Source organism: Streptomyces sp. NPDC058000 (assembly GCF_042886435.1).
In the GTDB taxonomy this organism is placed as follows: domain Bacteria; phylum Actinomycetota; class Actinomycetes; order Streptomycetales; family Streptomycetaceae; genus Streptomyces.
In genome coordinates this window covers 1-56,324 of the sequence record NZ_JBHVQS010000005.1, presented here as the reverse complement: position 1 = coordinate 56,324, position 56,324 = coordinate 1, and the positions used below count along the sequence as shown (strand labels likewise).

54 protein-coding genes and 1 pseudogene (1 of these 55 running past the window's edge) are annotated in these 56,324 nt (G+C 69.8%); 33 read left to right on the top strand and 22 right to left on the bottom strand.

From position 1 onward, the window contains the following. The 10 genes from ACFVT2_RS07635 to ACFVT2_RS07590 form a co-directional block, all read left to right on the top strand. Nucleotides 1–4,887, top strand: partial view of an SDR family NAD(P)-dependent oxidoreductase gene (locus tag ACFVT2_RS07635; protein ID WP_390013360.1) — the 3' portion only. 708 nt of this gene lie to the left of the window's left edge; only the last 4,887 of its 5,595 coding nucleotides appear in the window; its start codon lies off the left edge, out of view; the stop codon is at nt 4,885–4,887. Nucleotides 4,888–5,009: 122 nt separating this feature from the next. Continuing rightward, nucleotides 5,010–5,876: a 3-hydroxyacyl-CoA dehydrogenase family protein gene (locus ACFVT2_RS07630; RefSeq protein WP_390013357.1), complete on the top strand. Its 867-nt coding sequence runs from the start codon at nt 5,010–5,012 to the stop codon at nt 5,874–5,876. Nucleotides 5,877–5,879: 3 nt separating this feature from the next. Further along, nucleotides 5,880–6,131, top strand: coding sequence for a phosphopantetheine-binding protein (locus ACFVT2_RS07625; protein WP_390013356.1), 252 nt, complete (start codon nt 5,880–5,882; stop codon nt 6,129–6,131). Then, nucleotides 6,124–7,248, top strand: coding sequence for an acyl-CoA dehydrogenase family protein (locus tag ACFVT2_RS07620; RefSeq protein WP_390013353.1), 1,125 nt, complete (start codon nt 6,124–6,126; stop codon nt 7,246–7,248). The genes ACFVT2_RS07625 and ACFVT2_RS07620 overlap by 8 nt, the downstream gene beginning before the upstream one ends. Next, complete coding sequence (locus ACFVT2_RS07615; RefSeq protein ID WP_390013351.1) at nt 7,233–8,333, top strand: HAD-IIIC family phosphatase; 1,101 nt, start codon at nt 7,233–7,235, stop codon at nt 8,331–8,333. The genes ACFVT2_RS07620 and ACFVT2_RS07615 overlap by 16 nt, the downstream gene beginning before the upstream one ends. Nucleotides 8,334–8,420: 87 nt before the next feature. After that, nucleotides 8,421–9,122, top strand: coding sequence for an alpha/beta fold hydrolase (locus ACFVT2_RS07610; RefSeq protein ID WP_390013348.1), 702 nt, complete (start codon nt 8,421–8,423; stop codon nt 9,120–9,122). 61 nt (nt 9,123–9,183) lie between these two features. After that, entirely contained in the window at nt 9,184–10,029 is an 846-nt protein-coding gene (locus tag ACFVT2_RS07605; protein ID WP_390013345.1) for an MBL fold metallo-hydrolase, read from the top strand. After that, nucleotides 10,019–10,717, top strand: coding sequence for a RibD family protein (locus tag ACFVT2_RS07600; RefSeq protein WP_390013343.1), 699 nt, complete (start codon nt 10,019–10,021; stop codon nt 10,715–10,717). The genes ACFVT2_RS07605 and ACFVT2_RS07600 overlap by 11 nt, the downstream gene beginning before the upstream one ends. A 6-nt stretch (nt 10,718–10,723) precedes the next feature. Continuing rightward, on the top strand, nt 10,724–11,203 hold the full coding sequence (locus ACFVT2_RS07595; protein WP_390013341.1) for a deaminase: 480 nt from the start codon (nt 10,724–10,726) through the stop codon (nt 11,201–11,203). A gap of 107 nt (nt 11,204–11,310) precedes the next feature. Beyond that, nucleotides 11,311–12,027, top strand: a complete 717-nt coding sequence (locus tag ACFVT2_RS07590) for a 4'-phosphopantetheinyl transferase family protein (RefSeq protein ID WP_390013338.1) — start codon at nt 11,311–11,313, stop codon at nt 12,025–12,027. A gap of 78 nt (nt 12,028–12,105) precedes the next feature. Here the strand turns inward: ACFVT2_RS07590 and ACFVT2_RS07585 are convergent, their stop codons facing one another. Then, nucleotides 12,106–13,158 (bottom strand): alpha/beta hydrolase, encoded by a 1,053-nt coding sequence (locus ACFVT2_RS07585; protein WP_390013336.1) that lies wholly within the window; start codon nt 13,156–13,158, stop codon nt 12,106–12,108. Beyond that, nucleotides 13,155–14,501: an RNA-guided endonuclease InsQ/TnpB family protein gene (locus tag ACFVT2_RS07580; protein ID WP_390013334.1), complete on the bottom strand. Its 1,347-nt coding sequence runs from the start codon at nt 14,499–14,501 to the stop codon at nt 13,155–13,157. Before ACFVT2_RS07580 ends, ACFVT2_RS07585 begins: the two co-directional genes overlap by 4 nt. 24 nt (nt 14,502–14,525) lie before the next feature. Here ACFVT2_RS07580 and tnpA point away from each other — a divergent pair, with 24 nt between their 5' ends. Further along, a complete protein-coding gene (gene tnpA, locus ACFVT2_RS07575; RefSeq protein WP_390013331.1) occupies nt 14,526–14,942 on the top strand; it encodes an IS200/IS605 family transposase in 417 nt (138 codons plus the stop codon). A 62-nt stretch (nt 14,943–15,004) separates the two neighbouring features. Here tnpA and ACFVT2_RS07570 read toward each other — a convergent pair whose 3' ends face one another. Together ACFVT2_RS07570 and ACFVT2_RS07565 are read right to left on the bottom strand one after the other, a co-directional pair. Next, the gene (locus ACFVT2_RS07570; protein WP_390013328.1) at nt 15,005–15,250 is read right to left on the bottom strand and encodes a hypothetical protein; all 246 of its coding nucleotides are present in this window, start codon (nt 15,248–15,250) and stop codon (nt 15,005–15,007) included. After that, nucleotides 15,247–17,181, bottom strand: a complete 1,935-nt coding sequence (locus ACFVT2_RS07565; RefSeq protein WP_390013325.1) for an ABC transporter ATP-binding protein — start codon at nt 17,179–17,181, stop codon at nt 15,247–15,249. Before ACFVT2_RS07565 ends, ACFVT2_RS07570 begins: the two co-directional genes overlap by 4 nt. 365 nt (nt 17,182–17,546) lie before the next feature. On the opposite strand from ACFVT2_RS07565, the gene ACFVT2_RS07560 reads away from it, so the two are divergent. The 6 genes from ACFVT2_RS07560 to ACFVT2_RS07535 all read left to right on the top strand — a co-directional run bounded on the left by ACFVT2_RS07560 (nt 17,547) and on the right by ACFVT2_RS07535 (nt 23,314). Next, nucleotides 17,547–17,978, top strand: coding sequence for a protein kinase (locus ACFVT2_RS07560; protein ID WP_390013864.1), 432 nt, complete (start codon nt 17,547–17,549; stop codon nt 17,976–17,978). A 207-nt stretch (nt 17,979–18,185) separates the two neighbouring features. After that, on the top strand, nt 18,186–18,845 hold the full coding sequence (locus ACFVT2_RS07555) for an RNA polymerase sigma factor (RefSeq protein ID WP_390013322.1): 660 nt from the start codon (nt 18,186–18,188) through the stop codon (nt 18,843–18,845). Further along, nucleotides 18,838–19,581: a hypothetical protein gene (locus tag ACFVT2_RS07550; protein ID WP_390013320.1), complete on the top strand. Its 744-nt coding sequence runs from the start codon at nt 18,838–18,840 to the stop codon at nt 19,579–19,581. Before ACFVT2_RS07555 ends, ACFVT2_RS07550 begins: the two co-directional genes overlap by 8 nt. A 227-nt stretch (nt 19,582–19,808) precedes the next feature. Next, nucleotides 19,809–20,498, top strand: a complete 690-nt coding sequence (locus ACFVT2_RS07545; RefSeq protein WP_390013317.1) for a class I SAM-dependent methyltransferase — start codon at nt 19,809–19,811, stop codon at nt 20,496–20,498. Nucleotides 20,499–20,953: 455 nt separating this feature from the next. Continuing rightward, nucleotides 20,954–21,511 carry a PadR family transcriptional regulator gene (locus ACFVT2_RS07540; RefSeq protein WP_390013315.1) on the top strand — a complete coding sequence of 186 codons (558 nt, stop codon included), beginning with the start codon at nt 20,954–20,956 and terminating at the stop codon, nt 21,509–21,511. Nucleotides 21,512–21,598: 87 nt separating this feature from the next. Beyond that, the gene (locus tag ACFVT2_RS07535; protein ID WP_390013312.1) at nt 21,599–23,314 is read left to right on the top strand and encodes an acyl-CoA dehydrogenase family protein; all 1,716 of its coding nucleotides are present in this window, start codon (nt 21,599–21,601) and stop codon (nt 23,312–23,314) included. 136 nt (nt 23,315–23,450) lie between these two features. On the opposite strand, the gene ACFVT2_RS07530 is transcribed toward ACFVT2_RS07535, so the two are convergent. Next, nucleotides 23,451–25,094 (bottom strand): hypothetical protein, encoded by a 1,644-nt coding sequence (locus ACFVT2_RS07530; RefSeq protein WP_390013309.1) that lies wholly within the window; start codon nt 25,092–25,094, stop codon nt 23,451–23,453. Between the two features lie 96 nt (nt 25,095–25,190). Between ACFVT2_RS07530 and ACFVT2_RS07525 the strand changes: the two genes are divergently transcribed. After that, entirely contained in the window at nt 25,191–25,901 is a 711-nt protein-coding gene (locus tag ACFVT2_RS07525) for a TetR/AcrR family transcriptional regulator (protein WP_390013306.1), read from the top strand. Between the two features lie 327 nt (nt 25,902–26,228). Then, the gene (locus ACFVT2_RS07520; protein WP_390013304.1) at nt 26,229–26,930 is read left to right on the top strand and encodes a metal-dependent hydrolase; all 702 of its coding nucleotides are present in this window, start codon (nt 26,229–26,231) and stop codon (nt 26,928–26,930) included. Between the two features lie 346 nt (nt 26,931–27,276). On the opposite strand, the gene aac(6') is transcribed toward ACFVT2_RS07520, so the two are convergent. The 4 genes from aac(6') to ACFVT2_RS07500 all read right to left on the bottom strand — a co-directional run bounded on the left by aac(6') (nt 27,277) and on the right by ACFVT2_RS07500 (nt 31,518). Further along, nucleotides 27,277–27,750, bottom strand: a complete 474-nt coding sequence (gene aac(6') / locus ACFVT2_RS07515; RefSeq protein ID WP_390013301.1) for an aminoglycoside 6'-N-acetyltransferase — start codon at nt 27,748–27,750, stop codon at nt 27,277–27,279. A 108-nt stretch (nt 27,751–27,858) separates the two neighbouring features. Further along, nucleotides 27,859–28,857, bottom strand: a complete 999-nt coding sequence (locus ACFVT2_RS07510; RefSeq protein ID WP_390013299.1) for a chitinase — start codon at nt 28,855–28,857, stop codon at nt 27,859–27,861. A 267-nt stretch (nt 28,858–29,124) separates the two neighbouring features. Then, a complete protein-coding gene (locus ACFVT2_RS07505; protein WP_390013297.1) occupies nt 29,125–30,546 on the bottom strand; it encodes a carboxylesterase/lipase family protein in 1,422 nt (473 codons plus the stop codon). Between the two features lie 69 nt (nt 30,547–30,615). Then, nucleotides 30,616–31,518, bottom strand: coding sequence for an MBL fold metallo-hydrolase (locus ACFVT2_RS07500; protein ID WP_390013294.1), 903 nt, complete (start codon nt 31,516–31,518; stop codon nt 30,616–30,618). Between the two features lie 173 nt (nt 31,519–31,691). On the opposite strand from ACFVT2_RS07500, the gene ACFVT2_RS07495 reads away from it, so the two are divergent. Further along, complete coding sequence (locus ACFVT2_RS07495; RefSeq protein WP_390013291.1) at nt 31,692–32,543, top strand: helix-turn-helix domain-containing protein; 852 nt, start codon at nt 31,692–31,694, stop codon at nt 32,541–32,543. A 187-nt stretch (nt 32,544–32,730) separates the two neighbouring features. On the opposite strand, the gene ACFVT2_RS07490 is transcribed toward ACFVT2_RS07495, so the two are convergent. The 3 genes from ACFVT2_RS07490 to ACFVT2_RS07480 all read right to left on the bottom strand — a co-directional run bounded on the left by ACFVT2_RS07490 (nt 32,731) and on the right by ACFVT2_RS07480 (nt 35,573). After that, a complete protein-coding gene (locus tag ACFVT2_RS07490; RefSeq protein WP_390013288.1) occupies nt 32,731–33,492 on the bottom strand; it encodes a pirin family protein in 762 nt (253 codons plus the stop codon). 333 nt (nt 33,493–33,825) lie between these two features. Further along, a complete protein-coding gene (locus ACFVT2_RS07485; protein WP_390013285.1) occupies nt 33,826–34,422 on the bottom strand; it encodes a hypothetical protein in 597 nt (198 codons plus the stop codon). 416 nt (nt 34,423–34,838) lie between these two features. Next, the gene (locus ACFVT2_RS07480; protein ID WP_390013282.1) at nt 34,839–35,573 is read right to left on the bottom strand and encodes a S1 family peptidase; all 735 of its coding nucleotides are present in this window, start codon (nt 35,571–35,573) and stop codon (nt 34,839–34,841) included. A gap of 357 nt (nt 35,574–35,930) precedes the next feature. Between ACFVT2_RS07480 and ACFVT2_RS07475 the strand changes: the two genes are divergently transcribed. Together ACFVT2_RS07475 and ACFVT2_RS07470 are read left to right on the top strand one after the other, a co-directional pair. Continuing rightward, nucleotides 35,931–36,716 carry a DUF4232 domain-containing protein gene (locus ACFVT2_RS07475; protein WP_390013280.1) on the top strand — a complete coding sequence of 262 codons (786 nt, stop codon included), beginning with the start codon at nt 35,931–35,933 and terminating at the stop codon, nt 36,714–36,716. A gap of 280 nt (nt 36,717–36,996) precedes the next feature. Then, nucleotides 36,997–37,335: a DUF4333 domain-containing protein gene (locus ACFVT2_RS07470; protein ID WP_390013277.1), complete on the top strand. Its 339-nt coding sequence runs from the start codon at nt 36,997–36,999 to the stop codon at nt 37,333–37,335. A gap of 15 nt (nt 37,336–37,350) precedes the next feature. Here ACFVT2_RS07470 and ACFVT2_RS07465 read toward each other — a convergent pair whose 3' ends face one another. Continuing rightward, nucleotides 37,351–38,313 carry a ribosome-inactivating family protein gene (locus tag ACFVT2_RS07465; protein ID WP_390013275.1) on the bottom strand — a complete coding sequence of 321 codons (963 nt, stop codon included), beginning with the start codon at nt 38,311–38,313 and terminating at the stop codon, nt 37,351–37,353. Nucleotides 38,314–38,332: 19 nt separating this feature from the next. Then, a complete protein-coding gene (locus ACFVT2_RS07460) occupies nt 38,333–38,881 on the bottom strand; it encodes a hypothetical protein (RefSeq protein ID WP_390013273.1) in 549 nt (182 codons plus the stop codon). Nucleotides 38,882–38,950: 69 nt separating this feature from the next. Here ACFVT2_RS07460 and ACFVT2_RS07455 point away from each other — a divergent pair, with 69 nt between their 5' ends. Then, a complete protein-coding gene (locus ACFVT2_RS07455; protein ID WP_390013270.1) occupies nt 38,951–39,301 on the top strand; it encodes a DUF6624 domain-containing protein in 351 nt (116 codons plus the stop codon). Between the two features lie 49 nt (nt 39,302–39,350). On the opposite strand, the gene ACFVT2_RS07450 is transcribed toward ACFVT2_RS07455, so the two are convergent. Beyond that, nucleotides 39,351–39,701 carry a winged helix-turn-helix transcriptional regulator gene (locus tag ACFVT2_RS07450; protein WP_390013268.1) on the bottom strand — a complete coding sequence of 117 codons (351 nt, stop codon included), beginning with the start codon at nt 39,699–39,701 and terminating at the stop codon, nt 39,351–39,353. Nucleotides 39,702–39,777: 76 nt separating this feature from the next. Between ACFVT2_RS07450 and ACFVT2_RS07445 the strand changes: the two genes are divergently transcribed. Continuing rightward, on the top strand, nt 39,778–40,437 hold the full coding sequence (locus ACFVT2_RS07445) for an NADPH-dependent F420 reductase (RefSeq protein WP_390013266.1): 660 nt from the start codon (nt 39,778–39,780) through the stop codon (nt 40,435–40,437). 150 nt (nt 40,438–40,587) lie between these two features. Here the strand turns inward: ACFVT2_RS07445 and ACFVT2_RS07440 are convergent, their stop codons facing one another. The 3 genes from ACFVT2_RS07440 to ACFVT2_RS07430 all read right to left on the bottom strand — a co-directional run bounded on the left by ACFVT2_RS07440 (nt 40,588) and on the right by ACFVT2_RS07430 (nt 43,009). Further along, the gene (locus ACFVT2_RS07440) at nt 40,588–41,370 is read right to left on the bottom strand and encodes a DUF899 domain-containing protein (protein ID WP_390013264.1); all 783 of its coding nucleotides are present in this window, start codon (nt 41,368–41,370) and stop codon (nt 40,588–40,590) included. 633 nt (nt 41,371–42,003) lie between these two features. Then, nucleotides 42,004–42,378 carry a VOC family protein gene (locus ACFVT2_RS07435; RefSeq protein WP_390013262.1) on the bottom strand — a complete coding sequence of 125 codons (375 nt, stop codon included), beginning with the start codon at nt 42,376–42,378 and terminating at the stop codon, nt 42,004–42,006. A gap of 229 nt (nt 42,379–42,607) precedes the next feature. Continuing rightward, the gene (locus tag ACFVT2_RS07430) at nt 42,608–43,009 is read right to left on the bottom strand and encodes a RidA family protein (protein WP_390013259.1); all 402 of its coding nucleotides are present in this window, start codon (nt 43,007–43,009) and stop codon (nt 42,608–42,610) included. A 101-nt stretch (nt 43,010–43,110) separates the two neighbouring features. Here ACFVT2_RS07430 and ACFVT2_RS07425 point away from each other — a divergent pair, with 101 nt between their 5' ends. Then, a complete protein-coding gene (locus ACFVT2_RS07425; RefSeq protein ID WP_390013256.1) occupies nt 43,111–43,494 on the top strand; it encodes a winged helix-turn-helix transcriptional regulator in 384 nt (127 codons plus the stop codon). Nucleotides 43,495–43,692: 198 nt separating this feature from the next. Here the strand turns inward: ACFVT2_RS07425 and ACFVT2_RS07420 are convergent, their stop codons facing one another. Further along, complete coding sequence (locus tag ACFVT2_RS07420; RefSeq protein ID WP_390013253.1) at nt 43,693–44,355, bottom strand: GDSL-type esterase/lipase family protein; 663 nt, start codon at nt 44,353–44,355, stop codon at nt 43,693–43,695. A gap of 60 nt (nt 44,356–44,415) precedes the next feature. Then, the gene (locus ACFVT2_RS07415; RefSeq protein ID WP_390013251.1) at nt 44,416–45,939 is read right to left on the bottom strand and encodes an FAD-dependent monooxygenase; all 1,524 of its coding nucleotides are present in this window, start codon (nt 45,937–45,939) and stop codon (nt 44,416–44,418) included. A gap of 166 nt (nt 45,940–46,105) precedes the next feature. Between ACFVT2_RS07415 and ACFVT2_RS07410 the strand changes: the two genes are divergently transcribed. Then, on the top strand, nt 46,106–49,393 hold the full coding sequence (locus ACFVT2_RS07410; protein ID WP_390013247.1) for a BTAD domain-containing putative transcriptional regulator: 3,288 nt from the start codon (nt 46,106–46,108) through the stop codon (nt 49,391–49,393). 593 nt (nt 49,394–49,986) lie between these two features. On the opposite strand, the gene ACFVT2_RS07405 is transcribed toward ACFVT2_RS07410, so the two are convergent. Next, entirely contained in the window at nt 49,987–50,298 is a 312-nt protein-coding gene (locus ACFVT2_RS07405) for a putative quinol monooxygenase (RefSeq protein WP_390013244.1), read from the bottom strand. Nucleotides 50,299–50,605: 307 nt separating this feature from the next. After that, on the bottom strand, nt 50,606–51,181 hold the full coding sequence (locus ACFVT2_RS07400; RefSeq protein ID WP_390013242.1) for a TIGR03086 family metal-binding protein: 576 nt from the start codon (nt 51,179–51,181) through the stop codon (nt 50,606–50,608). A 145-nt stretch (nt 51,182–51,326) separates the two neighbouring features. On the opposite strand from ACFVT2_RS07400, the gene ACFVT2_RS07395 reads away from it, so the two are divergent. The 7 genes and pseudogenes from ACFVT2_RS07395 to ACFVT2_RS07365 all read left to right on the top strand — a co-directional run. After that, nucleotides 51,327–51,878 (top strand): hypothetical protein, encoded by a 552-nt coding sequence (locus ACFVT2_RS07395; RefSeq protein ID WP_390013239.1) that lies wholly within the window; start codon nt 51,327–51,329, stop codon nt 51,876–51,878. Nucleotides 51,879–51,934: 56 nt separating this feature from the next. Beyond that, the gene (locus tag ACFVT2_RS07390; RefSeq protein WP_390013236.1) at nt 51,935–53,062 is read left to right on the top strand and encodes an FAD-dependent monooxygenase; all 1,128 of its coding nucleotides are present in this window, start codon (nt 51,935–51,937) and stop codon (nt 53,060–53,062) included. Nucleotides 53,063–53,123: 61 nt separating this feature from the next. Beyond that, nucleotides 53,124–53,516, top strand: a complete 393-nt coding sequence (locus ACFVT2_RS07385) for a hypothetical protein (RefSeq protein WP_390013234.1) — start codon at nt 53,124–53,126, stop codon at nt 53,514–53,516. A gap of 90 nt (nt 53,517–53,606) precedes the next feature. After that, nucleotides 53,607–54,500 (top strand): VOC family protein, encoded by an 894-nt coding sequence (locus ACFVT2_RS07380; RefSeq protein WP_390013861.1) that lies wholly within the window; start codon nt 53,607–53,609, stop codon nt 54,498–54,500. Nucleotides 54,501–54,512: 12 nt separating this feature from the next. Further along, the gene (locus tag ACFVT2_RS07375; RefSeq protein WP_390013232.1) at nt 54,513–54,776 is read left to right on the top strand and encodes a hypothetical protein; all 264 of its coding nucleotides are present in this window, start codon (nt 54,513–54,515) and stop codon (nt 54,774–54,776) included. A 13-nt stretch (nt 54,777–54,789) separates the two neighbouring features. Continuing rightward, nucleotides 54,790–55,809: an AraC family transcriptional regulator gene (locus ACFVT2_RS07370; RefSeq protein WP_390013230.1), complete on the top strand. Its 1,020-nt coding sequence runs from the start codon at nt 54,790–54,792 to the stop codon at nt 55,807–55,809. Nucleotides 55,810–56,090: 281 nt separating this feature from the next. Next, nucleotides 56,091–56,324, top strand: a pseudogene (locus ACFVT2_RS07365) (hypothetical protein); the annotation flags it as partial.

The window sequence follows — 56,324 nt, the reverse complement described above, 5'->3', positions numbered from 1 at the left end:
ACCGTGAGCTCCAGCGGCGTCGGCGTCGTCGTCCTCAAACGCCTCCAAGACGCCCTCACCGACCGGGACACCATCCACGCAGTCATCAAAGGCACCGCCATCAACAACGACGGCGCAACCAAAGTCGGCTTCAGCGCCCCCAGCGTGACCGGCCAAGCCCGCGCCATCCGCGCCGCCCACCTCATGGCCGACATCGACCCCGCAACCATCAGCTACGTCGAAGCCCACGGCAGCGCCACCGCACTGGGCGACCCGATCGAGGTCGAAGGACTCACCCGCGCCTTCCGCGCCGGCACCGACCGAAGGGGCCACTGCGCCCTCGGCTCCGTCAAATCCAACATCGGCCACACCCACGCCGCCGCCGGAGTCGCCGGCCTCATCAAAACCACCCTGGCCCTACGCCACCAGCACATCCCACCCAGCCTCCACTACCACCAACCCAACCCCGACATCGACTTCACCCACACGCCCTTCCACGTCACCACCGAACTCACCAGCTGGAAGACCGACGGCACCCCCCGCCGAGCCGGCGTCAGCTCATTTGGAACCGGCGGCACCAACGCCCACGCCGTCCTGGAAGAAGCCCCCACCCAACCCCCCACCCCCTCCGACCGCCCCTGGCACCTCCTGCTGCTCTCCGGCCGAACCGAAACCGCCCTGGAAGCCGCCACCGACCGCCTGGCAACCCACCTGAGCCAACGCCCCCACCAACAACCCGCCGACATCGCCTACACCCTCCAAGTCGGCCGCAAACCCTTCACCCACCGCCAGGCACTGGTCTACCGCGACGCCGCCGACGCCGCCGACGCACTCACCACCCGCGACCCCCGCAGACTGCTGCGACAACACACCGACCAAAACCCCACCCGACCAGTGGCCTTCATGTTCTCCGGCCTGGGCGACCAATACCCCCACATGGCACACGACCTCTACCAGTGCGAACCGGTCTTCCGCCGAGAAATCGACCGCTGCGCCACACTGTTCCAACCCCACCTCGACATCGACCTGCGCACCCTGCTCTACCCCGACGAACACACCCCCCACCACACCACGCCCGACGGCGGCGGGATCGACCTGCGAAGGATGCTCGGCCGCACCACCCCACAACCCCCCCACGCCGAAAGACTCCACCACACCCGCTACGCCCAACCCGCCACGTTCATGGTCGAATGGGCCCTGGCACACCTATGGATGGACTGGGGAATCCACCCCCAGGCCCTGATCGGCTACAGCATCGGCGAATGGGTAGCCGCCTGCGTCGCAGGCGTCCTCTCCCTCGAAGACGCCACCTTCCTCGTCGCCCACCGCGCAACCCTCATCGACCGCCTCGACGGCGGAGCGATGCTGGCCGTGTCCCTGCCCGAAGCCGACGCACGCGCCCTCGACGACCGCCTCTGCGTCGCCGCCCTCAACGGCCCCGCCCTGACCGTCCTGGCCGGCCCCACAGGCGCCGTCGCCGAGACCGAAGAACGCCTCACCCGCGACCAGGTGGCCTGCCGCCGCCTCAAGACCACCCACGCCTTCCACTCCCACATGATGGAACCGGGCCGGGACCACTTCGTGGAACTCACCCGCACCGTCACCCTGCACCCGCCCCGCCTGCCCTACCTCTCCAACGTCACCGGAACCTGGATCACCGACGCCCAGGCCACCGACCCCACCTACTGGGCCCGCCACATGTGCCAGACAGTGCGCTTCGCCAGCGGAATCCAGGAACTGTGGCAAGCCACCGACCGCATCCTGCTGGAGATCGGCCCCGGACAGGCATACAGCAGCCTCGCCCTGCAACTGCTGCCCGACGACGCCCACACCAGCCGCATATCCCTCTCCTCGCTGCCCGCCGCCCACGACAACCAAAGCGCCGCCCACTTCCTCCTGGGCACCCTCGGCCGCCTGTGGATGGCCGGCCTCGAACCGGACTGGGACCGCGTACACGCCGGAGACACCCCCGGGCGGGTCCCCCTACCCACCTACCCCTTCCAACGCCAGCGCTACTGGATCGAACCGGCCCCCACCCCCCACCACCAACCCCAACCCCAGGCGCAGGCACCGGCATTGACCGGGCCGCTGAGCAAAAGCCCCGACATCGCCGACTGGTTCTCCCTCCCCACCTGGACCTCCACCGCGCCACCAGCCCCCGTCAACGACGAGGAACTCGCCCACAACCCACAGCGCTGGCTCCTGTTCCTCGACGACCTCGGCGTCGGCGAACGCCTCGCCCACAGACTGCGCCGCACCGGCCACCACGTGACCACCGTCGCCCCAGCAGACCACTTCGCCCACCACACCGACGGGCACTTCACCCTCACCCCCGACCGGCCCGAGGACTACCACGCCCTCCTGACCGCACTGGGCCAACACGACCGCCTGCCCCAGACCGTCGCCCACCTGTGGACCGTCACCGCCGACACCCCCGGGCAACTGTCCCGCGACCGGTTCGACGCCCTCCAACGCCACGGCTTCCACAGCCTGCTCGCCCTCACCCAAGCCTGGGGCGCCCTCGGCAACGACGACCCCCTCCACCTGGCCGTGGTCTCCAACGGACTACGACACATCACCGACGACGAACCCCTCAACCCCGAAAAGGCCACCCTCGCCGGCCCCTGCCTCGTCGCACCCCAGGAATACCCCCACCTCACCACACAGAGCATCGACATCGGCCCCGCCACCCCCCACCCCCACCTCCCCGACCGCGCCGTGGACCGCCTCCTGACCGAACTCGTCCGCCGCCCCACCACCGACCCGATCGTCGCCCACCGCGGACGCACCCGCTTCACCCCCCACTGGGAACCCCTGCGCATCGCCCACCCCGAACACCGCCCACCGCGCCTGCGCGACCACGGCGTCTACCTGATCACCGGCGGCCTCGGCGGCATCGGACTGACCCTGGCCGAACACCTGGCCCGCACCGCACACGCCCGCCTCGTCCTGGTCGCACGCTCCGCACTCCCCGCCGAAAACCACTGGGACCACTGGCTCACCACCCACGACGCACACGACACCACCGCCACCAAGATCCGCAAAATCACCGCCCTGAAGGAACTCGGCGCCCAGGTCCTGGTGCTCCGCGCCGACGTAACCGACGAAACCCAGATGCGCACCGCCCTGACCACCGCCCAGGACCACTTCGGCCCACTGAACGGCGTCATCCACGCCGCAGGCGTGCCCGGCGCCGGCCTCATACAACTCAAAAAACCCCACACCGCAGACACCGTCCTGGCACCCAAAACCCACGGCACACTGGTCCTCGACACCCTCCTGCGCCAAGCACCGCTGGACTTCCTCCTGCTGTGCTCCTCCACCATCGCCTTCAGCGGCGGACTGGGCCAGGTCGACTACTGCGGCGCCAACGCCTTCCTCGACGCCTACGCCCAGTACCGGTCCGCAGCCGACGGGCCCTACACACTGGCCATCAACTGGGACGCCTGGCAGGAAGTCGGCATGGCCGTCAACACCATCGGCCCCACCCCCCGACCCCGCCCCCTCGACCACCCCCTGCTCCACACCTGCCTGGCCGACACCCCCACCCACGCCGTGTACGCAACGCAATTCACCAGCCCCCAGGACTGGCTCGTCGACGAACACCGCATGCTCGGCCACCCCGTCGTCCCCGGCACCGCCTACCTGGAAATGGCGCGCGCCGCCGTAGCCGACCAGGGCCACGGCCAACTCCTCAGATTCGAGGACGTCCTCTTCCTCGCCCCCGTCGTCCTGCGCGAGAACCAGACCTGCGAAGTCCACCTCATCCTGGAGAAACACGACGACGCCTACCAGTTCTCCGTCGCCAGCTCCCCACACCGCCCAGGCACCCACGACACCCACTGGACCGAACACGTCACCGGACGCGTCCGCCCCACACCACAAGGGGACGACGACGCACCCCGCCCCACCACCGACCTGATCGACCGCCACGCCCTGCACGACGCCGGCGACCTCACCCACAACGGACCGATGACCTTCGGGCCCCGCTCGCCACGCGTCGAACGCGCCTGGGTGGGGGAGGGCCACGCCCTGGCCCAACTCGCCGTCCCCGAGCCCTACACCGACGAGGTCAGCGCACTGGGCCTGCACCCCTTCCTCCTCGACATCGCCACCGGATTCGCCAGCCTCTACCTCGAACGCGACTACCTCATGCCCCTGCGCTACCGCGCAATCGACCTACACGCCCCCCTCCCACCACGGATCTACAGCTCCCTGACCTACCGCGCCCACCAGGAAGGAACCCCACGCGAGACCCTCTCCTTCGACGTGACCCTCTTCGACGAAGCCGGCCACGTCCTGCTGACGGCCGAGGACTTCGTCATGAAGAAGGCCCGCGCCCTGCAGACGAAACTGATCGCCCTGCGCGACGGCACCTCCGACGAAGTCAACACCTTCACCTACCCCCAACTACCAGGCGCCGACCGCCAGGAGAACGCCTTCCTCGCCCACCTGGAAACCGGCATCCTCCCCGCAGAAGGCGTCGCCGCCCTCGAACGCGCCCTGTCCCGCGACCTGTCACCACAAGTGGCCATCGCCACCAAAGACCTCACCACCCTCATGCACCACGTCGGCGCACTCCCACGCCAACCCGCCGGCCCCACCCCCCACACACCGGCCCGCACTCACGCCCGACCCCCCCTGGCCACCCCCTACGTCGCCCCCACCACCCTGACGCAAACGCAACTCGCCGACCTGTGGCGCGACCACATCGGCGTCGAACCCGTCGGCATCCACGACAACTTCTACGACCTGGGCGGCCACTCACTGCTCGGCATCAAACTGGTCAACCGCCTGCGCGAGACCTTCCACATCCAGATCACCCTGCAGACCCTCTTCGACAACCTCACCGTCGCCGCGCTCGCCGACGCCATCACCGCACAACTGCCAAAGCCCGAGCGCATATGACGCCCACCCCACCACCGCACACACACGCCCACAGCCAGGCACCGGCGCACTGCACGCAACCGCACACACACCGGGCCGACACCCTCCTCGTCGGCCCCTTCGAAACAACACAGGAGGCAGACATGAGCCGGGTCGGGGTGATCGGCGCGGGTGTCATGGGCGGGGGAGTGTCCCAGAACCTGACAACCGCCGGACACGAAGTGGTACTGATCGACGTCAGCAAAGACGTCCTGGACGCCGCCGCCACCCGCATACGCACCGAACTGCGCGCAAGCCGCCTGCTCGGAGCCGGCAAAGACACCATCGACGCCGACCAGGCACTCCAGGCAATCACCTTCACCACCGACTACGCCGACCTCGGCGACGTCAGCTTCGTGATCGAGAACGTCACCGAGAACTGGGACATCAAACAACAGGTCTACCCGCTCCTCGACACCGTCTGCCCCGCCCCCTGCATCTTCGCGGCCAACACCTCCGCCATCCCCATCACCCGCCTCGCCGCACTGACCAACCGAGCCCCCCAGGTACTGGGCATCCACTTCATGAACCCGGTCCCAAGGAAACCCGTCGTCGAACTGATCCCCGGCCACCACACCGCACCCCAGGCGGTACACACCGCAACGGAACTGCTGGCCACCATGGGCAAGAGAGCGATCGTCGTCAACGACTCGCCCGGATTCGTCTCCAACCGCGTCCTGATGCTCACCATCAACGAAGCCGCGTTCCTCGTGCACGAGAACGTCGCCACCGCCGAACAGGTCGACGACGTCTTCACCTCCTGCTTCGGCCACACCATGGGCCCGCTCGCCACCGCGGACCTGATCGGGGTCGACACCATCCTGCGCAGCATCGAAGTCCTCCACGACAGCTTCAACGACAGCAAGTACCGCCCCTGCCCCCTGCTCAAGAAAATGGTCGACGCCGGACTGCACGGCCGCAAAACCCAGCAGGGGTTCTTCACCTACGGATCCCACGGATGGGAGGACTGACAGATGATCGAGATCCGTTCCGACCTCGCGAAATTCCTGGCCGGCAACTTCCCGAACCTGAAGATCTCCGACGACGAGGACCTCTTCGCCGGCGGCATCGCCAACTCCCTGTTCACCATCCAGCTGATCATGTTCATCGAAAAACGGTTCAGCGTGCAGATCCCCAACGACGACCTCGAACTCGACAACTTCCGCTCCATCACCACCATGACCAAACTGGTCGAGCGACTGACCGGAACACCCTCGGATGACTGACCTGCCACCCGACACCAAGACCTTCCGCGCCCTCATCGACGCCGAGATCGCCCCGCACGCCGACCGCTTCGACCGCCAAGAACACCTTCCCCCCGACGTCCTGGCACGCCTGGGGGAGTGGGGCTGGTGGGGAGCGATCCTCCCCACCGACGTCGGCGGCACCGGCATGAACATGGTGACCCTCGGCGCCCTGCACGAAGAAGTCGGCCGCGGCTGCTCCTCGGTACGCAGCCTGCTCACCGTGCACTCCATGGTGGCCTACGCCCTCACCCGCTGGGGCAACACACACCAACAGCAGCGCTGGCTACCGAAGTTGGCAACCGGCCAAGCCATCGGCGCGTTCTGCCTGACCGAACCAGAAGGCGGCAGCGACGCCGCCCACCTCACCACCACCGCCACCCGCCGCACCGGCGGCTACACACTCCACGGACGCAAGCGATGGATCACCGGCGGCCGCCTCGCCACCCTCTTCCTGGTCTTCGCCCGCACCGAACGCGGCGTGACCGCCTTCCTCATCGAACGCGACACCCCCGGCCTCACCACCCGCCCCCTGACCGGCATGCTGGGCACCAGAGCCAGCATGCTCGCCGAAGTCGACTTCCACGACTGCCACCTGGACGCCGACGCCCTCCTGGGCCCCGAAGGCTTCGCCCTGCCCACCGTCCTCACCGGCGTCCTCGACATCGGCAGATACAGCGTCGCCTGCGGCTGCGTCGGCATCCTCCAAGCCTGCACGGAGGCCAGCGCCACCTACGCCACCACAGGCGGCAACCGCCCCCACCCCCTGGCCGACCACCAACTCGTCCGCCAGATGCTCACCCAGATGGTCACCGACACCAAAGCCGCCCGCCTGCTGTGCCAAGAAGCCGGACGGCTCAAAGACCGCAACGACCCCGACACCATCATGGCCACCTGGATCGCCAAATACTTCGCCTCCACCGCCGCCACCCGAGCCGCCACCGACGCCGTCCAGATCCACGGCGCCGCCGGCTGCTCCGCCGACCACCCCGTCCAGCGCTACTACCGCGACGCCAAAGTCATGGAAATCATCGAGGGCAGCACCCAGATCCAACAGATTCACATCGCCGAGGAGGCGTGGAAATGGACAGCCCGATGACGGGCCCCGCAACGCCCGGCGGCCGACGCGACACACCCCGCGACAGACCCCGCCGCGGCCGCGTCAAATGCGTGATCTGGGACCTGGACGAAACCCTCTGGGACGGCGTCCTCCTCGAAGACCCCCACGTCACCCCCCGACCCCACCTCATCGAACTCCTCGACACCCTCGACGCACGAGGCATCCTGCAATCGGTCGCCAGCAAGAACGACCACACCACCACCATGGCCAAGCTCACCCAGCTCGGACTGGCCGCATACTTCCTCCACCCCCAGATCAACTGGAACCCCAAGTCCACCTCGATCGAAGAAATCGCCGGCGCACTCAACATCGGCGTGGACTCCCTCGCCTTCGTCGACGACCAGCCCTTCGAACGGGAAGAAGTGGCCTTCCACCACCCACAGGTCCTGTGCGTGGACGCCAAAGAGATCGCCACCGCCGCAGCCGAATGGGAAGAATTCCAGCCGAGGTTCATCACCGACGAGTCACGCAACCGGCGATCGATGTACCAAAGCGGCATCGCCCGCGACCAGGCCGAGAAGGAAGCAACGGCCACCGGCGAGAACTTCCTGGCAACCCTCGGCATGGTCTTCACCATCACCCCGGCCGCACAAGAGGACCTCCAACGCGCCGAGGAACTGACGGTCCGCACCAATCAGCTCAATTCCACCGGGAAGACCTACTCCTACGAGGAACTCAAGGTACTGTGCGAGTCGCCTGACCACCTGTTGCTCGTCGCCGAACTCCAAGACCGCTTCGGCTCGTACGGGAAGATCGGACTGGCGTTGATCGAGACCGGCACAACGGTCTGGAGGCTGCGGTTGCTGTTGATGTCCTGCCGCGTCATGTCACGCGGCGTCGGCGCGGTGCTCCTGCACCACATCATGACCCTGGCCCGGGACAACGGGGCACAGCTCCAGGCGGAATTCGTCGAGACCGGCCGCAACCGCATGATGTTCGTGACATACCGCTTCGCAGGCTTCCGCGAAATCGACCACCACGCGGACACCACACTCCTGCAAGCCGACCTGACCCGCATCCAACCCCCACCCACCCACCTCACCGTCAAAACAGCACAACCCTGAACCACCGGCCGGCCCCACCACGCCCCAGGCACCACCGCAACACCCCCTTCCCACGCACACTCCCCAACTCGGGTGGAGCACACCGACATGGCAACCTTCGTCCTCGTACACGGTGCCTGGAGCGGCGCACACGACTTCCGCCGCGTCCGCCGCCCCCTACAAGACGCCGGCCACGAGGTCTTCACCCCCAGCCTCACCGGCGTCGGCGAACGCGTACACCTGGCAAGCCCCCAGGTCGGCCTGACCACCCACATCGCCGACGTCGTCAACTGCATCCGCTACGAAGACCTCCACGACATCGTGCTGCTCGGCTTCTCCTACGGCGGCTGCGTGATCACCGGCGCACTGCAGTACATCGCCGACCGCGTACAACACCTCGTCTACCTCGACGCCTTCGTCCCCGCCGACGGCGAGGCCGCTGGCATCCCCGGCGGCCTCAGCAGCCCCCGCATCACCGACCTGGGCGAGCGCTGGCTCCTGCCCCCGCCCGTGCGCGCATTCGAGGACCCCGAAGTCGGGGCCTGGGCCACCGCACGACGCACCCCCCAACCCCTGGGCACCTTCACCGAACCCGTGCACCTGCCCCGCCCACTGGAGGACTACCCCTTCACCCGCACCTACATCAAAGCCACCGGAGAACCCCGCCCCGAGCCCGCCGGCCCCTTCTGGACCGCCGCCGACCGCGTCGCCACATCCCCCGACTGGCGCTACCGGGAAATCACCACCAACCACATGATCCCCAGCAACCGCCCCGACGAACTCGCCGCACTCCTCCTGGAACTGACCTGACACCACACGCTGCATGACGGCACACGGCCTCGCGCCCCACCCCACAGGAGAGGACCCCAACATGCCTTGGATCTGCCTGACCTGCGGAAACCACGACTACCACGAAGGCGACCAACCCCCGGCCGTATGCGCCATCTGCGCCGACGACCGCCAATGGGTCCCCGCAGGCGGACAGCGATGGTCCACCCTCGACCACCTCAAGGCCGACGGCTACCACAGCCACCTACGCGAAGTGGAACCCGGCCTCATCGGCGTGGGCGCCGAGCCCGTGATCGGCATCGGCCAACGCGGACTACTCCTGCACACCGACGAAGGCAACATCCTGTGGGACCCGTCCCCCTACCTCGACGACGCCGCCATCCAAGCCGTACAGGACGCCGGCGGCCTGCGCGCCATCAGCGCCAGCCACCCCCACTTCTACGGCGCGATCGTGGCCTGGAGCCAAGCCTTCGACGCACAGATCCTGCTCCCCCAGGCAGACATCCACTGGCTCTCCCACCCCACCTCCACCGAACCCCAGGTCACCACCTGGGAGGGCACCCTCCCGCTGTCCGACGGCGTCACCCTCGTCCAGTGCGGCGGCCACTTCCCCGGCAGCTCCGTCCTGCACTGGGCCGCCGGAGCCGAAGGCCGGGGCGTCCTGCTCACCGGCGACACCATCAACATCTCCCCGGGCGAAGACCGCGTGGCCTTCCTCTACAGCGCCCCCAACCGCCTGCCCCTGCCCGAACAAGGCGTCCACCGCGTCGTCGAAGCCGTCCGGCCCTACCCCTTCGACCGGCTCTACGGCCACTGGTGGGAACCGGCCATCCGCCACGACGCCCAAAAAATCCTCCAGGACTCCACCGACCACTACCTCACCTTCATGCGCGGCACCGCACCCTCCTGGATCGCCGATGCCAACTGACCACCCCCGGACAAGAACACGCCCCTACGTGCTGATCAGCGCCGCGATGTCCCTCGACGGATACCTGGACGACACCAGCAACCAGCGCCTACGCCTGTCCAACCCCGACGACTTCGACCGCGTCGATGCCGTCCGCGCCGACTACGACGCCATCCTCGTCGGCGCCACCACCGTCCGCCGCGACAACCCCCGCCTCCTGATCGGCTCACCCACCCGAAGAGCCCACCGCCTGGCCCAAGGACGCCCCGAACACCCAACGAAGATCACCCTCACCACCAAGGGCCTGGACCCCTCCCTGGCCTTCTTCACCACCGCAGGAGACAAAATCGTCTACTGCCCCCAACCAGCCCTGCCCACCCTGGAAAAGGAACTCGCCGACGTCGCGGACGTCACCGCCGCCGGCGACCCCCTGGACCTCGCCCTGATCCTCGACGACCTCGCAGACCGCGGCATCCGCACCCTCATGGTCGAAGGCGGCGGAACGATCCTCACCCAATTCCTCACCCAAGACCTCGTCGACGAAATCCACCTCGCCATCGCCCCGTTCTTCGTCGGCGAAGCCGCCGCCCCACGCTTCGTAGGCCGCGGCACCTTCCCCCAGAACGCCACCCACCGCATGCACGTCGCCGAAGTCAGACAAATAGGAGACGTCGCACTCGTGCGCTACCTCGCCGGGCACAGAGGATGACACACCATGACTAGCCCGCCCACCCGGCCGACACCGCAAGACCGGCACTGGCTCACCGAGGCGATCGCACTGTCCCGACTCTGCCCACCCTCACCCACCGCCTTCTGCGTCGGCGCCGTCATCGTCGACCACCACGGCAAGGAAATGGCACACGGCTACTCCCGCGAAGCCGACGCCCACGTACACGCCGAAGAAGCCGCACTGGCCAAACTCGACCCCCACGACCCCCAACTGGCCGACGCCACCCTCTACACCTCCCTGGAACCCTGCGGCCTGCGCAAGTCACGCCCGGCGACCTGCGCCAGCCTGATCGTCGCCGCCGGCATCACCCGCGTCGTCTTCGCCTGGCGCGAGCCGTCCCTGTTCGTCACCGCCCGCCAAGGCGCCCACCTCCTGACCGCCGCAGGCGTCACCGTCATCGAAATCCCCGACCTGGCCCCCGCAGCCCGAGCAGCCAACACCTACCTCCCCGGCATCGACCCCTGACCACCCGGCGGACGTCCCCCGCCCACACCCGCCACCAACCCGCAGACAGCCCACCTCACCAACCCCACCAACGCCGGCCGCCACCCCACCACCCAGAAGCGCACCCCATGCTCACCACCACAGCACTGACCCACGGAACGTGGCCACGACGACTGCCCCTACCCACCACCAAAGACCACCCCCACCTCTGGCACCTCACCACCCCCCACCCCACCGCGCTCACCACCACCCACCACCAGATCCTCAACCCCACCGAACGACACCGGGCAACCTCACTGCGCAGGCCCGAAGACCGCACCACCTACCTCACCGCCCACGTAAGCCTGCGCATGCTCCTGGCCGCCTACCTAGGCGCCGACCCCGCCGACCTCCCGCTCTACCGGATGCCCTGCACCTCCTGCCAAGGCCCCCACGGACGCCCCGCCCTGGTCGGACACCCCCTGCACTTCTCCCTCTCCCACACCACCGGACTCTGCGTCCTGGCCTTCGCCGCAACCACCGTCGGCATCGACGCGGAACCCCCGGCCACCCCCACCGTGGCCGACGAAGTCGCAGCCGCCCTGCACCCCCGAGAAACCGCCGAACTGCGCGCCCTGCCCCCAACCCACCGCGCCACGGCCTTCACCCGCGCCTGGACCCGCAAAGAAGCCCTCCTCAAAGCCCTGGGCACCGGACTCAACCGCAGACCCTCCCTGGAGTACGTGGGCACGGGAGAGCAGCCCCTGGCACCCCCAGGCTGGACCATCAGCGACGTCACAGTGCCGGACACCACCCACACAGCGGCCGTGGCCCTGCGCACCCCAACCAGCCCGCCCCCACCGTGACCTGCCGATCCCCAACGTCACTACGCCCAACCGCTTTTCCCCACCCGCCACCTGCGACCCGGCAGCGCCCAGACCCGCTCAACCAGCAGCTCGGTTCCCCGTGCCGGACTGCGCCAGGAGACGCCGGAGCCAGCGGGTACGGGCATCGCGTGCGTCCTGGCTGAGGGCCGCCCGCGGCGCCAAACCGTCGAAGCCGTGGTAGGCACCGGGCCATACGTGCAGTTCAGCCTGCCCGCCGGCCTGCCAGATCGCGTTCGCATAAGCCACGGCCTCGTCCCGGAACATCTCGGCCGACCCGACCTCGACATAGGCCGGCGGAAGTCCGGAAAGGTCCGTGGCACGGGAAGGGGCCGCGTACGGCGGCAGGTCCGCAGCACCGTAGCGGTCACCCAACAGCGCCTTCCACGCGGTCGCGTTGGAGGTGAGGTCCCACACGCCCAGACCCGTCATCTGATGACTGGAGAAGGTGCTGCCGCGGTCGTCGAGCATCGGGCACAGCAGCAGCTGCCCCAGCGCCCCGGGACCGCCGCGGTCACGGGCCAGCAGGGCCAGGGCCGCGGCGAGCCCGGCGCCCGCACTCTTGCCTCCGACGATGATGCGGTCCGCATCGATGCCCAGTTCGGCCGCGTGCCCGGCCGCCCAGACCAGCCCGGCGTAGCAGTCCTCCAGCGGTCCCGGGTACTGCGTCCGCGGCGCCAACCGGTACTCGACCGAGACGACAGCCAGCTCCAGCGGGAGGGCCCACTCGCGAAGGATCCGCGGAAGCACGGACCACGCGTTGCCCATGACCATGGCGCCTCCGTGCAGGTAATACAGCAGAGGCAGCGGCCCGACGAGCCCGGCCGGCCGCGCGTTCACGAGCGTGACGTCCGGACTGCCCACCGGCCCCGGCACACACCACTCCGTGACCTCGAAGCGGCCGTCGGCGCGCAGGTCCTCGGCCGTCGGCCTGGGCCGGGTCGCGGCATCCCGTTCCTGCCGGGCCTGAAGATTCTCCGGGGTGACCGGCTCCCTCGACTCCCTGCTCAACGCCGCCAGTACGACGCTCAGTTCGGGGTCGAAAGGGGGCGCGGGCACTGCCTTCGGTATCGGGACACGGCCGGACTCCGACGGCGCGCGGCGGACACTCATGACCCACCCCCCGGTCGGACAGCGGGAAACCGCCCGGCATCCCCGCCGGAACGGCTCGGCTGCACACACATCCACCCGGGGAACACTCGCCTGGGACCCATACGGCTTGACTTCCGCTCCCCGTGCTTTAGCGCGGGGATTCCTACCACGGCCGTCTGACCGTCTCGGTGGGTTCTTGTTTCGCCGCGCTGCGCCGGGACGTGTCCCGGTCTTACCTGCGCTCCACAGGCTGTCACCGCCAGTCCGGCGGCCTTGGCGACGTTGACCGCCGCATTGATGTCCCGATCGAGGACGGCCCCGCAGGCTCCGCATTCCCATACGCGGATGTGCAGGGGTTTGGGGCCGTCCTTGACGCCGCACTGTGAGCAGACCTGGGAGGTCGGCTCGAAGCGTCCGATGCGCACGAAGGTGCGCCCGTACCGGGCGGCCTTGTACTCCAGCATGGCCAGGAACGCGGACCATCCGGCGTCGTGCACGGACTTGGCCAGGCGTGTACGAGCGAGTCCTTTCACCGCCAGGTCCTCAACAGCAACCGCTTGGTTATCGCGGATGATCTTCGTTGAGAGCTGGTGGTGGAACTCGCGCCGCGCGTCAGCCACGCGGGCGTGTGCCCGTGCGACCTTGACCCTGGCCTTGTCCCGGTTGTTGCTCCCCTTGGCCTTCCGGCTGAGGGACCGCTGCTCCCGCTTGAGTTTCTTCTCCGCCCGGCGCAGGTAGCGCGGGGCGTCGATCTTCGTGCCGTCGGAGAGGACCGCAAAGTGCCCGAGCCCGAGGTCGATACCGACGACGGGGTCCACATCGGGCAGCGTGGTGGGCTCAGTCTCCACGATGAACGAGGCGAAGTACCGTCCTGCCGCGTCCTTGACCACGGTCACCGTGGACGGCACGGAGGGCAGGGTGCGGGACCACCTGACCCGCAGATTGCCGATCTTCGGCAGGGACAGGTCCCCGCCGGTGGTGATTTTCCAGCGGGCGTTGGCGGTGAATCGGATCGCGTGCCGGTTATCTCTCTTCGACTTGAAGCGTGGCGCGCCCATCTTCGGCCGCTTGCCCTTGAGGCTGTCGAAGAAGTTCCGGTACGCGGTGTCCAGGTCCCGCAAAGACTGTTGCAGCACCACAGCGGAAACCTCGCCGAGCCAGGCGCGCTCTTCGCTCTTCTTCGCCTCGGTGATCAGCAGCTTCGACAGGTCCCCCGTCCTTGGGAACGGCTCGCCTTCGGCGCGGGCGGTTTCACGAGCCCGGAGGGCATCGTTGTAGACCACCCGCGCGCACCCGAACGACCTTGCCAGCGCGGAACGCTGAGGACCGTTCGGGTACAGGCGGAAGCTGTACCGAAGCTGCATGAGACTACCGTACTAAGTTGGTTTATGGCTGAGTATCAGAACATCCGTACAGGCAGGCACTGCACTTTCGTGCTCCATGCGCACTTGGTTTTCGTGACGAAGTACCGGCATAAGGTCTTCACCGACGCCCATCTCAAGCGCATGGAAGAGATCATGCGGGCCGTGTGCGAGGACTTCGAGTGCGAGCTGGTCGAGTTCAACGGCGAGAACAACCATGTCCACCTGCTCGTGAACTTCCCGCCCAAGGTGGCCCTGTCCAAGCTGGTCAACTCCCTCAAGGGCGTCAGCTCCCGCAGGCTCCGCCAGGAGTACCCGGAACTGATCCGGCACTACTGGCGGGCACAGCGGCTGTGGTCCGGCTCCTACTTCGCCGGATCGGTCGGCGGGGCTCCGCTGTCGATCGTGAAGCAGTACATCGAGCAGCAGAACCGGCCCGTCTGAGCTGAGGCCAACAGCGCAGACCCGTGCCCACGGCCGAGGTCAGAGCAGTCCTCAGAATCGCTTCACCACCGGGCTGAAGCCCGGTGCACTGCGATTAATCTCGGTAGCAGTTGCTCGCGCAGCCCGTGTTCGCCTCGTCGGTCCGGGCGCAGTACCTTCACCACGCATCGGCACTCCCGCTCCTGGCTCCAGGCGTCGTACAGGTCCAGCCAGTCGGTGCGGCACAGGTGCGCGAGGACTTCGTAGCGTGGGGCCAGCATCGTGTCGGCCGCCGGCGGTGGTGGTGTGGGGGCTGGTGTACGGCTCATGGCGGAGCCTTGAGGCTTGAGGTGTCGGCGGGCCGGTGCAGGTGGTGCAGCCGCGCATACGCCGCGCTGTGGGTGAGCAACTGGTGGTGGGTGCCGCGGTCGGCGATGCGGCCGTGGTCGAGGAGCAGGATCTGGGTGGCGTCGCGGACGGTGAGCAGGTTGTGGGAGATGAGGATCGTCGTGCGCCCGCTCATCAGGAGGCGTAGTGGTTGCAGGATGCGGCGGCCCGATGCGGCGTCGAGGCCGGTGGTCGGTTCGTCGAGGATGAGCAGGGGTGCGTTGCGGATCATGGCGCGGGCGATGGCCAGACGCTGGCGTTGTCCGCCGGAGAGCAGTCGGCCGCGTTGGCCCACTACGGTGTCGTAGCCTTCGGGGAGTTGGCTGATGAAGGTGTGTGCGTCTGCGGCGTGGGCGGCTGCGACGATGGCTTCGTCGCCGGCGTCCGGGCGGCCGTAGGCGATGTTGTCGCGCACTGTGCCGTGGAGGACGAGGGTCTCTTGGAGCAGCAGGGCGACGTTGTCGCGTAGGTCCTCCAGTCGCAGGTCGCGTAGGTCGTTTCCGTCGAGGCGGATGGTTCCGTGGTCGGGGTCGTAGAAGCGCAGCAGGAGCTTGGCGGCGGTCGACTTGCCGGCGCCGCTGGCGCCCACCAGGGCCAGTGTCTGGCCGGGTGCCACGGTGAACGAGACGTCTGCGAGGGCAAGTTGGGTGGTTCCTGGGTAGTGGAAGGAGACGTGGTCGAACTCGATCTCGCCGTGGGCACGGCCGAGCTTGTGGGGGGCCGGGGTCTGGATGACTTGGGGCCGCTGGTCGAGCAGTTCGATGATCCGTTCTGCGGCGGCGGAGGCCGAGTAGAAGGTGTTGCTGAGGCCGGAGATGCCGCGGATGGGGCCGTAGAGCCTGCTCAGCAGGGTGAGGAAGACCATCAGGCCGCCCAGGGTGAGGTGGCCGTGTGTCAGTTCCCAGGTGCCCAGGCCCATCACGAGTAGTGCGCCGGCCAGTTCGATGAGGTCGACGATCGTGGTGTACACGGCGCCGAGGCGGGCGGATGCCATGACGGCTCGGAACCTGCCCAGGCTCTCCCGTTCGAACCTGCCGTGCTCCCAGCGCTGCCGGTTGTACGCCTGGACGAGGGCGATGTTGCCCAGGGTCTCTTCGGTGATCGCGCTGATCGAGCCGCTGCGGCGCCGTCGCTCCCGTGATGCGGCCTTCACCCGTCGGGAAAAGCGCCGGGCGGTGAACCAGAACAGGGGGGCGATGACGAGGGCGAGGACCGTCAGGTCCCACCGCAGGTAGAACAGCACGCCGAGGAAGACGCCCAATCTCATGACCTGTGCGATCGCGTTCACGATGCCGGAGAGCAGGAACGTCTCGACCGCGTCGACGTCACCGGTTACCCGGGAGAGCACGTCGCCGAGCCGCCGCCGTTCGAAGAATCCGAGTGACAGTCCTTCGACGTGGCGGAACAGATCGGACCGCAGGGCCAGGAGGAACCGTTCGCTGACCCACGTGGAGGTCACGTCGTCGGCGAAGGCGAGAACTCCGGCGAAGAGTGTGAGCCCCAGGTAGGCGAGGGCGATCGGCAGGAAGAGGTGCAGGTTGCGCGGGACCAGCATGTCGTCAATGACGATCTTGAAGAGCAAGATCTCGGCTGCGTCGACGACGGGTCCCAGCACGACGAAGGCCAAGATCACCACCAGCCAGCGCCGGCCGCCGCGGGTGTACGGCCAAAAGCGCCGGAAGACGTCGCGCAGGGCCACCGGTGGGGCGGCCTGGACGATGGCGTCCGCGTCGGTGGGGTCGTCGGTGACGGGCAGCAACCGCCGCACCGTCCTGGCCAGGCGGCTCGTCGCGGAAGGGCGCGTTCCCTGCTTGCCCGCGCCGTTGCCTGGGGCCTCGCCGTGGGAGGGGGCGTTCGGCCGCGCGCTGCTCATGTCGCCTCACCGACTGGTGCGGCCGGGCAGAAGCCCGGCCGCTGACACACCCGACGCGTGTCAGTACCTCCCTCCACGGTCCCGGTCGCGGTCACGGTCCCGGTCACGGTCGCGGTCATGGTCGCGGTCCCGACCCTCGCGCCCGCGACGGTCGTGGTCACGTCCGTCTCCGTCCCCGCGCCTGCCCGTCGAGCGGTCACGACGGCTACGGCCCAGCGCGGGAGTGAGGTTCGCGAAGATTCCCATGCTCGCCCCTTCCTCCTGGCCCCCGTCCATCCATCCATCACTCACGTATACGGAATGGAGCGCGAAAGGGATTGAACCCGATGGTTGGATCCGAGGCTTGGACTCGGTGCTTGGACCCGGTGCTTGGACTCGATGGTCGGCGGCAATTCCGCGCCAGCTGCGGCGGCTACCTCGCGCCCGAGCAGGCCCGCGGCGCGATGCTCACCCCCGCGGCCGATGTCTGGGGAATCGGCATCACCCTGTACGAGGCCGCCACCGGCGACGCCCCCTTCGACCACGGCACCACCTCGGACGAGAACGGCGACGCGGCCCAGGCAGCCGACCACACCTCGCACGAGGACCGAGACGACGACCATGCGGAAACGCACCGGTACCCACAGCTCCACGCACGCGCCCCCTCCGTCGCAACCCGCCGGCGCCTTCCCCGCTCCCTGGCCGCGGCGATCGACAGCTGCCTGACCCCGGCCCCGGACTCCCGGCCCACCCTGACCCACCTCGCGGCCGCACTTGAGCTGCCACAAGGCCGGCGCGAGGTGACAGCCGAGCCATGACCTCGCCCTCATACCCACGCGCCTCTGCCTGCCCCACCGCGCTCGGTTGTCATGGCCATCCAGGCCCCGGGACGGTCGACGGTTCCGTCACCTTCGGTGCACGGGCGAGCGCACCCGTGGCAGGCGGTGACGCCGAGGGAGAATGGGGGAGTGGTCTTCCGTAACCGCCAGGCAATCCCTTGGCCGGGGCGGACCGTATACAAGGGTGTGCAGAGATTGCAGCTCCCGGTCGGACGCATCCCCGACGAGGCGCTGCTGGCCGGCCTCGCCGCGGGTGACCCGGAACTCGCTGTCACTTTCGTACGTCGATTCCAACACGCGGTCTTCGGCGTGGCCCTCGCGGTCACCCGCGACCCACAGCTCGCCGAGGACATCGCCCAGCAGACGTTCGAGCGCGCCTGGCGGCACGCGCAGATCTACGACTCCCGCCGCGGATCGGTGACGGCCTGGCTGACGACCATCGCGCACAACCTCGCCATCGACGCCGTCCGGTCGCGTCGGCCCGAGCCGGTGGCCCCGCAGGACCTCGACGCACTCCTGGACGCGGTGACCGACACCCCCGAGCGGCAGGCGCTTGCCGACGAGGCGTCCGCCACCCTGCGGGCCGCGGTGGCGCAGCTGCCCGGTGCACAGGGGCGCGCCCTGGTGATGGCGGGCATCTACGGGATGACCGCTCAGCAGGTCGCCGACTGGGAGCACATCCCGGTGGGCACCGCCAAGACGCGGATCAGAACCGCAATGGAAAAACTACGGACCACTCTGACCTCGCCCCGTCCCACCAACCTTCATTCCACGCCGTTGAACCCCTCGTCCGCGAACCCCCCGCATCCCCAGCCCACGTCCCCTAAGCGAGGAGGCCATGAATAAGGACCTGACCTGCGAACGGCTGCGCGAGACCGGCGCCGAACTGGCACTGGGCGTGCTCTCGGGCCGGGAGCGGGCTGAGGCGGCCGCCCACCTGGACCGCTGCGCGGACTGCCGGGAATACGTCGAACAGCTCGCCCTCGTCGGCGACGGGCTGCTCGGGCTCCTGCCCGGCAGCGAGCCGCCGGCCGGTTTCGAAGCCCGGGTGGCGCGGCGGCTGAACCAGGCCCAGGCCGCACGCGACGGACGCGAGAACGCCCGCGGCTTCGGGGCCAGGCACGCCGGGTTCCGCAGAGGCGTACGGCTGCGGGTCGCCTCTGCCGCGGCCGTACTCGCACTCGGCTTCGGGTTCGGCGGCTGGGCCCTGGGCACGGCCATCGAAAGCGTGGTGGCCGGCCCCGCACACACCGCCCAGGGCGAGGCGAGAGTGCTCTATGCGCACCTGACCGGAGCCGGTACGGGACAGCGGGAACCGGCCGGTGACGTCTATGTCCACCCCGGGTCGGAAGGCTGGGTATTCATGTCCGTCGACCTTGCCGACGCCGGGAACCCGTACACCGGAAAGGTCACCTGCCTACTGGAACGCAGCGACGGCACCACCGTCCGACTCGGCACCTTCGACCTGCACGACGGCGACGGCTACTGGGGCGCCCCCGTACACCCCGCCACGCTCTCCGGCATCCGCCTGACCTCGCCCGACGGCCACGTACTGGCCACCGCACACTTCACCGCGCGGTGAACACCGCACACCCACCACGGGAAGCCAGATCCACCGCCGACAACCAGTTCGCACCACCCGGGCAGCGAAGAGTGCCGACACGCTTCCTTCACCACATCTCCCCGATCATGCATCGGTTGTCCTGCCAGGCCAGGGGCACACTGATCCGCATGACGTTGCCGAGCCGGGCCACCCCCAGGCAAGGCCACGTGCACTACCGAAACGTTCGCGATTGCAGTGGGTGAGTTGTGGCTGAAGTGACGCTGTTCCTCCGGGAGTACGCCAGGGCCCGTCGGGACGTGGGGGCGATCACCCCCAGCAGCGCCCAGCTCAGCAGAGCCCTCACCCGATATCTGGTCCCCAGCCCAGGCCACTCCCGCGCGGTACTTGAGGTAGGGCCAGGCACCGGAGCGGTGACCCGACACATCGCCGGCGCACTCACCCCGCTCGACACCCTGGACCTGATCGAGGCAAACCCGCGCTTCGCCGCCCTGCTGCGACAGACCTACGCCGGTGACCCCAGGCTCCGGATCCGCACCGGCCTGGTACAGGAACACGACCTCGGCTCCTACGACACGATCGTGTGCGGCCTGCCGTTCGCCAACTTCGATGCCCGGACCACAGAAGAGATCTTCGACCGGCTGCTCGGCGCCCTGCGGCCCGGCGGCACCCTGTCCTTCTTCGGCTACGTGGGCGGCGAGACGATACGCCAGACATTCGCCGACGGAGCGGAGCGCAAGCGCACCCTCGCCGGCCTGGGCGTACTGCGCCGCATCCTGCGCCGACACACCTTCCGCACGGAGACGGTGCTGGGAAACCTGCCACCGGCCCGGGTTCACCATCTGGTGCCGGTCAGCCCACCGGCTCACTCCGCACGGCCACAGCCCTGCGACTGCCGCGAGACGCCCTCCGAGACGCCCTCCGAGGCGTCCTCCTGAGCGACCCGGCGCAGCACAGCCCGGGGGCTCAGCCTCTGCCTCTGCCCGTGCCTGTTCCGGGCCTGTGGACTTCGCCGTAGCGGACCGGCTGGCGACTCGGTTCACGCTGGGCGCCAGCCACTTCGCGCGAGGTGACGGGGAGCGGCTGGGGGCACCCCGCACGGTGATGGCTTTCGCGCGGTCGGCCAGTGCCGTTTTGTCAGGCCGGCCGCGGAATCGCCCAGCTTCTTGCGCTGGCCGTACCCCGAACGGACAGCACTCAGCAGGCAGTCGAGGCGCCCCGGCCGACCGACGCCGGGCGAAGGAGCTCGCCGGCGCTGGCCCCGCGGGCCGTACCCCCTCGCTCGCACGCTTCGCCCCCGGCGGCAGCGGCGAGGGGGACGAAGCCAGTGAGCCACGTCTCACCCGGGCGGCACCGCTTGTCTATGCAACGAGTTGCATAGCAGGATCGGGGTATGGCGCTCGAACACGCGATCCTCGTCTCCCTGCTGGAGAAACCGGGTTCCGGCTATGAGCTGTCCCGGCGCTTCGAGCGGTCCATCGGCTACTTCTGGACCGCCACCCACCAGCAGATCTACCGCGTTTTGAAGCGGATGGAGCACGACGACTGGATCGACGTCCGCGACGTGCCGCAGCAGGGCCGGCCGGACAAGAAGGAGTACTGCGTCGCCGCCCCCGGCCGCGCCGCCCTCTCCCGCTGGCTCCACGAACCGGTCGAACCCGAGAGCGTCCGGCACGACCTCGCCGTCAAGATCCGCGGCGCGGCCTTCGACGACCCGACCGCCCTGATCCACGAGGTCGAGCGGCACCGCCGGACACACACCGACCGGCTCGCCCACTACCTCGCGGGGGAGCGGCGCGACTTCACCGACCCCGAGGCCGACACCCCGCTCGACGCCGGAGAGGAACTCCAGCACGTCGTGCTGCGCGGCGGCATCGCCTACGAGCGGATGACGATCGCCTGGCTCGACGACGTCCTCGCCACCCTGCACCGGCTCCGCCCCCAGCCCTGACCCCTGCTCTGACCCTCGGCCTGACCCCCGCGCGGGCGCCACGACCCCGCAACCCACCCAAAACCCGAGCCCGGAAAGGCGTCCCCCATGGCGGATTCCCTGCTGTTCAACCCCCGCACCTACGACCCGACGCACTTCGACGCCGAGACCCGCCGACTGCTGCGCGCCACCGTCGACTGGTTCGAGGCACGCGGCAAGCGCAAGCTCATCGAGGACTACCGCTCCCGTGCCTGGCTGGCGGACTTCCTCGAATTCGCCGCGAAGGAGGGTCTGTTCGCGACGTTCCTCACCCCCGCCGCGGACGGGCAGCCCGACAAGCGCTGGGACACCGCCCGGATCGCCGCCCTCAACGAAATCTTCGGCTTCTACGGGCTCGACTACTGGTACGCCTGGCAGGTCACCATCCTCGGCCTCGGCCCGGTCTGGCAGAGCGACAACGCCACCGCCCGCGCCCGCGCCGCCGAACTCCTCGACCAGGGCGAGGTGTTCGCCTTCGGCCTCTCCGAGAAGGCCCACGGCGCCGACATCTACTCCACCGACATGCTGCTGGAGCCCGACGGCGAGGGCGGCTTCCGGGCCAGCGGCGCCAAGTACTACATCGGCAACGGCAACGCCGCCGGCCTGGTCTCGGTCTTCGGCCGCCGCACCGACATCGAGGGCCCGGACGGCTACGTCTTCTTCGCCGCCGACAGCCGCCACCCGGCCTACCACCTGGTGAAGAACGTCGTCGACTCCTCCAAGTACGTCAGCGAGTTCCGCCTCGACGACTACCCGGTCGGCCCCGACGACGTCCTGCACACCGGCCGCGCCGCCTTCGACGCCGCCCTCAACACCGTCAACGTCGGCAAGTTCAACCTCTGCACCGCCTCCATCGGCATCTGCGAACACGCCATGTACGAGGCGGTCACCCACGCACAGAACCGCATCCTCTACGGTCGCCCGGTCACCGCCTTCCCGCACGTGCGTCGTGAGCTGACCGACGCCTACGTCCGCCTCGTCGGGATGAAGATGTTCAGCGACCGCGCGGTGGACTACTTCCGCTCCGCCGGCCCCGAGGATCGCCGCTACCTGCTCTTCAACCCCATGACGAAGATGAAGGTGACCACCGAGGGCGAGAAGGTCATCGACCTGATGTGGGACGTGATCGCCGCCAAGGGCTTCGAGAAGGACACCTATTTCGCCCAGGCGGCCACCGAGATCCGGGGCCTGCCGAAGCTGGAGGGCACGGTCCACGTCAACCTCGCCCTGATCCTGAAGTTCATGGGCAACCACCTGCTGAACCCGGCCGAGTACGCACCCGTGTCCACCCGCCTCGACGCGGCCGACGACGCCTTCCTCTTCCGGCAGGGACCCGCCCGCGGCCTGGGCGCCATCCGCTTCCACGACTGGCGCACCGCCTACGACCGCTACGCCGAGGTGCCCAACGTCGCACGCCTGCGTGAACAGGCCGACGCGCTCTGCGAGTTCGTCACCACCGCCGCTCCCGACGAGGAGCAGAGCCGCGACCTCGACCTCCTCCTCGCCGTCGGCCAGCTCTTCGCGCTGGTCGTGCACGGCCAGCTGATCCTGGAGCAGGCGCACCTGACCGGCCTGGAATCCGACGTCCTGGACGAGCTGTTCGCCGTCCTCGTCCGCGACTTCTCCGCGCACGCCGTCGAACTGCACGGAAAGGACTCCGCCACCGAGGACCAGCAGCGCTGGGCACTGGGCGCGGTCCGCCGCCCGGTCACCGACGAGGCCCGCTCCGCCCGTGTCTGGCAGCGCGTCGAGGCGCTGGCCGGGGCCTACGAGATGGCGCCGTAACACCCCTACCAGACAGCGCCGTAACGCGCCTACCAGCTGCTCGCCCGCCCGGGGTCGCACATCGCGGCCCCGGGCTCACTGCCGCTTGCGCCCGCACGGCAACGTGCCCGACCGGCCCGGGGCGGTCGCGCACCCGTCAGGGGAGCGGCCGCCGGTTGGTGGTGTCGTGTACGCGCACGATTCCGCCGTAGGTGGAGATGTAGGCGGAGCCGTCCGGGCCGAGGGTGATGGGGGACCAGTTGTTGTTGGAGGCGTCGCCGGTGCCGGTCAGGACGCGGAACCGGGTACGGCCGGTGCGCCAGTCGATGCCGGTGAGGTACCAGGCGTCGACGCCCTGGGCGTTGGACGGTTTGGTGTAGGCGTAGAGGATGCCGTTGGCGCGCGAGAGCTTGGTGACGACGGTGGGGGACTGCTCCGGGCTGGTCCAGGCGATGTGGCAGCCGCGGCCGTCGGGGTCGACCTCGACCTTGGTGATGCCGCCGGGGGTGCTGCGGCCGCGCTGGGTGTCCTTGAGGGAGGTGTAGCCGTAGTCGTTCTCCACCGAGAAGCCGTTGCCCCAGGAGGTGAGGGAGTTCTCGGTGGCGCCGGCGCCGGGTGCGAAGACCGGTACCGAGCAGACCAGGCGGTCGCCGGTGGGGTGGTCGCCGCGGCGGTAGATGTCGACGTGCATGCGTGGGTCGGCGTTGTCGGCGATCGCGACGTAGCGGTCGGTCAGTGCGGGGGTGGCGCCGGTGCCCTGGTTGATCTGGCCGGGCTTGTGCCGGGTGCCGCGGTCGTAGCTCTCCTTCCAGTCGGTGTGCGGGGTGCCGTCGGGGGCGGCGTGCAGTTTGTACAGGGCGTGGTCGGTGGCGATGTAGGCGCCGTCCGGGCCGGTGGAGAAGGAGTTCTCGATCTCCTCGCCGCGCAGGTGGATCGACCTGACCGAGCCGGTGGTGGGGTTGATGGTGCCGATGCGGCCGTGGTCGCTGACCCACCACAACAGCCCCTGGTAGTCGGCCTGGACGGCGGTGACCGGGTCGCACTCGCCGGACGGGTCGGGGTCCGTCGCGGATGCGCAGTCGTGCGGCAGGTGGGTGCGCAGGTCCCAGTCGTCCGTGCGGTGGAAGCTCCACCGCCCCCGGGCGTCGCGCCGTACGGCCAGGCGTTGGACGTGCTGGTCGGCGCTGGCGATCACGATGCGGTCGTGGTTGTCCAGGTAGTAGTAGGAGCCAGAGGTGTCGGAGAACATCACGGCCGGGTTGCCGGTGGCGGCGGCCTGGTACGTGGAGGGGCGAACCGGCAACGGGTAGACCGCGAGGTCCTTGAGGGTGGCGGGGTCCTCCAGGCGCAGCGTCGGATGGTGGGACGCGCCGCCGCAGTTGAGGACCATCAGCCCGTTGCGCAGGAAGGTCGCGGTGGCGCACTGCGGCGGATCGACGGGGCCGGTGGCCTTGCCGACGCCGGTCACCTGCGGATGCCGGCCGAGGGGGCCGGACTGCGGCTGGGTGTTGGTGGCCTGGCTGTCACCGTGCATGGCGCTGATCCCGTTCGGCGCCATGAAGGGGTTTTGGGTTTCCTTCCCCGGCACGGGGCGGGGCGCGACGGGGGCACCGGCGGACCCGGGCGCCCCTCCCGCGCCGGGGGCGTCGGGCCGGGTGGCTGCCTGGGTCGGCGAGACGCCGGTGAGCAGCAGGGCCGAGGCGGCGGCGAGGGCGGCGGTCGCGGTGCGCGCCGTCCCGCGCCGACTCCGGGCCGACGGCCGTAGGGGCTGTCGTATCCGGTGCTTGCTGATTCCGGGCATGCGGTGGCCTTCCGATGTCGAGGCAGGGTCGGTCGGCTCCCGCCGCACATGATTAAGGCGAGTGCCTTAATAAGGTATACGCCTTAAACTGGTCCGATGACCAGAGGGACCAACGCACGAGCCGCCATCGCCGCGGAGGCATTGCGGATGTTCGCCGAGCGGGGCATCGACGCCGTTTCACTGCGCGAGATCACCGCAGCCGCCGGCCAGCGCAACAAGTCCGCGGCCCAATACCACTTCGGAACCAAGGAACACCTGGTCCGGGAGATCTTCGAACGCAACGCCCACGAGGTGAACGCCCGACGCCAACGACTCCTCGACGCACTGTCCACCCGCGATCCACGCCCCGGCGTCCCGGACCTGGTCGACGCGCTCATCCGCCCGCTCGCCGAGACCGTCGACGAGCACAGCCACTACGCCCGCTTCCTGGCCCAGGTGTCCCTCCACCCGTGGATCGACGCCCTGGCGGCCGCGGACCCCGAGGTGACCAGCAGCATCCAGGCCGTCTTCACCGCCCTCGCCCAACACCTCGACCACGTGCCCACCCCCATCCTCCGCACCCGGTTGGCCCTCGGGATGACCCTCACCGTCCACGCGCTGGCCGCCTGCGAACGCAGCCTGCCGCCCGCCGACCCGGACAACGCCCGCCGCACCGCCCTCCTCACCGTCAACCTCGTGGACAGCCTCGTCGGCAGCCTCACCGCCGCCGTCTCCCCAGCGGCCCTGGACCTCCTGGCGAACGGGAACGACGCCCCGGCGAGCGGCTGGACCTGGCCCCTCCTCATCGGGGCAGAGGGCGGAGGATGAACGCAGAGAGCAAAATCCCCGCACAAGCACACGAGTTGACCACGACGTGCTCCCGCCCGGCAGGAACCAACGCGAGCGGGAGGCCGGGCGGCGTGCTGCGGTGTCGGCGCTGATGTGCCCGCGCAGAGGCTGCGGGTGTTCCGCGGTACAGATCGCCCGGCAACCGGCCCCCGAACCATCCAACGGCATCGTCTTCCCCTGCGAGCGGGACGTTCCGTTGCGCCGGGCGCCGTCCGCGGCCCACCCGGGGCGATCACGCTGATAGCGTCTCCGCCGTTGTTGAGTGCGTGTCACATGCACGCGCCGAACGGGGAGGACCAACGCACCATGATGGGCCATTCACACGCGATGAGCGGTGCCCTGCTCTTCGCAGGCACCACACCCTTTCTGCCTCCGCTGGTGATGCACACTCACCTCGCGCCGCAGGAAATCCTGATGGGCACGGTGCTGTGCGCCGGCGCCGCGCTGCTGCCGGACCTGGACCACCACGACGGCACCATCGCCAACTTCCTCGGCCCGGTCTCCAAGGTCCTGTGCCGCTTCGTGGCCTGGATCTCGGGCGGCCACCGCCACGCCACCCACTCGCTGTTCTTCGTGGCCCTGATGACCGCGGGCACCTGGGCCGGCGTGACGTACCTGGGCCGGCCCTTCACCCTCGTCCTGACCTTCTTCCTCCTGGCCCTCGCGGTCCGCGCGCTCAACCTCTGCCCGCCCGGCCACGGATTCTCCGCCTGGAGCACGATCGTCGCCATGGCCGGGATCGGCACCGCAGTGATCGCCAAGTTCATCCCCTCGGCCCCCGCCTGGCTGCCGTACGCCGTCGGCCTGGGCTGCCTGGCCCATCTGCTGGGCGACTCCATCACCAAAATGGGCGCCCCGTGGCTCTGGCCCCTGAAGAACCGCTACGAGATCGTCATCATCAAGCACAGCGGCAACAAGCTGGAGACGGAGATACTCACCCCGATCATGGGCGTCGCCACCGTCGTCCTGCTGTGGTTCACGGCACTGTCGCCGCACCCCTTCAGCTGAAGCCTCTCGCGCAACCGCACGGCCTGAACCGCCTCGACGCTGATAGCGCGGGCGACCTCCACCAAGCGCCACGAGCTCGTTCGAAGTGCTCACGGGACTTCGTCCGCGCCAGCTTCAACGGCTCGTGCAGCCCGGCCCGGGCACCTTCGCGGCCCGGGCGGTCAGGCCCAGCCCAGCCCGCACCGGGGCCAGCTCCTGGAACACAACCGCCGGAACATACGCGGGAGATGCCGGTGAAGGCACGAGAGGAAAGGGCCGCACGGGCCCACTTCGTCGTCACACCCGAAGAACCCGTGCGGCCCGCATCATGCCAGGCCCGAGGTGTTGGCGTTGGCCGGTCGCCCGATCAAGTCAGCTCCTCGGCGAGCAAGTCCATCAGCAGTGCGTCCTGCCAGAGTCCCGTCTGGTGGTCGCGCCCGTACGCTCGCATGATCCCCACGGGCTTGAACCCGACCTTGCGGTAACTGCGGATCGCCGCGGTGTTGGCTGCCGCGGGATCGATGGTCAGCCGGTGATGACCGCGTTCCCGCACCAGCCACCTGGCCAACGTGCGCACCGCGTCGGCACCCAGCCCTTTCCCGTGGTGCCGTGCCGTCAGGAAGATGTCGATGCCGGCACGGCGGAACTCGGGGTCGGTCTCTTCCTCGAACTGGACCGCTCCGATGACCTCGCCCTCGAAGACAACGGCGAGCATGCCCGCAAAGTCTTCTGGAGGCGACCACCACGCCGCGACTTCCGGCTCTCTCACGATCCTGCCGAGAACCGCACCCTCGCCGCCTCCCACTGGCCGCAGTACGACATCTTCCCCGCGCAGTTCCATGCCCTCATTGTCCCTGAGGAGCGCAGAGGCTGAGGCTGCCGGCCAGGGAGGGTGCGGCCTCCTACGTCGATGCCGAGTCCCTCATGGCGGCCGCGGTCGCAACGAGCGTCAGCCGTTGATCAGTGCGTCGGTGAAGGCGAACGGCGACTGGGAGACGCCGCTGCACACCGGCGAGGCCGCCACCGGCTTCATGGTCCGCGCGGTGTCCATACCGCCCTTGGCCGACGCCTTCGCAGCCGAGGTGCATGCCTGGTCGCGGCTGACGGACCAGAAGGACATCCGGCCGACCCCGTTGCCCGCCGCCCAGCTCGCCACCGAGGCGGCGTCGGCCAGACTGAAGGTGGAGCCGTCGTCGTTCACACCGACCATCGGGGTAATGCCGAGGTTGGCGTAGGTGTAGCCGGAGTCCACGGACTGCATCTGCGCCAGGGTGGCCTTGCCCGCGCTGATCGCGGCCGCGCCCATGTCGGTGCCGGTGCCCTGCCCGTAGTCCATCGTCATGATGTTGACGTTGTCCAGCTTCACGCCGGCCGCCTTGGCGGCCTTCAGCACGTTGACGCCGTCGGCGGTCAGGCCGGTGGGCAACACCGGCAGCGTCACCGACGCGGTCAGCCCGGAGTTGTTCGCCTTCAGGTCCTTGATCGCGGTCATCTGCCGGGCCACGCCCGCGGTGTCCGCGACGGCCGCCCCCTCGATGTCGAAGTCCAGGGAGTTGGCGCCGTAGGCGGTGATCTCCTTCTGGTAGCCCGCGTCGATCTGGCCCTGGTCGGTACAGGTGAAGGCCAGCGGCTCACCGCTTGCTCCGCCGGAGGAGATGATCACGCTGGCGCCCTCGGCCTTGGCCTTGGCGATCTCCGGATCGGTGTTCGGGTCGTTGCCGACCGGGAGCGTGTCGCCCCAGATGTTGTTGCAACCGGAGCCGATGGTGAAAGCGGCGGTGTAGGTCTTCACGCCATGGCTGGTGATGGCTGTGTCGAGCCGACCTTCGGCGGAGTTGCTCATGTCCACGTACGGGGCGAACTGCGCCGCGTCCAAGTGGGCGGCCGGGCGGATCGCCTGCGGGTGCGTGGTGCCCGCGCTGGCGGCGGTGATTCCGAGGGCGGACAAGGCTCCGGCGGCTGCCGCAGCCAGAGTTGTACGGGTCGACATCCTCATCAGGGGTCCGGTCCTTCCGTGGGGGAGGAAGAAAGAAAAGCGTGACCGTTCACCGACAAAAGCTGGACTAGACCAAGGCCGCCGTCAAGAGTCCAGCAGACCGCAACCACCCCACCTTTGCCACCACTTGGGGCATTCCTGGAGCCCGGGTTGCCGTTCACGCCGAGATCGAGACGCCTTTCTCGATCTCACGGGCGCAGGGAAACGACTCCCGACCGGTCACTCGTCCCCGGTGAAGCGGTGGGTTTTGGACGGGGGCCAGCCGGGGTCGCCGGTGTGGGCGAAGGAGACCCAGGCGCCGTGCATGCGGGCGGCGAGGCGGGCCGGTGGCGCGGGCGGGCCGAGCAGGCCGCGGGGGCCGCGCAGGGCGGGGAGGCTCAACTGGTCGAAGACGAAGGGGAGTTCGGTGGTGTGGGCCGCGCCGAGCCGGCCGTCCAGGGCGGGCGAGCGCCAGGCGAACGCGTAGGTGTGGGTGGGGGCGGCGCGCTGGGCCGCGTGGGCTTCGGCAAGGCGCCGGCTGCCGGTGCCGAACAGTGCGTCGCCCAGGAGGTCCGAGCGGAGACGGCCCGCGCTCGCCCGCGGATGCCTGGCGCGGTACTCCGCCACGAGCGCGGCCGGGTCGGGGTGGATCCGGGCGGCGAGGCCGTGCGCGTCCTCGGCCGTCGAGGTGGTCAGCTCGCCCTGCGGTGCGAGGTAGAGGTTGCCCTCCTCGGTGGTGGTGCCGACGAGGAGGGCCACGCGGGCGCCGGCGCCCGCGGCCACCGCCTGGGCCGGCTGGCGGTCCAACACCAGGCTGTACGGGCTGAGTCCGAGCAGCGGATCGGACCGGGTGGCGGTCCGCAGGTCCATACCGGTGAGGCCGGGCAGGAGGGCGAGGAGCCGTTCATCGGGGACCGCGGCGAACTCCGCGACGGTCGGTTCGATGCCGAGGGCGGCGGCCGCCGCGTGGGTCACGCGCGCCGCCTGCTCGCGGGAGAACGCGCCCAGGCCGCTGCCGCTCTGGACGATCGCGCGGTGGAAGAGGCCCGCCGTCTCCGGTGCGGCCAGGACGCCGCCGGTGAGCGTCGCGCCCGCCGACTGGCCGAACAGGGTGACGTTGCCGGGGTCGCCGCCGAACGCCTCGATGTTGCGCCGGACCCAGCGCAGGGCGGCCACCACGTCGAGCAGTCCGCGGTTGGGCGGGGCGCCGGGCAGGTCCAGGAAACCGGCGGCGCCCAGGCGGTAGTTGACCGTCACCAGCACCACGCCGTCGCGGGCGAAGGCGGTGCCGTCGTAGAGCGCGGCGCGGGTGGAGCCGGCCAGGAACCCGCCGCCGTGCACGAAGACCATCACCGGGTTGCGGTGGGCGCCGGGCGGGGCCCAGACGTTGAGCGTCAGGTAGTCGGCGCCGGGGATCCAACCGGGACCGAAGTACGGTGCCATGTCCAGGGTGCCGAAGCCGTCCCGGCGTGGCTGGGGCGCGGTCGGTCCGGGCCGGGTCGCGTCCCGGACGTCACGCCAGGGCGGGTGGGGCGCGGGCGCGGCGAAGCGGCCGGCGCCGGCCGGGGGCGCGGCGTAGGGGATGCCGAAGAAGACGTGGGCGCAGGCACCGGCGAGGCCGCGGACGGGGCCTTCGGTGGTGGGGACGAGCGGGTGGGGCATCAGTTCTCCTGTCGTGCGCCGCCGCGGGTGCGTGTTCGGGCGCCCGCGGCCGCGGGTGGGGGCCGCCGCTCAGACGAGGGGGAACGGGGCCCAGTTCTTCAGCGCGAAGCGGTCGCCCTCGCGAACGACCTCGGCGCCGCCGTGGCCGCCGAAGTGCGCGGGCAGCACCAGCGCGTTGGTGTCGGCGGCCCGACCGAGCAGGCGCCGCCGGGTGGCCCTGGCCCGGTCCGGTTCCTCGCAGAAGCAGCTGTTGGTGTCGGGCTCGACGAGCTGGAGGGGAGTGTGCAGCAGGTCGCCGACGAACAGGGCCCGGTCGGTGCCGGATTCCAAGGCCAGGACCGCGGAGCCTGGGGTGTGGCCGGGCGCCGGCTCCAACCTCAGGTGGGCGTCGATGCGGTAACCGTCCTCCCACAACACCGCACGACCGGCCCGGTGCACGGGGGCGACGCTGTCCTCGAAGACGTTCTGGTTGCCGCGGCCCAGTCTGGGGTGGTGGCCGCCTGCGGGGTTCCAGAAGTCGAAGTCGGGCCGGGGCATGAGGTAGGTGGCGTTGGGGAACGTCGGGACCCACTCGCGCCCGTCGAGGCGGGTGTTCCAGCCGACGTGGTCCACGTGCAGATGGGTGTTGATCACCACGTCGACATCCTCCGGCCGGACCCCGGCCCGGGCGAGGTTGGCCAGGAAGTCGGTGTTCAGGTGGCTCCACACCGGGGAGTAGGGCCGCTCCTTGTGGTTGCCGACGCCGGTGTCGACGAGGATCGTGCGGCCCTCGCTGCGCAGCACCCAGGTCTGCACGGCCGAACGGCAGATGTCGGTCTCCGGATCGAGGAAGTCGGGCGCCAGCCAAGGGGCATGGCGCTGCCAGGCCCCTTCGGGGCTCTCGGGGAAGAAGGTCTCCGGCGTCATTCCGACCGGACCGACGTACTCCATAACGCGGGTGACGGTGACATCACCCAGGACGAGGTCGTGCATCTGCGCTCCAGGTGCTCGCTGGTGGTGCGCTCAGCGTGCGGTTCCCGGCCGGGAGGAGCCAGCCCCAGCGGTACCTATCCCGGCGGTACCTATCCCTGCCCATGCCTGTCCCTGCCGGTGCCTATCCCGGGCAGGGACAGGCAGGCCGGCCGACGTGGGCGGATACTGGCCGCATGGGTGTCACCGGCCAACTGGGGGAGTTCCTACGGGCACGGCGTTCGCGTCTGCGTCCCGAGGATGTCGGCCTGCCCGCGTTTCCCGAACGCCGGCGGGTGAGCGGACTGCGGCGGGAGGAGCTCGCGCACCTGGCCGGGGTGAGCCCGTCGTACTACACGCGCCTGGAACAGGGGCACGCGGTCAACGCCTCGGAGGCAGTGCTCAACGCCCTCGCAGGGGCGCTGCATCTCGATCCGCACGAGCGGGCCCATCTGCGCGAGCTGGCCGGCCGGCGCCCCCGGACGCCGTGCCGGCCAGCGCCGGAACGGCTCCACGCGATGACCCGGGAGCTGATCGGCTCCCTGCCGGACGTACCGGCGCTGGTCCTCGGCCGGCGGACCGACGTTCTGGCATGGAACGGGCCGGCGCACGCGCTGCTGGCCGGGCACACCGACCGCACCGCGCCGGAACGGGCCGCGGACCGGCCGAATCTGACCCGGATGCTCTTCCTCGACCCCTGCACCCGCGAGCTGTACGCCGACTGGCCACGCAAGGCGCGCGCCGTGGTGGGCAATCTGCGACTGATCGCCGGACGACACCCCGAGGACGCGCTACTGGCCGCGTTGATCGGCGAACTGTCCATGAAGAGCCCCGAGTTCGCGGCACTGTGGGGCGACCACCGGGTGCGGCCGTGCGAGGGCGAGGAGTACGAGCTGCGCCATCCGCTGGTGGGCCCGGTCACCGTCACCCAGCACTCGCTGGTGCCGCCCCACTCGCCGCAACAGTCCGTATTCCTCATCACCGCCGCGCCGGGGGACGACGGTTCGCGGCACGCGCTGGAACTGCTCACCCTCACCCGGTCCGGCTGAACGGTCCGACGCAGGCGACCACGGCCCGGCCCGGGGTGCGCTGCGCGGCGCGGCGGACGGAGCCGACCGGCCCGTGGTGCGCAGCGCGTGTCTGCCCGCCGCCCGCCGGATGCCGCCCGCCGGGCGCCGGGTCGTTAAGCGGCTGGGCCTGACCGTCGTGCGCGCTGCCGCTCGCCTCGCCGCCTACTCATCCCATCGAGACCGCGGCGTTCATCTCCCACAGCAGGACCTCCGCACCCTCCGGCCCGGCGGTGATGCGCTGGCCTTCGGCGCGCGTGATGCGTGCCGCGTCTCCCGTGGCCAGCACTCCGGCGCCTTCCAGCTCGACGCTGCCCCGGGCGACGAAGAGGTGGGCGAACGGAGCGGTGACGATCGGCAGCGTCTCGCCGGGACGCATACGGCTGACGTGCAGCGCGGCGTGCTTCTGCCGGATGCTGATCGCCCGCTGATCGGAGTGCTGGGACATACCGGAGGCCAGGGTGGTCCAGCCCCCGCGAGCGAGTTCGTCGTTGATGTCGAGCTGCTCGTAGCCCGGGCGGATACCGGCCTCGTCGGGGATCACCCACATCTGGAGGAAGTGGACCGGTTCCTGGTGTTCGGGTTGGCCGGTCAGGGTCCACGAGTCGTTCTTCTCGCTGTGCAGGATGCCGGTGCCGGCGCTCATCCGCTGGGCCAGGCCCGGGTAGATCACGCCGTTGTGCCCCTCGGAGTCCTGGTGGACCAGACTGCCGTCGAGTACCCAGGTGACGATCTCCATGTCCCGGTGCGGATGGGTATCGAAACCGGTACCCGGCGCGACGATGTCGTCGTTGGAGACCAGCAGCAGCCCGAAGTGGGTGTTGTCGGGGTTCCAGTGGCGGGAGAAGGAGAAGGAGTGGTGGGAGTCCAGCCACCCGGCCCGGGTGTGGAAGCGTTCGTCGGCGTGACGGACGTCGAGGGTCGAAGCCATGGTGCGGTCCTTTCTGGCTGATACGGGCGGTCCGGGGCCCGCGGCTTTGGGCCTGGGGGCCTGGGGTCGGGTGCCTGCGGCCCGGGGGAGAGGAGCACCTTTCAGAGCACCTCCCACCGGTTGGTTGAATCGTAAACAAAGTGTGAGGGTGGCGGTATTCCACGACCGAGCGGCCGGCTGCTCGCCCGCCCCCTTGCCCGCCGGCCAGGCGCTCGGCGCAGCGCCGGCAGAGCTGTGCCGAGCCGTGCCGAGCTGGTCCTCCAGTTCAGTCGCGGACTCGAAGGTGCCGGGGTGCCCCTGATGGACAGCAGCGGCTGGCCAGGCACGGGAGCCTCATGCGGAGGGATCCGAGTGCGGAGAGGGGGATGGCAGGGCGCGGACGTGATCGGGTGAGAGGTGCAGCTCGTACGGCAGGCAGCAGTCGGAAGAGAGGGTCGCGACCAGCGTTCCGCATGCACAAAGCTGGTTCAGTCCACCGGTGGGAGTCGCCCCGCAACACGCGGCGGAGACGTGCCGCGTCTCCAGCCCGCGGGCGTCGTCCGGGTCGATGACGATGTTGCCTCGCGGCCCCTGGGAGACGAGCGGCTGCCCGTGCACGTTGAAGTGGGTCCCGCGGCGTGGCATCACGGGTCCGGGCACGTCGGCAACGACAAGGGGCGCGCCGTACGGTTCCGTCTCGATCGCGTAGTGGCCCGACGGCACAGTGGTCGGCGACGGCCCCATCTCCTCCGCCTCCCACCACTCGTAGTAGGGAGCCTCGGGAACCGCCGGCAGACGCTTCAACGGCCCGGTCAGCGCAGCACCACAGGCGACACACACGAAGACGGTCGTCTCCGCCGATGCCTCCTCGACACCGGCAGAGTCAGGCACGGCGGCCTGCCCGTTGCCCGGCTCGACACCGGCCCTGTCGTGGCGACGCTGATCTTCCATGGGGGAACCGTACTGAAACGCGCCGATCGTTCAGCAGCCGCACCCACGCAAGACACCACCACGGCGCCAGAGCAAGCACCCAACTGTCCTTGAAACTCGGCGACATGGCTTCCCCTTCGAATCCCCTTCGAAGAAGGTCCTCCCGCTACTGAACAACAGCCGGGCGGTGAACACCGCGGCGGAGGCTTCTCGTAGCTCACCGACAAAGCCAACCCAAGGGGAGAACGGCCTCGATCATGTCCGCCTCCGCCTGGAAGTGCGGGGCCGCGCCCGGCCTCACCCCTCCCAGGCATACACCCGTACCGGATCGAGGTGCAGTTCGTGCGGACCCAGGCAGTCCGCGACGAGGGTCGCAATGAGGGTCCCGCAGGTGCAGGCCATGTTGCGGCCGCCTACGCCCCCGCCCGTGCTTTGCACTACCGCCGGGTGACCGAGCGGATCCAGGCGAGTTGCTGGGAGATCTCACCGGCCTCGGCGATCTCCTGCCGGTCGGAGCCGTCGAAGACGCCAAGGAGAGTCTCCGTGCCGCGTGGGGCGATGCTCATCACCGGACCTCCGGAGTCGCCACCGGCGGGAATCCCGGACACCTTTTCTATACAGAAGTCCGAGCCGCCCGGCGCGGTGTAGCCGGCACAACGGGGGTCGTCCGGCCGTACGATCCGCAGGTCCGACTGCTTGAGCACGGGGGACTGGCAGGTGTTTTCGTCCCCGGTGCAGGTGGCGCCCCACCCGTACTGGCGCACGACCTGGCCGGGGTGGACACCGGCCGTGGCCAAGTGCGCCGTGCGGACTTTCATCGGCGGGACCTTGATGAGCATCATGTCGGCGTGCGCGCTTCCCACGCGTCCGCCGGGCACCGGGCGCACCGTGGTGCCCTTCCGCATGTCGAGGCTGCCGACCCGGAACGAGATCCGCTTGTCGGCGACCGGCTGCGCCTGCTCGAAGAAGCAGTGCGAGGCGCTGATGATCCACTGAGGTGTGACCGCCGTCCCGGTGCACGCCGGTTTGCCATCGACGAGCATGCGCACCGCCCACGGCCCGTAGGTACTCTTCGACCCGCCGATGACGGCGGAGGCCGGCGCGGACGACATCACCGAGCCTGTCACCAGCAGTAAGGCGATCAGCAGCAGCACACGAACTCGACGCACCATCCCAAACAGCTCCTCTCCCGTCGGGGCACGTACTGGTGGAGATGCCCCGCTGGGCCGAAGAGTTCCGAATGATCTGAACGAAACGTCCCAGCCGGCAGGAGCAGCGCGACGGGGCCCTCGCCAACCAACTCAGCCGCCGCAGGTCAGCGCAGAGCAGACGATCAACTTCGCTGTCCTCGGCTTGGATTGACTTGAATTGGCTTGGACTGGATTGGATTGGATTGGCGGAGCGCATCGTGGTCCGGTGAGGGTGTTAGTGGGGTGTTAGCGGCGCGGCAGCCTTGCGACAGTGGCCCCGAGCAAAGTGGGTGTCGTACTGAGGAAACGACGACACCCACTGCCCCCGGGGGACCCGAAATGCGCTCCAACACCGCTGCCCGTACCGCTCGTCGCCGCACTCTGCGCGTTGCCGCCGCGGCCCTGACCGCAGCCGCCGCGCTTTCCCTGACCGCCTGCTCCGGTTCGGACGCCGCCGGTTCGAAGGCCGCGGGCGGGACGCAAAGTGGTGTGAACGCCGCGGGCGTGGATGCGGCCGGTTCCTCCGGCTCGGGTTCCTCTGGTTCGGGTTCTTCCGGCTCTGGTTCTTCCGGTTCCTCCGCTGGTGCGCCGGGTTCGGGTGCCAAGGCGGGTTCGGGCGCCGAGGGCGGTACGAAGGCGGAGGCCGCGGGCAAGCAGTCGGGTGGTTCGCACGCCACCAGCGGTGGCGGGGCGGGTTCGGGTGTCGAGCGCTGCCACACCTCCGGTCTGAAGGCGTCGTTCGCCACCGGTGGCGACGCTGCCCCGGACCCGAATGCGGCCGGCGCGACGACCACCAGCGTCGTGCTGACCAACAAGGGCAGCCGCACCTGCAAGATCGGCGGCTTCCCGGGTGTGGACCTCACGTCCGAGAACGGCGGCGAGCGCTGGTCGCTGGCCCGCTCGTCGGCCAAGCACGGCTCGATCACCCTGGGCCCCGGCGACAGCACCGACTTCACCATCAACGTCGCCATGACCAAGGAAGACACCGGCTTCTACCAGCCCGCCTGGGCGGACGTCACCCCGCCCAACGAGACCAAGTCGCTCACCATCAAGTGGCCCTGGGGCACGCTCGTCGACCAGCGCGCCGCCACCCACCCGGCCACCTTCGTCAACCCCATCGGCTGACACCCCGCCCGCGCGATGAGGCTGAGGTTGACGCCCGGCGCTTCGCACGGTGGCCGTCGCCGTGTCCAGGCCGCGGTCCTCCCGTGGCGGGCCGGCTGGCCGCTGACTGTGGAGGACCGCCGCCCGCCGCCTGCCGGGCGCCCGGCGCCGGGTGTTGGGCGCCGACCTGCGCGAGGAGGCGGCCATGTAGGCCGCCGTGAAGGGCGGAGCAACGAGGCGCATGCGAGGGGCATGCAGTGGGTTGGACAGGCCAGCCCGAACCGATCATGAGGAGTTGAGCGTGAAGCGCATCATCATCGCCCTGGGTGTGGCCGCTGTACTGGCAGCGGGCGTGGTAACCGTGTTGAACATGACGGGCGACGGCTCGGTTGCCACTGCCAGCGGAACAGGGCCGGTGGTGCCGCGGACGGACGTGGAAGAGCGTGCGGCGAAGGACTTTCCCTACCGCGGAGACGCCCCCGATGCGGTGAGCTGCCCGAGCGCGCTGCCCGCGAGGAAGGGCGCGTTGGTGCGGTGTACCGCCATCTTCGGCAAGGAGAGCAAGACCATGGAGGTCTCCGCCGACAAAGTCGACGGAGACCAGGTGTCCTTGGGCTTCGGCCTGCTGGAGAGCCACTGACGCCGGCGTCGATGGTCAGCGCTTCGTCGGCGGCTTGATCAGGTAGAGCCGGCGGGCCAGGTCCAACGCGGTCAGCAGCACGTCGGCGCCGTTCCAGCGGTATTCACGGCGCTGCCGCCACGCCTCGCCGGCACCGTTCGGGTCGGCGGCGCGTGCCTGTACGACGACCTGGGACCGCTGGTTCCAACTTGTGATCTCATCCGCGTGGCTGCCCACCACCCATGCCTGCCTGCCACGGAGCGCCTGGGTGATCTGCGCGGGAATCGCCTGGAACCGTGCCCCTTCGGCCAGGGCCACGGCCAGTGCCTGGACACCCTCCTCCAGCCCATGGGTGCTCGTGTTCGGGTCGTGATCGAAGATGGCGCCTACGGCATCCCGCAGGCGGCTGCGGCTGATAGTGGTGCCGGGGAGGTTCCGGTAGTTCACGCCCCAGCCGAAGTGCTCCCTGCGGACACCCCGGTACACCTCTCGCGGGACCATGTCGCGCCCGCCCTCGGTGAACGTGTAGAAGGTCTCGCGGCTCCCGTTGTGCACGTAGAACCCCAGCAGATAGCTGTCGGACCGGCGGAAGACCCCTCTGACCATGCCGCCCAGGACGAACTCGCGCTCGGCGAACCGTCCGAGGTTGATCGACTGGAAGGCGTCGGCGTCGGGGTTCCGGATCAGATAGCCGGCACCGGGCAGCGGGACGGTCTGATTCCCCAGCATCGAGCTGCGGATGCTCGCGACCGTGTGCGCGTAGAGGTCGGCGAACTCCTCGTCGTCGCTCTCCACCGCCCTCGGCTGCGCCTGCGCCTGGGGCCGGGGCTGGGCCTGGGCGGACCGGTCCTGTCCGGTCCGGGCCGGTGCACCGTAGGAAACCGCCCCTCCCGCACCGAGCGTGCCCGCCAGCACCGAAACCACCACCGCCGCACTGACCAACCGCCGCCGCACCGGGCCGCGTTCAGACCGTACGGCCCGTTCAGCTCCTCGCGTCATTTCTTCTCGGCGTCCCATGTCAGGCCCAGAAGTCGAACTCGGCCCGCAGTCGGCCCTTGGTGACCCGGCCCCCGTCGCTCCAGTAGAGGGCCCTGTACTCCGCGCCCTTCGTCAGGTTCGCGCCGATCAACGTCGAGCCGAACGCGCCGCAGTGGGCGTTGCCACAGGTCCAGTCCCACGTAACGCGCTTGCCCTTGCTGTCCACGATCTCGATCCAGTCCCAGCCGTCGTACGGATCCCGCCCCGAGGGCGCCACCCACGTGACGTTGACCCCCTTGACGTGGGACTGGTACCACCAGCCCCTGAACTGCCCCGGCGACACCTCACTGATCATGTAGTCGGTGTTGAGCTTCCCCGGCTCCGTCCCGGGATCCCCGGGACCGTCGCTCCGGTGCGTCGGCGGCTGCCAGTGCTCGCGCGCCGAGTCGGTCGCCGGAGCCGCCTGCCCAGCAGCCTTCGTCGACCCCTCCGGACCCTGCGACGCCGCGGAAGCCGTCCCCAGCGCCACCACGGACACACCCGCCAGCACCCCAGCCATGACCGCGGCCCGCCGCCGGGGCGTGTTCACCCCCGCGCATAAGGAAGAAATCCTGCCCTTGCCTCGCGTTCGGAACGACATGCGCACTCCACCCAACCGTTGATCGGTGATCGATGCGCCAGAAACGCTAGGGAGCGGCGGTCAACGTTCCTTCAACGGACGCTCAATGCGAGCATCCACCAGACCGGGGAGTACGAAGACCTCGCACGAATCGACGCCGAGAACACGTCCTGGATCAAAACCATCACCATCATTGCCGAGCGCGGCTGGCCCGGCACCGCCCTGGTAGGCGAACAGGGCGCCGACGAGGCATGGCTCCTCGTCCAACACGCCGATCTCGACCCCGACTTCCAGCATCAGGCGCTGCAACAGCTGAAAGCCGCTGCCGAAGCTGGCGACGCCCGCCTCACTTTGGGATGCGCGCTGATCTGCTGGCGGCGCTTGAACTGATCCCGATGAAAGTGCGTCAACGCGTGCAGGGGAGGTCACGGCTGGGAGCTCACCCACCCATTCGTTCCTGGGCAGCCATGACCTCATCGCCGTGCTCGAAGGCCCACGCGCCAAGTGCGTCGATGGGGCCGAGCAACGTCCGCCCCAGAGCGGTGAGTTCGTACTCGACACGAGGCGGCGCTTCGCCATAGGCATTCCGTACCACCAGCCCGTTGAACTCCAGCCGCCGCAGCGTCTCGGTCAGGACCTTGGGACTGATGCCGCCGATGCGCTCGCGTAGTTGCCCGGGGCGCTTGGGACCGTCCCGCAGCACCCAGATCAGCACGGCGTTCCAGGTGTTGGAGAGGAGGTCGAAGGCGAGGCGGGCGCGGCAGTCAGCGAGGTAGGCGTCGGTCGTCACTTACCAAATGGTGCCTGACGGGCTTCCTAGTGTCGTCCCGAAAGCGGTTGGAGCAGACGCGGAGAGGGACGTATCGATGAAGATCGGTGTGCTGGGAACGGGGAACATGGCGGACGCACTGGCCACGCAGTGGGTGCGGGCCGGGCACGAGGTATTCGTCGGAGGCCGGGACGAGCAGAACGCCCAGCGGCTCGCGACGCGCATCGGGGACGGTGCAGGGCACGGGAGTCTGCAGGCGGCGGTCGGCTTCGGCGAGGTGGTGCTGGCAGCGCTGCCGTACGGCGTGGGAGCTGACATCGTCAGGGAGCATCAGTGGGCACTGAAGGGGAAGGTCCTGCTCGACTGCGCCAATCCGGTCGGGCCCGGCTTCCGGCTGCTGACGGAAGGCGGCCCCTCGGCGGCGCGCCGGCTGGCTACGGCGGCACCGGGCGTGCACGTCGTCAAGGCGTTCAACCTCTGCCACGAGGACGTGTGGCGGATGACCCCACCGGTCTTCGACGGCCAGCCTCTGACTGTTCCGATCTGCGGGGACGACGAGGCAGCACTCGCACTGACACGCAAGCTGGTGCGGGACATGGGCTGCGAGCCGGTGGCCGGGGGCGGGCTGGACCGCGCCGGACTGCTGGAGGCGACCGCCGCGCTGTTCATCGGGCTGTGGGTGGCGGAGCAGGCGGACGTACGGGCGATCGCGCCGCCGCTGGCCTTTGCGGCAGGTCCACAAGCCGAGAGCGCGTGAGGCATCCAGGGCATTGCGTTAGGAGTTCTAGGCCCTATAGGCGTGCCCGAGCGTCCGGGCGTGACCGTCGTCGCACAGGCACACCAGCGCCCTGCGCGGCGCCCCTGTTCAACAGTCAGCCCGCCGCCCAACTGGCCTACGCAAGGAGCGTCAGTGGTGGTGGCCGTGCCGGCCGAGGGTCTCCACGGGGATCGCGCCGGGGCGGGTCCACTGCGGTACGGGGCGGCTGGTCGGGCCCCAGGTGGCGGTCCCGTCCGCGTCCGAGCGCCAGTACCAGCACGGGCTGCGCCCCTCGGGCCAGCCCGCGGGGTTGTCCTCCCACGCCTCACCGCGGCCGTAGGGCGTCATGTCGAGCAGGCCGAAGGACCCGTTGGCCGGCTCGTTGCCACGGCCCGTCGTGGAGTAGGTGAGGAACACGCGGTCGCCGTCACGTAGGAAGCAGGTGAGGTACCCCATGGGGCCGCCGACCGGCGCGTCCACGTCGCGCACCGAGTACCAGGGCTGGGTGTAGCCCATGAACGCGATGTAGGAGGCCACTTCGTCCCAACGGCCCGTGGTCAGGATGGCGAACGAGACGCCGCGGGCGTTGAGGTAGACGGCGTCCTTCAGGTGCCAGGCCGTGGTGGTGCAGCCCTCGCACTGCCCCTGGTGCGGCGCGCCGTCGTGCCACATGTGTGTGTAGACCACGAGCTCGTCGCGGCCCTGGAACAGGTCCAGGAACGGGACCGGGCCGTCGTCTCCGACGACCTCGACGGTTCCGTCGAACTCCACCATCGGCAGCCGGCGGCGGGCCGCGGCGAGGGCGTCGCCCTGGCGGGTGTGGGCCTTCTCGCGGACCAGAAGCTCGTCACGGGCGGTCTGCCAGGTGGCCAGGTCGACCACGGGCGGGCGGCCGGGCGGCGCGGTGGTCGGTTCGTCCGGTGCGGTCGTCATGGCGTCCTCCGTGGTGTCTCGTGGGTGTCGCGTGGGCGTCTCGTGCCGGGCAGCGTCGTCCGGCGTCTTGCGACGGTCACCACAAGAGACTCGTGACCCGGCCGGAACTCATCGCAAACCCCCGCCTGACGCGGGCCGGCGTGTGCTTGTGAGGGTCGCGCGGTCGCTCGTTCCGGCGTGTGCTTGTGAGGGTGGTGCGGTCGCTGGTTTTGAGGGGCTGAAGCTGGCGGGGCCTCGCTGTGCGCGGCGCGCCAGTTCGGTTCAAAGCCGGGCTGCGGACCACTCAAAGGAAGAGAAGAACAGCCATCGGCTGCGTCCGGGTGCGTGGGTGATCAGGGACGGCGAAACACCCGCTCGTCCTCGCCGGAAGGAGTGGCGCTGGTACGGAGCGCCGCGCGGGAATCACTGACCCGCTCCTCGGTACTGACCCGCTCCTCAGCGGGGAACTTCCGCCCGCACCGGCTGCATGGTGGCGGCCGGCAGCCGATGTCCGGTTGCCGGGCGCCGCGTGGTTGCCGGCAGGTTCACCGGACTGCGCCTGACCGATCGAACGCGGGGTCCAAGTGCCCGCTCGGTGGCCGGTCCTGACGCAGCCACAGGGGCCGCGGTGGACCTGGTGGACCTGGTGGAGTTCTAGTGGAGGCAGAGGCAGAACGGATGGCCGGCCGGGTCCGCGTAGACCCTCCAGTTGGCCCCCGGGCGGAGCTGGTCCGTCCGCTCCAACACGGCCGCTCCAAGGGCGAGCGCCCGCTTCTCCTCCCCGTCGAGGTCGTCCACGTCGAAGTCCAGGTGGAGCTGCTGCGGGCGCTGCTGGCCGGGCCATTCGGGCGGTCGGTAGCCCTCCACCCGTTGGCAGGCCAGCGGCGTCCCCTCGAACCCGTGCACCTCGACCCAGTCGGGATCCTCCGGGTCTGCGACCACCCGACCGCCGAGCAGATCCGCGTAGAACTCCGCGAGCCGTACCGGATCGGCGCAGTCCAGCGCGACCGCCTGCAACTTCCGAATCACTCCCGACACCCCTTGCTCTTCAGCCGCTTCCATGACACCCCTGTACGGGAGGGGCATACCCGCCGCCGCACCCGGCATGCGCGGCGGTACGCCAGGCCGCCTCCGCCTTGAGGACGGTCCAGGTGCTGGTGGCCGACCCGGCTCACCATGGGGCCCGCCAGGCAGTGGGACACAGCGCAGCGGCGTGCACTGCGGTGGGAAGATGTCGCCTCGCGCGCTACGGGCGAGCTCAGACGGGCAGCTTGGTGTCGACGACGAAGCTGATCTCGATGGCCTGGCCGGGGAAGGTCAGTTCGGTGACGCCGACGACGGTGCTGGCCGGGCCGTGGTCGCCGAAGTACGCCAGGTTGCACCTCGCCACCGCCGCGGCGTTCTGCCGCAGGTCCACCACGTACAGGGTCTGCGAGACGATTTGGTTGCGGGTGACGCCGTAGTGGTCCAGGACCTTGTCCATGGTGACGTAGGTCTGCTTGAGCTGGGCGGCGAAGTCGTCCGCGTGGAGGAACTCGCCCGCCTCGTCGAGCGAGAGCTGTCCGGAGACGTGGATCAGATCACCGGACTTGATCGCCTGCGAGTAGCCGAAGTCGCTCTCGGCCGGCACGTTGTGGTGGAAGACATCGACGGTGGCCACGGTGCTCACCCTTCTGGTCTGCTCTCTTGTGGTTACTCAGGAACTGTAGGAGAGTCACCGTCGACCTGGAAGAACGCACTTTTCGGTGACTGAGGAACCTGATGGTGACCAAGCAGCTGCTCAAGGCCCTGCCCGAGGACGCGGACCTGAGACGTGCGGACTCCCTGGCGCGGGAGATCTTCTCGGACGTCGCCAACAAGTGGGCGCTCCTGATCATCGAAGCCCTCGGTGAACGCACCCTGCGCTTCACCGAGTTGCGCAACGAGGTCGAGGGCATCAGCCATAAGATGCTCACCCAGAACCTGCGCATGCTGGAGCGCAACGGCCTGGTCGACCGCAAGGTGCACCCCACCGTTCCGCCGCGGGTCGAGTACACCCTCACCGAGCCGGGCCGGGCCCTGCGCACCACGGTCGACGCCATCTGCGGCTGGACCCACCAGTACCTCGGTCGCATCGAGGACGCACGCCATCGCTTCGACGCTTGACGAACGGCGGCTCCCAGGCCGACCGGTCCACCCTGGGAGACCGTGATCCGACCGCCGCGATGTCGGGATCGGCTTCCGTATCGCTGGTGCCGCGGCGTCGGACGCGATCTCGACAACGTGCCCTGCCAGGGGCGTTGGCGGGCCGACCGGCGAAGCTCCTTGCGATCACCAGCCATCGCGGTCGAGCGCAAGGCACCCTCAGGCGACCAGGCGCAGCCAGGCGGCCGCGAGTGCGGCGTGACCGGCCGGCGTCGGGTGCACGCCGTCCGCAGCCCAGTACTCCGGCCCGGTCACCGCGGCGAGCTCGGCGAACATGCCGTCCGCGGCGAGCAGGTGCGCACCGTATGCGCGGGCGAGCTCGCGCACCACTTGTATCTTCGGGTCCAGATCGGCCCGCCACTCCTTGCGAACCTCAACATCGACGTGCGCGTCACGGGCCTTGACGCTGCCGCTGATCGGCAGGAGGAACGGCTCGATGAGAATCAGCTCCGCGCCCGCCTCGGCCAGCGGCGCGAGCAGGCGGGCGTAACCTGCCGCGAAGTCCTCCGCGGAAATCACGGAGCCGTCCGGGTCGAGGGTGTGCCAGCCCATGTCATTGACGCCGACGAGGATCGACACCACGTCCGGGCACCCGTCGAGCACGTCCGCCCGCCAACGGGCTTCCAGATCCCGCACCTTGTGGCCCACGATCCCGGTGTTCAGCCAGGTCACGGGCCGGTCCGGGTGCCTCAAGCCCCACTCGCCCGCGACGCGCAACGGGTAGCCGAACCCGAGGCCGTCCTCGCTCTCCAGCCGCCGGCTGTCGGTGATCGAATCTCCGGTGAACATCACAGTGGTTCCCGGACGGAGAGTGATCGTCATATGCGCTCCTGGAAAAGTGGGTTGGGGCGGAGAAGGACCACCAGGCAACAGGCGACGGCTTCAGATTCCCGCACTGCCGAACCACTGGCCGGCGGCCCGCTCGAACGCCTTGCGATCGACGTCGCGATCGCCCGCCCAGGCAACGACGCCGTCCGGCCGGACAAGCACGGCACCCAGCCCGAGATCGTTCTTCGCCGCCCCGGCCGCGTAACGCAGCCGGCCCTGCCAGCCCGTCGCCGCATCCCGCAGGCGGCACTCGGTACTGAAATCGAGCACGACGCCCCGTCCGTCCTGCATCAGGTCGCCCAGACACCTGCCGTCCTCAAGACGGAAGTCCGGGGCGCTACGGCCGACCAGCGGCTGATCGCTGCCGAGGTCGTAGCGGATCGACGACCCCGAGAGCTTCCCGAACACATACGTCGTCCCGTCCCGGGTCTCGATCAGGTCCCGGATCAATCCCTGGAGCGCCTGGCGGTGCGGGCCCGGCGTCATGACCGCCGCCTGGGCGCGCGTCCAGTCCAGCACCCCCGCACCGACCGGGTGGCGTTCGCGGGTGTAGGTGTCGACCAGCCCGTCCGGCGCGTGCCCGCGCACGGTCGCCGCGAGCTTCCACCCCAGATTCAGGGCGTCGCCAAGCCCGGTGTTGAGCCCCTGCCCGCCGAGGGGGGAGTGGATGTGCGCGGCGTCGCCCGCGAGCAGGACGCTCCCCTGCCGGTAGGCCGTCGTCTGCATCGCCCGGTCGGTGTAGGTCGAGGCGAGGTGGACTTCGCTCAGCGTCACATCGGTGCCGGACACGCGGCGCAGTACCGCCTGGAGATGACCGCGGGTCGGCTGCTGCGAGCGATCGAACGCGCCGCCGTCGAAGTCCATCACGCCGATGTGCCCTTGCGTGCGCATCTGGATGTACGCGCCGGCCGGTGTCAGGCTGATCCCCGGGCGCAGCTTCTCGGGATCGGCGAGAGTGGCGAGCATGGCGTAGCCGGTGAACCGCGGCTCGGTGCCGACGAACTCGAAGCCCGCGAGCCGACGCACCACGCTGCGCCCGCCGTCACAGCCGACGCCCCAACGCGCCGCATACTCCTGCTCACCCGCTCGCACGACCACGCCCTCATCGTCCTGCGCGATGCCCGAGACGGTGACGCCACGCCTGATCTCCACACCGAGCTTCAACGCCCGCTCGGACAACACCGATTCGATGGCTGCGAGGCTGGTCAACAGGGAGTCCGGCGCCGGACTGGGCAGCCGGAACGGCAGTGCGGCGAGGTCGACCTTGGCCGGGTCCAGCACCATGCCGGCGAAATGCCCCACCCCGCCGCGAAGGGGCGACGGCCCGGCCGCCTCAAGATCCGGACCGGGTTCGTCAGGAACACCGGACGCGGCCAGCAGCGGGCGCAGCATTCCACGGCGGTGGAACGCCCCGAGCGAGGTGGCGAACAAGCCCCGCATACCAAGCGGTTCCACCCGCCCCGGCCCGCCAACCTCCAACTCCCGCTCCAGCACCACAACAGAACAGCCCGCGAGCCCCAACTCGCACGCCAGGAACAGACCGACCGGGCCAGCGCCCACAATCACCACGTCATGCATGAGAAAACCCCTTCCACAGCCAAACCCCCGTGACACGCCAAGGCTGCCAAGGGCCGCTCACACCAGGCACACACGGCGCTGACACGGGAACACACCGGCACACACGGGAACACACCGGCACTGCCCTGCCGTCAGAAGCCGACAGCGCGTACGCGAAGATGGAGAGATGGACGGGGGTGCGCGGCTTCACGTCACGCTGCTCGGCACCTTTCAGGTGTCCGGCGGTCACACCGCCCTGCCCGTTCCGGGTACCCGCCTGCAGGCCCTGGTCGCACGGCTCGCGCTCGCCGGCGGGCGCCCCGTCGAGCAGGGCGTACTGATCGACGCGATCTGGGCCGAGGACCCGCCGGCCGACCCCGCACACGCCCTTCAGGCCCTCGTCTCACGACTGCGCCGGACCCTCGGCTCGGCCGACGACGTCGCACGGCTCGCGGGCGGCTACCGGCTGGCCGTGGACACAGCGAACGTGGACGCACTGCGATTCGAGCACCTCGCCAGGGACGGCCGGGCCCACCTGCGCGCCGGCGACCCGCACGCGGCGGCGGCCGTACTGGGGGAGGCCGTGGCACTGTGGGGCCACCGCCCCGGCACCGAGCCCGCAGCCATCACCGCGGTGGCGCCCACCATCGCAACCCGGCTGACCCACACCTCGATCGAAGCCGTCACCGACCTCGCCGACGCCGAACTGACACGGGGACACGCCGACACGGCCACCGCCCACCTGACCGCCCTGCTCGCCGAACACCCCGTCCACGAACGCGCCGCCGCGCTGCTCATGGACGCCCTCGCCGCCCAGGGACGCCAGGCCGAGGCCCTCGCCCGCTACGAGCAGGTCCGCACAACCCTGGCCGACACCCTCGGCACCGACCCCGGCACCGCCTTACGCGAGCGCCACCTGCGCCTCCTGCACGCCGACCGGCCCACCCCCGACGCCGCACGGACCAGGCCCGGCAACCTGCCCGCGCCGCTGACCAGCTTCATCGGCCGCGCCGACGACCTCGCCCGGATCGACACGCTGCTCACCGCCGCCCGCCTGGTCACCGTGGTCGGCCCCGGCGGCGCCGGCAAGACACGCCTCGCCGTCGAAGCTGCCCGCCGCCACCGCTCCGACTACCGCGACGGCACCTGGATGATCGACCTCGCCTCCGTCACCGAGCCCACCAAAGTCGGCGCGGCACTGCTGGCCGCCATCGGCCTGCGCGGCTCAGCGCTCTTCGAGGCATCAGCCAAGCTACGCGGCGACCCCGTCGGCGAACTGGACGTACTGGCCGACCAGTTGGACGGCCAAGAACGCCTGCTCGTCATGGACAACTGCGAGCACCTCATCGACGCCGTCGCCCACCTGACCTCGGCGCTACTGGCCCGCTGCGCCGGGCTACGGGTACTTGCCACCAGCCGGGAGCCGCTGGCGATCGACGGCGAGACGCTCGTCCCGCTCGGCCCGCTCACCCTGCCCGAACCACACGCGGACCTCGCGCAGGCCCGCCGAACGACCGCGGTACTGCTGTTCATCGAGCGGGCAGCGGCCGTGCGGCCCGGGTTCGACATCGACGCGCACAACCTCCGCGACGTGCTGCGCATCGTGCGCAGCCTGGACGGCCTGCCGCTCGCGCTCGAACTGGCCGCGGCCCGCCTACGCACCTTCTCCCTGCCCGACCTGGCCGCCGGGCTCTCCGACCGGTTCCGCCTGCTGACCACCGGCAGCCGGACCGCCTTCCCACGCCACCGCACGCTGCGCGCGGTCATCGCATGGAGCTGGGACCTGCTCGACGCGGACGCGCGTACCCTCGCGGAACGCATCGCAGTCCTACCCGGTGGCGTCACGCCGGCCTCGGCCACCGCGATCTGCGCCACCACAGCCGTGCCGGCCGGCGAGATCCGGGAACTGCTCGCGGGTCTGGTCGACCGGTCGCTGCTCCAACTCACGCCGGACACCGGCCGCTACCGGATGCTGGAGACGATCCGCGAGTACGGCCTGGAGCGCCTGGCCGAGCAGGACACCCTGACCGGTGTGCGGGACCAGGCCGCCCGCTACTTCGCCGAACTGGTCGCCCACTACGACCCGTTACTACGCGGCCCCCAGCAGCTCGACGCACTCCACGCGCTGCGCACCGAGCACGACAACGCGCTCGCCGCGCTGCGCCACCTCCACGACACCGGCGACGCCGACGGCGCGATCGAACTCGCGGTGAACCTGATCTGGTACTGGCACATGCTCGGCCGGCACGCCGACGCGACCTACTGGCTCGGCAAGGCGGCCGCGTTGCCGGCCGAGCGGCCGAGCGTGGAGCGCGACATCGCCGAGGGGATGCTGCTGCTCGACATCATCGCCTCCCCGAGCAGCCTGGTGACCGACCCGACCAAGGAACGGCACGAGGAACTGCGGGTGCTCACCGACCGGCTGCGCAACTATCCGCAGCTGCCGGGCTTCGGCGGCGCACTGATCGCGATCCGACTGGCCTCCCCGGAGAAGAACGGCGCGTCGTCGACGGCCATCCAGCGGCTGATCGACGGGCCGGACGTGTGGCTGTCCGCACTGGCCCGCATGTTCCAGGCCCACTTCGCCGAGAACAACGGCCACCTCGACCAGGCACGAAGCCACATGATCGCCGCCCTGGAACGCTTCGACCAGGCAGGCGACCGCTGGGGCCTGGCCAAGGTACTGCCGCTGCGCGCGCTGCTGCGACAGTACGACGGCGATCTCGACGGCGCCCTGGCCGACCTCAACGAGGCCAAACGGCTGGCCCGCACGTTCGGATCGCTCAGCCTCAACGACGAGACCTTCATCGACCTGCGCCGCATCAACGTGCACGAGCGCCTCGACGAGACCACACGAGCGAAGAAGACGATCGCCGCGGCCCGGAAACGCGCACTGCGCTCGGCATCACCCGAGCTGACGATTCTGCTCGACACACAAGAGGCCGGACTGCAAGTGCGGATCGGCGACCTGGACCGGGCGCGCGAACTGATCGAATCGGCCGAGGCCGGACTGTCCGAGCAGCGCCCACCCGGCGGCGACCACGGACAGGCACTGGTAGCCACAGCACGGGGCGCGCTCTGCCTCGAACTCGGCGACGGGCCGGGCGCCGAGGAGGCGCTGAGCCGAGCGTACGCGGCGGCGGTCAACAGCAGGGACATGCCGATCGTGGCGACAGTGGCGGTGACCGTGGCCGGCCTCGCCGCACTGTACGGGCGGCACCGGGACGTCGCCGTCCTCCTCGGCGCGGCGGCCCGTCTGCGGGGCGCCCACGACCGCACCGATCCGCAAGTGCGCACCCTGAGCAGCCGCAGCCGGGCCGCGCTGGGCTGCCAACGCTTCACCGAGGCATACGAGACCGGCCGGCAACTGGGCACCCCGACAGCCCTGACCCAGACCGACCCGGCACGACTGCGCCGCCTGGCGCCGTCCGCCCCACCTCCCGACCTGAGCAACCCCCAGCCGCTGCGGACATGAACCCACAGCACAAGCGGCACGAAAACCACCACCAGCAGATCCCACTCGACCAGTCCGCCGACCAACAGCCCGCCGATCGCGCCCACCGGGTACGTGATCGGACTGACGTACGCGAACCGTGCAGTGCAGCACAACGACACCAGCCGCTCGGTTTCATCCCGTGCGCCGAGGCGCGGAGCCGCCGATGAGCGCCGGCCGTGGCGCCTGCCCGACATCTGCCGGGCAGGCACCCTTCCGTCGGTGGCCGCGGTCAAGACAGCAGCAGCGCGGCACCGGCGGCGGCCATGACCGCGGCGGTGCTGCCGTGGATGCCGTAGTGGGTTCCGCGGCCGTCGTCCGGTCGTTCGCCGGGGCGCCTTGGCCGTTGGCCGCGGGCCCGGTGCCTCGGCCGCTGGCCGTTGATGGGAATCCGTGAAATCGGCTCTGACCGCGGTTCCGTGAAACAGGTCGGTGGTGGAACGGCGGCAGTTGGGACGCTCGATCCTTACCGGCTGCGGCCTGGGTGAGCCTGCCCCGTCGCCGCGTTCTCCTGACTCAAGGCTGGGTGTTCCTGGACACTGGTCCACCCAGCCCAGTCGAACGACGCGACAGGTTCACCCAGTTACCGCTTCATGCCTGCTGCGTACGCGCATGCTCGGATGCACTTCGCGCTCGATGCGCGGCATGATCTCCGGGATGTAGATCTTCTGGATGGCATCACCGGCATCGTGAGCCTCCCAGCAGGCGCGGCTGGCCCAGTGCTCGACCAGGACGAAGCGGCTGGGGTCCTGGTGTGACTGGTACGCCTCCCAGCTGACGCAGCCGTCTTCTGCCAGACACAAGGGGCGCATCCGAGACAGAGCATCGGCAACTGGGGCGATATTGGTGCTCTCGGAGACCCGGATGATGACGATGAGATCGAACAACTTGCTCCTCAGGGATGGGCCGAAACTTCGCCGGCAGCGCGGAGGCCCGGACAACCAGTGAGGGTAATCGATCTTTCATCGCTCCTTCTGACCTGCAGTTTCACGAAATCGCGGTCAGAGCCCTGAATTCGGCCAGGGCTGCTCGTCGCGCCGCACTCGCTTCGCTGCTCAACGGAGTGGGGAGCGCGTGCGAGCACTTGCTCCGCCAGGTGGGCTCCGTCCGGGTGGCGCAAAGGCCCCTTCGCAGGAGCCGGAGTGCCGGAGTGGCTTCCCGGGGGCTGCTGTTCGGTGTCCGGGGTCGGTCGGGTCAGACGATGCGGCCGAAGTAGGCGGCGACACGGTCGAGGGTCGGTGCGTCATCCGGCGCGGGCTTGGACAGGCCGAACAGATCGGTACGGGTGCGGGCCTCGTCGGGCCAGTTCCCGTACCAGCGGTCGTGTACGGCCTGGACGGTGTCGGGGTCGCCGGCGCGGTCGAGCCCGGTCGCGGTGGCCAGGTCCCAGCCGTGCAGGACAGCCTCCAGCAGGTGCAGATCCGCGATCCGCGGACCCATGCCGCCGCCGGGCATCGGCATCTGCCGCTCCAGCGCCCCCTCGGTCCGCCAGGCGGCGAGAGCGTCCCTCGCACCCTTGGCGTAGACCTCGCCGGGTTGCTGGTCGCCGATCTGGTCCTGCGCGAAGAGTGAGAAGTCGGGACCGCCGCCTCGGGCGAGGATGACGTAGTACGGGTTGCCGGCCACGAGGTGGTTGGCAAGGCCCCGCACGTCGAAGTCGTCGCACGGGGTGGGCTGCCCGTAGTGGGCCGAGGTGACGTTGCTCAGCAGCTGCGTGGTGTGGTTCAGGGCCTTTTCCAGCAGCTCGATCAGCTCGATGTCCTGGGACACGGTGGTTGCGCCTCTCCGTCGGATGGTCGGGGAAGCCTGTGCGGCGAAGGGGCCGCGAGGCTCGCTGGCCGGCACCCGTGCGAAGCACGGGCAGATGCGCCAGCAACTGGAGAGTGCACCACAATGCGGACAGGCAGTGTCCGCCATGGGCTCCTCGGGAAATGTCGTCGTCGCCGACCTCGAACGTCGGCTGGCCAACCGCGGCCGCGGCACCCGCGTCGAGATCGACCCCGCCGACCAGCCGCAGGTCGCCCCCCGCCACCGCCGTGACGTCGAGATCCGTTCCCTCAACGTCCGCGGGCTGATCTGGGACCGCACCGTCGACGCCTGGATCGCCCACGACGCCCACGACGCCCGCGAACTCGAAGCGATCTGGGACGAGACCATCCAAGGCGGCCTGGGCACCGACTGGGACGCCTACACCTACGTACCGTGCTGGGGACAGCAGTCCGACCTGGGGCGGGTATGGAGGCGAAGGCCAGCTTCCGCAGGCAGGGTGGGGGAGTCGAGGGAGTCGAGGGCCAGTCCTGGGAAGCGGCTCAGCGCACACAGCGACAGAAGACTCCGGATACGCGCCGCGCTCCTGGAGCAGGCACGGGCGGGATTGCCCGCCGTCGAGGTGGTGCAGGTTCGGCTCCGGTGTTCCTCCCGGAAGACCGCTTGCCGACAGCGGATGGCCGCCGCCCGATTCGGATAAGTCGGAGCGCCGACGCGCCCTACGGTTTCGAAGAAATCGGCGCTCTGGAGGCGTACATGGACAGCTATCGCGGTGCGCGGACGGCCGTGATCGTGGGTGCGGGCGTGGCCGGTCTGACAGCGGCCACTGCCCTGGCACGCGGCGGATGGCAGGTCGAGATCGCCGAGATCGGCCCGCCAAAGGCGCCTTCTGGATGGGGGTTGTGCCTGACCGGTCCTGCGCTGCGCGCGCTGGACGAACTGGGGCTTTCGGACGCATGTCTGGCCGAGGGCTACGGCATGAGCACGATCACGCACGTGGACGTGAACGGCGAGCCCGCGGGCGAGGTCCGGTTGCCGCGCCTGCTCGGTGCGCGGCGGCCGGCGATGGTCGGTATCGCGCGCCCCGTACTGCACCGCATCCTGCACGCGGAAGCCGAGCGGTGCGGCGTAGCGGTACGCCACAAAGTGACCGTTGCCGCGGTGGATCAGGAGGGGCAACTGGTCCGCGTGCGGTTGTCGGACGGGACGGTCCGGCAGGTCGCGCTGCTGGTGGGCGCGGACGGGATCCGCTCGTCGGCGCGGGGCCTGCTGGGGCTTGAGACCTCGCTCGACTTTCACGGGCAGATGGTCTGGCGGGCTCTGGTGCCCCGCCCGCGGTGGGCCACCGGGATCCATCAGTTCGCCGGGAAGGCCGACACGGCCGGCCTCGTGCCCCTCTCGGGCAGGCAGGCGTACGTGTTCCTGACCGAGAACGGTGTGGAGCACAGCGTCCTGCCCGATGCCGAACTCGCCCCGCGCCTCCAGCACCTGCTGGAGACCTTCCCGGGCCGGGTGGAGGAGATCCGCTCCCTGGTATCCGTATCGGAATCGGTGGTGCGCCGCCCGGTGCTGACGGCGCTCCTGGAGGGCGCCTGGAACCGGGGCAACGCCGTGGTCATCGGTGACGCCGCGCACGCGCCCGCACCGCAGACGGCCAGTGGCGCTGCCCTGGCCGTCGAGGACGGGCTCGTACTGGCCCGCGAACTCGGGCGGCACGAGTCTGTCGGCGCGGGGCTCCAGGCGTTCGTCAGCCGGCGCACGCAGCGGTGCCGAACGCTCGTGGAGACCTCGGTGGCGATCGCCGGCCTGGAACAGGCGCAGCGCCACCACGAGGCGTATCCACTGGTCGATTCCTGCCACCGGCTCATGGCCGAGCCCGCGTAACCGTCCGGCGCGAAGGGCGTCCCGACACCCTGCCGTTCGCACGACGGACAAGGAGAGACAGATGTCCGCTGCAACCTCCCGAACCTCAACCCCAACCCCAACCCTGCCCGAGGCCCAGCAGTGGCTGCGCGAGCACCTGGAGCAGCGTAAGAACCCTTTCAACGCCATCGGTCACGACGCCGCCGCGCGGCACATCGAAGCGCTTCCGGGCACCGATCCCCGGTCCTGGGCCGGGCACTGGCTGGCGGGAGCGGAAGACTTCGCGACCCGGGCGCGCAGGGCCGAGGAGAGCGGCGACCGCGAGGAAGCCCTGGAGAACTGGTGGCAGGCGTACCAGAACGCCTCGGCCGACCTCTGCCTGGCCCTTGAGCACGGGGCCCCAAGACGGCCCGGATGTTCCCCGGCGGCCACATGGGCGAGGGGCCCGTACTGCCCACCGTCCTCGACTGGCTGACCGAACGACTGAGCTGACCAGCGCAGCTCAAGGGAGTGCACCGTGAACAACAGCAGTCTGATCACCCACCTGCGGCACATCGATGTCGCCATGCCCAACTTCGCCGAGCAGCGCCGGTTCTACACCGAACTGTGGGGGCTGACGGAGACCGCCGGCGACACCGGTGTCTCGTTTCTGGCGGCCGAAGGCTCCCCGGAACAGTACGTGGTGCGGCTGCGCGAGGACGCCCACAAGCGCACCGACCTCATCGCCTTCGGCGCCGCCGGTGCCGCCGATGTCGACACCCTGGCCACCCAACTGACCGCTCAGGGCGTGCAGTTGGTCCACGAGCCGAAATCGCTGGACACTCCCGGGGGCGGCTACGCGGTCCGCTTCTTCGACAACGAGGGCCGCGTGGTCGAGGTCTCCGCCGACGTCTCCGCCCGCCGGCACCGCAAGGTCGAGGCCCGCGAGTCGGTCCCCGTGCGCCTCTCCCATGTGCTGATGAACTCTCCCACCCCCGAGGCCACGGTTGCCTGGTACATCAAGCACCTGGGGTTCCGCCTCTCGGACACGATGTGCCTGGGCGACCGCTGCGAGATCATGTGGTTTCTGCGGTGCAACACCTTTCACCACAGCTTCGGCATCGTGCGCGGGCCGCACGCGGCCTTCCACCACGCCTCCTTCGAGATGCGCGGAATCGACGAGTTCATGCGCGGCACGGGCCGGATGCGGCGCCTGGGCATCGAGCGACTGTGGGGACCGGGGCGGCACCGGGCCGGTGACAACACCTTCAGCTACTTCCTCGACCGGGCCGGCAACACCGTCGAATACACCACCGAGCTGGAGGTCCTGGACGAGGACACCTGGCACCCTCACCTCTTCGACCTGCGCGATCCCGCCAACGCGGATCAGTGGGGCACGGCCGACGAGATGGATGGGTTCATCGCCGCCAAGTCCCACAACGACGTCGACCCGGGGCTGTTCATCGCCCCGCCGATGTGAACGGAGAGCCCCGTGGAGCCTGTGCGCACCCGGCTCGTCGGCAGCCGTCGGCCGGCGGCCGGCCGACTGGAGGGCCTTCACCGAGGCCGGGCCCACCGACCCGCCGCCCGCCCGGCCGAGCGCTGCACCGGCCTGCCCATCTGCACCCCGGAGGGGACGACGAGCGCCCACCTGACGCTGACGGACCGGGCGCGCTTGACCGACGCCTCGCTCGACGGCGGCAGTGCGCGGGAGAACGCCGCGGCGTACAGGTCGATGCGTACGCCCGCGACGTAACCCGTCGACCGCCATGGCTGACAATGGGCCCCAGGGAGGTGACCCCACCATCGTGCCGACGCCGCTGCGCAACCACCTCATCACCAGATCCCAGAACCCCGCCGACCTGCTCAACGCCGCCACCCGCCTGTTCGGCGGCTCGATCGCCACATCGCCCCTGGACGAACTGTGCCGCGGCGATCACGAACTGCGCGGTGTCGCCGCACACGACTTCGCGGTGGGCTACTTCGTCTCGCCACTCGATGTGCGCGTCGCCCCCGCCGAGGGCCGCAACCGCGGCTCCTACTTCGTCAACATCGGTGTCTCCGGAGCCATCTCGGCATCGTGCGGCGGCCTGCGGGCAACTCTCGACGAGGCGACGGCGGGAGTCGCCAACCCTGGAGACACCCAGGAACTGCGGCCCCTGCGCAGCCGGAGGACGCGGTTCCTGGGCCTGCGGATCGACGCCGCCCTGGTCGACCAGGAATTCGCCGCGCTGACCGGACATCCGCCGGCGTCCACCGTGCGCTTCGATTTCGCCCTCGACCTGGCCAAGCCCAAGGGGCGGGCGGTGCGGCTGCTGGTCCGTTCCCTCCTCGAACAACTGGACTCGCAAGACCCCCTGTTCCAGCGCGCGGAGCTGCAACGCAGCCAACTGTGTTGCCTCGCCACCGCCCTGCTCCTGGCCCAGCCGCACTCGCACACCGGCGAGCTGCACGACGGTCCGCGACCCGGCTACCCGCGCTCCTTGCGGGCAGCCCTCGCGTTCATCGAAGCGAACCTCGCCGAGCACATCAGCCTCGGCGACATCGCCGCTGCCGCAGGCTGCAGCCCCCGGACCCTCAGCTCCGCGTTCCGCGGCCGGCTCGGCCTCTCGCCCATGTCCTACGTCCGCAACCTGCGCCTCGACCGGATTCGCGAGGACATCCTCGCCTCCAACGACCCCGTCGGCACGATCGCCTACCGATGGGGCGTCTCGCACCTTGGCCGCTTCGCCAGCGACTACCGCGACCGCTTCGCCGAACTGCCCTCCGACACCGCAACCCGCAGATAACCGGACGTCCTCCCCTGTCTGCCTGCCTGTCTGCCTGCCTGTCTGCCTGCCTGTCTGCCTGTCACCGCATCAGCCCGGGCCGTCAGCCGAGGCCCAGCGCGGGGGACAGGGCGAACTCGCCGGCGAGGTCGCTTCCCGTTCCCGCCCATCGACGGCAGCGACCGGTCCGTTTGGCCATTAGCTGGGTGTTAGTGGAGCGGCAGCCCAGTGATAGCGGCCGCGGCCAGAGTGGGTGTCGTACGCAGGAGAGACCGACGCCGACTTCCCCGGGGGAATCCGAAATGAGCTCCAGCACCACTGTCCGCACCGTTCGTCGCCGGACCCTGCGTGTTGCCGCCGCGGCCCTGACCGCAGCCGCCGCGTTCTCTCTGACCGCCTGCTCCGGTTCGGACGCCGCCGCCTCCAAGCCCGCGGGTCAGGCGGGCACGGGCGCGGCCGCCGAGGCCAGCGGCGCGGGCTCCTCCGGGACTGGCGACGCGGGCTCCTCCGGGACCAGCGGCGCGGGCTCCTCCACC

What these genes read in the sequence shown, in the direction of transcription:
- ACFVT2_RS07520 (WP_390013304.1), top strand. Translation starts at nt 26,229, where the DNA reads ATGATGGGCCATTCACACGCGATGAGCGGTGCCCTGCTCTTCGCAGGC.
- ACFVT2_RS07550 (WP_390013320.1), top strand. Translation starts at nt 18,838, where the DNA reads ATGAATAAGGACCTGACCTGCGAACGGCTGCGCGAGACCGGCGCCGAA.
- ACFVT2_RS07570 (WP_390013328.1), bottom strand. Translation starts at nt 15,250, where the DNA reads ATGAGCCGTACACCAGCCCCCACACCACCACCGCCGGCGGCCGACACG.
- ACFVT2_RS07495 (WP_390013291.1), top strand. Translation starts at nt 31,692, where the DNA reads ATGGGTGTCACCGGCCAACTGGGGGAGTTCCTACGGGCACGGCGTTCG.
- ACFVT2_RS07500 (WP_390013294.1), bottom strand. Translation starts at nt 31,518, where the DNA reads ATGCACGACCTCGTCCTGGGTGATGTCACCGTCACCCGCGTTATGGAG.
- ACFVT2_RS07410 (WP_390013247.1), top strand. Translation starts at nt 46,106, where the DNA reads ATGGACGGGGGTGCGCGGCTTCACGTCACGCTGCTCGGCACCTTTCAG.
- ACFVT2_RS07425 (WP_390013256.1), top strand. Translation starts at nt 43,111, where the DNA reads ATGGTGACCAAGCAGCTGCTCAAGGCCCTGCCCGAGGACGCGGACCTG.
- tnpA (WP_390013331.1), top strand. Translation starts at nt 14,526, where the DNA reads ATGGCTGAGTATCAGAACATCCGTACAGGCAGGCACTGCACTTTCGTG.
- ACFVT2_RS07465 (WP_390013275.1), bottom strand. Translation starts at nt 38,313, where the DNA reads ATGACGCGAGGAGCTGAACGGGCCGTACGGTCTGAACGCGGCCCGGTG.
- ACFVT2_RS07590 (WP_390013338.1), top strand. Translation starts at nt 11,311, where the DNA reads ATGCTCACCACCACAGCACTGACCCACGGAACGTGGCCACGACGACTG.
- ACFVT2_RS07535 (WP_390013312.1), top strand. Translation starts at nt 21,599, where the DNA reads ATGGCGGATTCCCTGCTGTTCAACCCCCGCACCTACGACCCGACGCAC.
- ACFVT2_RS07565 (WP_390013325.1), bottom strand. Translation starts at nt 17,181, where the DNA reads ATGAGCAGCGCGCGGCCGAACGCCCCCTCCCACGGCGAGGCCCCAGGC.
- ACFVT2_RS07490 (WP_390013288.1), bottom strand. Translation starts at nt 33,492, where the DNA reads ATGGCTTCGACCCTCGACGTCCGTCACGCCGACGAACGCTTCCACACC.
- ACFVT2_RS07370 (WP_390013230.1), top strand. Translation starts at nt 54,790, where the DNA reads ATGGCTGACAATGGGCCCCAGGGAGGTGACCCCACCATCGTGCCGACG.
- ACFVT2_RS07440 (WP_390013264.1), bottom strand. Translation starts at nt 41,370, where the DNA reads ATGACGACCGCACCGGACGAACCGACCACCGCGCCGCCCGGCCGCCCG.
- ACFVT2_RS07625 (WP_390013356.1), top strand. Translation starts at nt 5,880, where the DNA reads ATGATCGAGATCCGTTCCGACCTCGCGAAATTCCTGGCCGGCAACTTC.
- ACFVT2_RS07415 (WP_390013251.1), bottom strand. Translation starts at nt 45,939, where the DNA reads ATGCATGACGTGGTGATTGTGGGCGCTGGCCCGGTCGGTCTGTTCCTG.
- ACFVT2_RS07530 (WP_390013309.1), bottom strand. Translation starts at nt 25,094, where the DNA reads ATGCCCGGAATCAGCAAGCACCGGATACGACAGCCCCTACGGCCGTCG.
- ACFVT2_RS07540 (WP_390013315.1), top strand. Translation starts at nt 20,954, where the DNA reads ATGGCGCTCGAACACGCGATCCTCGTCTCCCTGCTGGAGAAACCGGGT.
- ACFVT2_RS07380 (WP_390013861.1), top strand. Translation starts at nt 53,607, where the DNA reads ATGCCCAACTTCGCCGAGCAGCGCCGGTTCTACACCGAACTGTGGGGG.
- ACFVT2_RS07390 (WP_390013236.1), top strand. Translation starts at nt 51,935, where the DNA reads ATGGACAGCTATCGCGGTGCGCGGACGGCCGTGATCGTGGGTGCGGGC.
- ACFVT2_RS07525 (WP_390013306.1), top strand. Translation starts at nt 25,191, where the DNA reads ATGACCAGAGGGACCAACGCACGAGCCGCCATCGCCGCGGAGGCATTG.
- ACFVT2_RS07595 (WP_390013341.1), top strand. Translation starts at nt 10,724, where the DNA reads ATGACTAGCCCGCCCACCCGGCCGACACCGCAAGACCGGCACTGGCTC.
- ACFVT2_RS07480 (WP_390013282.1), bottom strand. Translation starts at nt 35,573, where the DNA reads ATGGTGCGTCGAGTTCGTGTGCTGCTGCTGATCGCCTTACTGCTGGTG.
- ACFVT2_RS07630 (WP_390013357.1), top strand. Translation starts at nt 5,010, where the DNA reads ATGAGCCGGGTCGGGGTGATCGGCGCGGGTGTCATGGGCGGGGGAGTG.
- ACFVT2_RS07615 (WP_390013351.1), top strand. Translation starts at nt 7,233, where the DNA reads ATGGACAGCCCGATGACGGGCCCCGCAACGCCCGGCGGCCGACGCGAC.
- ACFVT2_RS07485 (WP_390013285.1), bottom strand. Translation starts at nt 34,422, where the DNA reads ATGGAAGATCAGCGTCGCCACGACAGGGCCGGTGTCGAGCCGGGCAAC.
- ACFVT2_RS07475 (WP_390013280.1), top strand. Translation starts at nt 35,931, where the DNA reads ATGCGCTCCAACACCGCTGCCCGTACCGCTCGTCGCCGCACTCTGCGC.
- ACFVT2_RS07605 (WP_390013345.1), top strand. Translation starts at nt 9,184, where the DNA reads ATGCCTTGGATCTGCCTGACCTGCGGAAACCACGACTACCACGAAGGC.
- ACFVT2_RS07505 (WP_390013297.1), bottom strand. Translation starts at nt 30,546, where the DNA reads ATGCCCCACCCGCTCGTCCCCACCACCGAAGGCCCCGTCCGCGGCCTC.
- ACFVT2_RS07620 (WP_390013353.1), top strand. Translation starts at nt 6,124, where the DNA reads ATGACTGACCTGCCACCCGACACCAAGACCTTCCGCGCCCTCATCGAC.
- ACFVT2_RS07610 (WP_390013348.1), top strand. Translation starts at nt 8,421, where the DNA reads ATGGCAACCTTCGTCCTCGTACACGGTGCCTGGAGCGGCGCACACGAC.
- ACFVT2_RS07445 (WP_390013266.1), top strand. Translation starts at nt 39,778, where the DNA reads ATGAAGATCGGTGTGCTGGGAACGGGGAACATGGCGGACGCACTGGCC.
- ACFVT2_RS07580 (WP_390013334.1), bottom strand. Translation starts at nt 14,501, where the DNA reads ATGCAGCTTCGGTACAGCTTCCGCCTGTACCCGAACGGTCCTCAGCGT.
- ACFVT2_RS07385 (WP_390013234.1), top strand. Translation starts at nt 53,124, where the DNA reads ATGTCCGCTGCAACCTCCCGAACCTCAACCCCAACCCCAACCCTGCCC.
- ACFVT2_RS07600 (WP_390013343.1), top strand. Translation starts at nt 10,019, where the DNA reads ATGCCAACTGACCACCCCCGGACAAGAACACGCCCCTACGTGCTGATC.
- ACFVT2_RS07420 (WP_390013253.1), bottom strand. Translation starts at nt 44,355, where the DNA reads ATGACGATCACTCTCCGTCCGGGAACCACTGTGATGTTCACCGGAGAT.
- ACFVT2_RS07585 (WP_390013336.1), bottom strand. Translation starts at nt 13,158, where the DNA reads ATGAGTGTCCGCCGCGCGCCGTCGGAGTCCGGCCGTGTCCCGATACCG.
- ACFVT2_RS07395 (WP_390013239.1), top strand. Translation starts at nt 51,327, where the DNA reads ATGGGCTCCTCGGGAAATGTCGTCGTCGCCGACCTCGAACGTCGGCTG.